This is a genomic window from Bacteroides sp. 11BF (assembly GCF_019633765.1).
Taxonomy (GTDB): domain Bacteria; phylum Bacteroidota; class Bacteroidia; order Bacteroidales; family Bacteroidaceae; genus Bacteroides; species Bacteroides hominis.
In genome coordinates this window covers 1-57,671 of the sequence record NZ_JAFKPJ010000020.1, presented here as the reverse complement: position 1 = coordinate 57,671, position 57,671 = coordinate 1, and the positions used below count along the sequence as shown (strand labels likewise).

The following is a 57,671-nucleotide window of genomic DNA, read 5'->3' as shown; positions in this document are numbered from 1 at the left end:
ATTTCACCAACCGGCCGATGTGCAAGGCACGTTTGGCGGAGTGGGGAAGAAGCGGAGCCGAGGCAAGAACAGCTTCTTTTTCCTTCAGCAACGATTCTGTGTCTGTAGAGTTGTAAGTAACATGTATCTGTTCCCGCTTCACACCATACGAAGGGAGGATATCGTATGCGGCCGTTGAGTAATTCAGTGTTCCAGTGGCACGTGCGTAGCAATATTTGCGTATTTTGGCCGTGAGCCATTGTTTAAGGTAAAAGCCGGTTCCGGTACTCACCAGCCTCATATTTTCGTCGTACATCGGGTTTTTCCGGAAATACTCTTTAATTTTTCCATAGGGAGGGGTTTGGAAAGGAATCTCGCGAATCACCAACCGTGTCCGGCACTCCTTCATAGCTTTTCTCAATCCGGGTTGGAAGAATACTTGCAGGAAGTAAGGCCATCCCATTACTAAAATGTCCGGTCGTTCTTCACGCACTATTTCCGGTAAGGCAGGGTAAGCGCTTTTTCCGTAAAATGCTTTCTTTTCGGTACTGGTGAGATGCCTGTATGTACCTCCTTCTACCATTTTTACCCCTTTGCCAATGGTGGCATTTCCTTTTTGTGGGGTAACGACTGTGACTTCCACTCCCTTTTCGTGGAGCTTGTTGAGCATGGCGTTCAGGTAATGGGGCATTCCGCCGAATGTATAGAGAACTTTCATAACTGTATTATTTTCTGAAGTAAATTTTGGAATTCTTTGCCGAATTCGTTCCAACTGTGTGTGTCGAGGAAGCGATTGTAATCGGCTATGTTTACCGCCTTGTTTGCTTTGTTGACAAGGTCCGGTATGTCTTCAAACGTATGAAAAGTATATACGTTCAGTAAAGGATCGGCTGCATAGTCCCTGAAAGAGCCTACATCCGGCCCGATTACTTGAGCTCCGAATGAAAGAGAATCCATCAGTATTCCCGAACTCAGGATTGATTCGGCAGCATAGGGTATCAGTACGAAGCGTGATTTGCGTATCTCTTGTTTTAATTCGTCAAAAGGGATACTCCGGTCCTCAATACTGATCCTGTCGTTACCTTCTGTCCGCAACTCTTCCAGCAGTTCCGTAGAGCTGCATTTGCCGATAATTTTAGTCTTGAGCTTTAGTGAATGTCGTGTGGCGAAGCGCACGAATTCCGGCACTCCTTTGTATCGGGAGATATTACCCCAGATCAACAGGTCGGTTTCTGCCGGTTGAGGCATATATTCTTCTATCCGGTTCTTTGTGGGGTGATGTAAGAATATCGTTCTGGGAACGGCTTTTGGGTATTGATCCTGAACAACTTTTATACCTTCTGTGGCATGGGTCACTATCAAATCCGCTTTGCGGAGAAAGAGGCGTATCAATAGCTTTTTCGACCATCGGTGCTTCATTATGTGAGGCTGCTTGTTGTGCAGGAACCATATCACTTTTTTGTTGTGCAGTTTGATTTTGAAAAGGAGCCAGATCGCAGCGAGGGTTTGTAATACTCCGTATTTATAATCCGGTACATTCTCCAGCCAGTGAAAAATATAAGCGTCACTGTCCGTTTTCTGCGGGATAAGGCTGAACAGTGGATTCTTATGCGGAGGATTGGCTATTATCATTCCGTTTTGTTCCAATGTTTGGATAAAGTCGCTGATATACGGGTTAACCCGTATATCGCCCTTACTGATAGAATGAGGATAGATCGTTACTTTCATGGTGTTCTTCTGTTAAATTAATCCGTGTCTGCGGAAAGTGTCCATCCATAGCGGGCCTACATGCTCGATGTCGTACCTGCTTTTACGGGTTTGTGCTTTATGGGCTATCTGGCAGCGAAGTGTGTCATCTCCGGCTAAACGAAGAATAGTTGCCGCATATTGCTCATAATTGTTGTCGGGGATAATAAATCCGTCTACTCCGTCATCTATCATATCGTAGATTGCATTGAAAGAGTCGAATCCGATGGGAATTACCCCTAATGACATCGCTTCCGTAAATACGGTGGGCAATCCTTCTATGACAGAAGTCAGACAGATGATCCGTGCACGGTCGATATAGGGAATAGACATTTGATGACCTGTCAGTCGGACACGTTTCAATTCTTTTTCCCTGATGATCTGCCGGCATGTGTCGAATCGCGGTCCGTCTCCTACGAGTGTAAGTTTCCAGTCCGGCAGTTTATCCTGAATCATTTCCCATATTTTCAATAATCTGGGTAATGCCTTTTCGGTTGCCATTCTGCCCACAAAGATAATTTCTTTATCCTTCTGTTCTATTGGGATGACGCTATGTACAGGTTGTATGGCATTGGGAATGGCAGATAGCCTCCGGGCATCTTTTTTACCGATAAGTTTTCTGAACTCGGGGATATAGGCAGGCGAAAGCAGCACTACTTCATCAAGCGTGTCGTAGGCTGAACGGTTCTGGTGGCTGACCACTCTTTTTAACAAGTTGATATAAAGTTGTGGCAACATCCATTGAAAGAATTGTTTTGCCCCGCGTACATCCTTAAAACGGAGTGTAGACAATTCGTATTGTTTCAGCTGCGTCGTGTGGCTGGGGCAGTTGTGAATCATCGTGAATATTTTTATACTGGGATTTCTTTTCCTGATTTCAAGGTAATATCTGCGTGTGTCTCCGGTGATGACATGTGAGTAGTCAAGAATTACATTTATTTTCTTATCGACAATAAATTCACAGATTGCCTCGATGTTCCGGGGAGTGTAGAACTGAGGATAATGATCGGGCAGCAAGAGCCCGTTCTCAAATTCACTGTCAGCCAGTTCCAGGTACGAAAAGTAAAGTTTGCTATCTACCCCGTGTGCAGTCAGCCATTCGGTCAGTTGCGCATAGAACCAATAAAAACTATTGGCACGGTGAGGAAATGCTTTGGTTTGTTGAATCAGGATATTCATAGCTTATTTCTGGAGTTTTTTCCGGATAAACTGTACACTTTCAAAGAAAATCACCGATTTGCCGATCCACATGATGAATATATAAAGGCTCACGGCTATTGTTACCTTGAGTATCAGCAACACATAAAGGTTGTGGAAGCCGAGTGTTAAGAAATGGCTGGCGCCTATGACTGCTATGGAAATCAGTAGGTACGGGGTGATATCTTTCAGGGCCTCCCACAGGGTAATGTGTATCTGCTTGTTTACGAAGTAATGCCATATCAACAGCCAGCCGATGTTGATAACCGTATAAATCGCAACCATGACGAGTATGCCTTGTGAGATCGTACAAAGAAGTATTGTGAGTTGAACCAGGCTCTGTGCAATGGTATTCCACATAAACAGATTCGATTTTCCTTTACTGATCAGCAGATTGGAGTACATATAAGTAATGGGGACAAATGCTCCCCAGATGCAAAGAATCTGCATGATGGGTACACATGCCTGCCATTTGGCGGTGACGGCAATTACGATGAACTCGTTGGCTATCAATGCCAGTCCGAACATGGAGGGAAACGATACGAAGGCTGTAAAACGTAGCATCTTCCGAAATATATTTTTCTGTCGCATGGCGTCGGAAGAGGTTTCGACCAGGACAGGCTGAGACACCCCGTTGATCATGTTGCTGATCAGTGAGAATCCCATATTGGTCCATTTGTTGGCTTGCGTATAATATCCTACATCCTGACTGGTATAAAAACGTCCCAGAAGAACAGAGAATATATTATCATTGATGTAATGGAATACATTGGTGATAAGTAGCTTACTACTGAACGGAAGCATCTCTCTGATGGGTTTGAAATTAAATGAAAAAGTGGGACGCCATTGAGAGAAGTGCCACAGCAACGCATTGGCGATGGAAATATAAGTGATCTGCTGTACGGCCAGGCCCCAGAAAGCCATTCCGTTGTATGCCATTACGATTCCTATGGTCCCCGAACAAAGTAGTGCGATAATCGTAGCTTTCGCTTTCTCTTTTACCATTAGTTTTTTAAACAACACCGCATTGTGGGCGGTCCCGCAACTGGAGATCAGAAAGCCTAAGAAGAGGAAACGGGATAAGGGAACGAGCTGCGGAGTCTTATAAAAATCCGCTATAAGAGGGGCACAGAAAAAGAGTAGCAGATAAAGCGATGCCCCCATCAGAAAACTGAACCAGAACACCGCATTGTAATCTTCATGACGGAACACTTGCTTATTGGCGAGAGCGGCAGTAAAACCACTTTCCTGTATGGAATTGGCTATAGCGGTAAATATGGCCAGCATGCCTATCATACCGTAGTCCGTTGCATCCAGCATACGAAGGAGGATGATTCCGAACAGAAGGTTCAGTAATTGCTGGATGCCATTGCTGAATCCTCCCCAGAATAATCCTTTGGCTGTTTTCTCTTTTAGCGATTGCTCTGTCATATTAAAGCAGATTCCTCCTTTTCGTTCTTAAAACGTTAGTACGGTTGAATAAAAAAACAGAGGGTGCACCCGGAGCCCCATTCAATAGAGCCCTGAGTACACCCTTTATTTTATTACTTATTTCACTTCACTTCCGGGTTTCACTTCCCGTCCGGGCATTACGACAGCCAGGCTGCCGTCATGGTTTTCGGCACTCAGGATCATACCTTCGCTGATGATGCCTTTCAGTTTACGTGGAGCCAGATTGGCGATGAAGCAGACCTGCTTGCCTACCAGCTCTTCCGGTTTGTAGTGTTGTGCGATACCGCTGACGATGGTACGTGTCTCCAGTCCGTCGTCTATCTTGAACTGTAACAGTTTGTCGGCCTTAGGCACTTTCTGACATTCGAGAACGGTGCCTACACGGATATCGAGTTTCATGAAGTCGTCAAACTCGATATTGGCGCGGATCGGTTTGGCTTTGTAGTTTGCTTCTTCGTTTGCCTTCTTCGTATCGAGCAGCTTCTGTACTTGTGCCTCAATAGTGGCATCTTCTATCTTTTCGAACAGCAGTTCCGGCTTGTTCAGTTGATGTCCGGCAGGAAGCAGGTCGTTCCGTCCCAATTCTGCCCAGTCGAAGCTATCCATATTCAGCATCCGGCGTAAGCGTTCCGAACTGAACGGAAGGAACGGTTCGAAAGCAATGGCCAGGTTGGCTACCAGTTGCAGAGAGATATTCAGGATAGTGCCTACACGTTTCATGTCAGTTTTTGCCAGCTTCCAAGGTTCTGTGTCAGCCAGATATTTATTACCGATACGGGCCAGGTTCATCGCCTCTTTCTGCGCGTCGCGGAATTTGAATACATCGAGTAGTTTTTCAACTTCAGCTTTAACGTCGGAGAACTCTTTCAGCGTCTCTTTATCATAATCAGTAAGTTCGCCCGCAGCAGGTACTTTACCTTCGAAGTATTTCTGTGTCAATACCATCGCACGGTTCACGAAGTTCCCGTAAACGGCTACCAATTCGTTATTATTGCGTGCCTGGAAGTCTTTCCAGGTGAAATCGTTATCCTTGGTTTCGGGTGCATTGGCTGTCAATACATAACGTAATACATCCTGTTTTCCGGGGAAGTCTTCCAGGTATTCGTGTAGCCACACTGCCCAGTTACGCGAGGTCGATATCTTGTCTCCTTCCAGGTTCAGGAATTCGTTGCTCGGTACGTTATCCGGTAGAATATAGCTACCTTCAGCCTTCAGCATGGCAGGGAACACGATGCAGTGGAATACGATGTTATCTTTTCCGATAAAATGAACCAGGCGGGTTTCAGGATCTTTCCACCAGGTCTCCCATGAATCGGGAAGCAGCTCTTTCGTATTTGAGATGTAACCGATCGGGGCATCGAACCATACATAGAGGACTTTACCTTCGGCTCCCTCTACCGGCACAGGAATACCCCAGTCCAGATCACGGCTGACTGCACGTGGCTGCAAACCCATGTCGAGCCAGCTTTTGCATTGTCCGTATACATTCGGACGCCATTCTTTGTGATCTTCCAATATCCACTGGCGGAGCCATGTTTCATGTTTGTCAAGTGGCAGATACCAGTGTTTGGTTTCTTTCATGACCGGCTTGCTTCCGCTGATGGCACTTTTCGGGTTAATCAGATCGGTAGGTGAAAGTGAAGTTCCACACTTTTCACATTGGTCGCCATAAGCACCTTCCGAGTGGCAATGCGGACATTCTCCGGTGATATAACGGTCAGCCAGGAACTGGTGTGCCTCTTCGTCATAATATTGTTCTGAAGTTTTTTCGATGAACTCACCCTTTTCATACAAGGTCTTGAAAAAGTCGGAAGCCAGTTCGTGGTGTGTTTTGGACGATGTACGGCTGTATACGTCAAACGAGATACCGAATTCTTCGAATGATTTCTTAATCAGGAAGTGATAGCGGTCTACCACATCCTGCGGAGTGATACCTTCCTTTTTGGCACGGATGGTGATGGGTACCCCATGTTCGTCGGAACCTCCGATGAAAAGTACATCTTCTTTCTTCAGTCGCAGATAGCGGACATAGATGTCTGCCGGTACATATACACCGGCCAAATGGCCGATATGGACGGGACCGTTCGCATACGGCAGTGCCGATGTGACGGTAGTTCTTTTAAAATTCTTTTCCATTGATATATTGCGTGTATTTATTGTTATCTACTTGGGAACGTGCAAAGATAACGACTTTCTGATGAATTCTTTATATAATAAGATGGATGATTTTGAATAATAACCCCATACTCTTTGTTAATTTCAATAAAGATCATGATCTTAAGGAATGAATAAAATGGAGGGGTGGAACAATTGGGCTGAGAGTTCTTTTGTGTCTCCGGTTGCATGCTTCCGGTTTGGGATATAGATGTGATGGACCAATATTGTCCGTTAAGGGAAAGATCAATGTTAAGGGTTTGATTATAAATGGCACACTGTTCTTCTCAAAAAGTTAAAGAACCGGAAGTAAACTTGTTCTTGTCGGTAGTTATAGTTCATCTTAGCTGCTGAGATGTGCATCTTGCGTGCTAAGATGTATATCTTGCACGCCAAGATGTGTATCTTCAACGCTAAGATGAAGAAAGATGTGTGAAGGAAACTGTTTCTCTGAGGGTTCGGATAAACTTTGAATGCCATCTTTAGGACTTCTGATTTTAACTTCGTGGTGAGTATATTCAATGTTATATATAAAGTGTGTCCGGAAAATTGGGAGTGACAAATCGGGATGTATTAAAATAACGTACTGTTTTCACTGTATCGTTATAAAAAAGATATATCTTTGGGAAAGAACAATTTTGTTAACTTTGAAAAACTAAAGACTGATTTCTGATGAAACACTTTATTGGCATATTGCTTTTGTCTTTGCTTCATTTTTCTTGTTCGCCGATACATGATGCTCCGTTGAAGTTGGCTCTCACAATGGCAGGAGACAATGAGAAGGAATTTTTATACGTATTGGAGCATTATGAAAATGATTCGTTGAAGCGGAAAGCTGCCTGCTTCTTAATAGAAAATATGATTGGTAAAGGGACGATCCGTTATTTGCTTCGAGAGAGTGACAGCAGTTACGTACAGCAGACCCCCGAACCGGATTTAATGTATGTCACTGCCGCTTATTTGATCGAAAATATAGATTTGGCTTTTGAGGTCTGGCAAAAATATCCTTGGTGCAAACAATTGTCTTTTGGAGAGTTTTGCCGGAATATATTGCCTTATCGGTTAAAACAGGAGCCTTTGGACCGATGGCGTTCTTATTACTATACACGTTATAAAGCGACAGCCGATTCGCTGGCACGGGCAGGAGCTACCATGCAGGAGGTCGTTTTCTTCTTTAACTCACAACATGGAAAGAAATATCTTCATGATGCTGCCAAAATACCGGGGGACTTCTCTATCGAGTTGATAGAGAAGCTGGGCGGAGGTACCTGTGATCATCTGGCATTGAATGCGGTTCAATTGATGCGCGCTGTCGGTATCCCGCTGAATCTGGATATTCTTCCATACCACGGTAAGGTAAATGGAGGACATGCTTACAACAGTTTTACCGATGAAGACGGAAAATTTTTCTACTTTTCTCCTTATGAGCGTGAACCGGAGCGGAGTCGATGGATTGCTCCTTTGGTACAGCGTGTCTGCTATGAACGCCAACCGGAGCCGGAAATAGGGCGCAACCGTTGGAATGCGCAATTGGTCAATCGCTTACTGAAGGGGGTGACTGCCCAGTATTATTTGTCCGACAGTGTCCGGTTACCTGTTTGTACATCAGATACGGTGGCTTATATCGCTACTTTTAATCGTGGAACTTTCAAGGTAGTGTCGCAGGGAAGAGTGAAAAATAACAGTGTATTGCACCGTGTGTTGCCTTACGGATTACTTTATTTTCAGGTGGCGGATAAGGAGGGAAAGTTGTTTCCGATAGGTGATCCGTTTGTGATGACCCCGGATAGCATTCACTTCATTACTCCGACTCGGCAGCCTACTTTGCTGGATGGTATTCTTACTTATGATGTAAAGCGGGTTTTGAAGTTGGGTGACGAACCTTATACGCTGCTTTATTGGAAAGATGGCTGGCAACCGCTAAAAGAAGTAACCTCTAAAGACTCTCGTACACTGGATTTTGGAGAGGTACCTGTCCGCTCACTGTTTCTGGTATACGGCGATACATATATGGGACATATGCAGCGTCCTTTCTTATTGGAGGATGGCAAGCCGGTGTACTATTGACAGATGAGACCGGATAATCAACGATAAAATAGGTGGAAATACCACGCCTTGTCATCTTTTCCTTTTGCCAGGTTGTGTTTTTTAGGAAGTGAAATTATGTTGTTGAACACTTCCGGGAAATAAAAAAACAACTTTATTCAAAAGCTTGAATTAATTATCTACATTTACGACCACATGAAATAAATAATACGTTGTATCTATAAAAACCATAGACAAAAGGTATTTGAAGAGATATACGTAAATACACAACGGCAAATCGGTAAATATCCTATCTTGTAGTATACAGAGGTGCCTTATTTAGAATTTTAAATGAATTAAAGAATGGGAGATTTTGTTTTTAGTATAAAACATCTGTGTACTTGTACCGGAATGTCAAAAGTCAGAACCCTGACAATTATGGGGGCACTGTTTCTCACCTTTTCTTGTACGCAAAACAAATCTGTACAAGACTCTATACAAAGTGTTACGTTTACCGTGAATGGAGAAGATTTTGAGATGATCCAAATACAAGGCGGTACATTTATGATGGGATGTACAGATGAACAAGGGTGTGATTGTGAGGACAATGAAAAGCCTGCGCATAAAGAAACTGTATCTACTTTTTACATGGGTAAATATGAGGTCACACAAAAATTGTGGGAAGCCGTGATGGGAAGTGATTCTAATCCGTCTGCAAATACCGGCTGTGATGATTGCCCGGTAGAAAATGTAAGCTGGAATGAAGCCCACGAGTTTTTAAGTAAGCTAAATGCTCTTACTGGTAAAACTTTCCGCCTTCCAACAGAAACAGAATGGGAGTATGCAGCACGTGGCGGGAAGCGAAGTGAAGGATATAAGTACAGTGGAAGTAATAACATAGATGAGGTGGCGTGGTATGTTAAGAATTATCAAGAGGGTGGAACTGGAGAAATGAAAACCACACATCCGGTAGGGCTCAAAAAGCCCAATGAGTTGGGATTGTATGACATGAGTGGAAATGTGTGGGAATGGTGCGAGGATACGTACACTAAAGAATATTATCACGATGGCAAATCAGTCAGTCCGGAATGGCCGTTAAAAGGAGCTACTCTTTTCTTTAGGCGTGTATTGCGGGGAGGTAGTTGGGGAGGTACTTCCCTGGGATGTCGAGTGTCATATATTGATTATGATATAGGAAACTATAATGATGAATATGGAGGCTTCCGGTTCGCTTTAGATTCAAACCAAGAGTAAACTTAAAACATATATTATGAGAAGAGTAGAGATTATTATGTCGTTATTCCTGATGATCGGATTGTTGGGATGCGTGGAAAAAGAGGAAAAGACAAATGTAATCACAGTGGATGTTACTACAACTTATCCTGAGAAAGAATTAGTTCTTCAAGATCTTATGGATGTAGAATATATCCCGTTGGAAACGAATGATGAATTTATAACTCAGGGTAGTGTGATGGCTATAGGTGAAAAATATATATTAGTAAAAAACTGGAGCCATGATGGTAATATTTTTGTTTTTGACAGAAAAACCGGTAAAGGGATAAGAAAAATAAACCGGAAAGGACAGGGGGATGGAGAATATAGTTTTATCAACGGAATTATTTTAGATGAAGATAACAACGAAATGTTTGTCAACTGTGCTTCAACAAAGAAAATATATGTATATGATTTATCGGGAAACTTTAAACGGGACTTTAAGCATGTAGAAGGTGGTGAATATTTAGAAGTGTTTAATTACGATAAGAACAATCTGATTTGTTATGATATGTCTTTGTATTATAAGGAGGGACAACCGAGAGAAGAAAACAGATCCTATCACCTGATTATATCGAAGCAAGACGGAAGTGTTACCCAAAAAATTTATATACCTTTTGATGTCATAAAAACTCCGGTTGTACAGAAGGGTGGGGCGGTTGCAATGACTTCTATACGTTCTATAATTCCATATCGGAAAGAATGGTTACTTGTTGAAACTTCCTCCGATACGGTATATAACTATGTACCGGAAAAGAATCAATTAAATCCTTTTCTTATAAAACCTCCTACCAGGGATCTGGAGATACTTCTCACAATGGGAGTTGTTACAGACCGCTATTATTTTATGCATACTGTAAAGAAGGATTTTGATTTTACTACCGGAAGAGGATTTCTTATTACCGATTTAATGTACGACAAGCAGGAGAATGCAGTTTTTGAAGCGAATGTGTTCAATGGTGATTTTGTAGAAAAACAAAACGTAGATATGCTTTCAGATCCTATGAATGGTGATGAAATAGTAGCCATCCAACCATTGGCAGCCAACAAAATTGTTGATGCGTATAAAAATGACGGATTGAAAGGAAAGTTGAAAGAAATAGCTGCTGGACTGGATGAAGAGTCAAATCCGGTGATTATGCTGGTGAAAAATAGAGGATAATATAAAGCATTCTGTTTCTCCTTTTTGTGTTTTGTAAATAATGAAAGATAAAAAGGAGGGATAGTGTTTTATTTTTTAAGTTGGATTTGTATATTGGACGATAGACTGTATCCTGATGCAGGGCATTAATTTCTTTGAGAATATGATTCCGTTTGGAGACGTTTTAGTTTTGTATATTTTAGGTGAGATTCGTTTGACGATAAATTCTAAAACGATATATTTGTGAATGAATAATCGTATAATATACAATCTATGATTACAACCCAGTTACTTCATCCCCAAAGCATTGTTGTGGTAGGGGCGTCGAACAATACACATAAGCCGGGCGGTGCTATCTTGAAGAATCTGATAAACGGTGGTTATCAGGGAGAACTTCGGGCTGTCAACCCCAAAGAAACAGAAGTGCAGGGAGTGCCTTCTTTTGCCGATGCAAAGGAGTTACCCGATACAGATCTTGCTATTCTTGCTATTCCTGCGGCTCTTTGTCCGGAGGTGGTGGAAACACTGGCCGGAGAGAAGCAGACGCGGGCTTTCATAATTCTTTCGGCCGGATTTGGAGAAGAAACGCAGGAAGGCGCTTTATTGGAAGAGCTCATTCTTGAGACTGTTAATAAATATGGTGCTTCACTGATTGGTCCGAATTGTATCGGATTGCTCAATACGTGGCATCACAGTGTGTTTACTCAGCCCATTCCGAACCTAAACCCCCAAGGAGTAGACCTAATCTCCAGTTCCGGGGCTACCGCTGTTTTTATTTTGGAGTCCGCAGTAGCCAAAGGTCTTCAGTTCAATTCTGTTTGGTCAGTAGGAAACGCCAAACAAATTGGAGTAGAGGATGTCCTGCAATACATGGATGAAACTTTCGATCCACAAAAAGACTCAAAAATTAAACTTATCTATATTGAAAGCATTAAGAATCCCGACCGACTGTTGTTCCATGCTTCTTCGTTAATTCGGAAAGGATGTAAAATCGCAGCTATTAAAGCAGGCAGTTCGGAAAGCGGTAGTCGTGCGGCATCTTCACATACCGGAGCTATTGCCAGTTCCGATTCGGCAGTTGAGGCTTTATTTCGTAAAGCCGGCATTGTGCGATGTTATTCACGCGGAGAGTTGACAACGGTTGGTTGTATTTTTACCTTGCCTGAATTGAAGGGACGGAATTTTGCTATTGTTACTCATGCCGGGGGCCCCGGTGTGATGTTGACCGATGCTTTGTCGAAAGGAGGTCTGAACGTTCCGAAATTGGAGGGTCCCCTTGCCGATGAGTTGAAGAGTAAGCTGTTTCCCGGTGCTTCAGTAGGCAATCCAATTGATATTTTGGCAACAGGAACTCCTGGACATTTGGGGATCGCCATTGATTATTGTGAGGAAAAGTTTGAGAATATAGATGCAATTCTTGCTATATTCGGTACGCCGGGACTGGTGACAATGTTTGAGACCTATGAGGTGCTGCACCAGAAAATGCTGACTTGTAAGAAACCTCTTTTTCCGGTTCTTCCTTCAGTACGAACTGCCGGTGAGGAAGTAGCCTTTTTTTTGGAGAAAGGACATGTTAACTTTGCCGATGAGGTGATGTTGGGCACGGCTTTGTCGCGTATCATCAATGCTCCTAAACCGGCTGTGCCGGAGATTGAATTGTTTGGAGTAGATGTACCTCGCATTCGCCGGATTATTGATTCTATTCCGCAGAACGGTTATATTGAACCTCATTATGTTCAGGCCTTGCTTCATTCTGCCGGTATTCCGGTAGTTGAGGAGTTTGTGTCCGGCAATAAAGATGAAGTTCTTGCTTTTGCCCGACGTTGTGGCTTTCCGGTGGTAGCTAAGGTTGTGGGACCTGTACACAAGTCGGATGTAGGAGGGGTGGTACTTAATATAAAAAGTGAGCAACATTTGGCACTTGAGTTCGACCGTATGATGCAGATATCTGAGGCGCGGGCCATCATGGTGCAACCTATGCTGAAAGGGACTGAGTTGTTTATCGGAGCTAAATACGAGGAGAAGTTCGGGCATGTAGTGCTTTGCGGTTTGGGTGGTATCTTTGTGGAAGTCTTGAAAGATGTCTCTTCCGGCTTGGCACCTTTGTCTTATGAGGAGGCCTATTCGATGATTCATTCGCTTCGGGCTTATAAGATTATCCAGGGAACTCGCGGACAGAAAGGGGTGAACGAAGATAAATTCGCGGAAATTATTGTACGTCTGTCCACGTTACTTCGCTTTGCTACAGAAATAAAAGAAATGGATATGAACCCTCTGCTGGCCACTGATAAGGAGGTTATTGCCGTAGATGCCCGTATCCGGATAGAAAAATAAATGCTGTTTTCAGAATAAAAAAGAAGGAAAGCAGATGCAGTATTACACTTATTCCTGCGTTTACTAAAAAGAGATGGACTTAAACGCGAATTCTATATATGAAAAAGAAAAACGAACAATGGCTGCGATATAGTAATCGGGCACTTTCTGGACTACTTGTGTTGCTTGGATTTATGTCTTGTGACAATGGAGGGGGCGATACGCCCCTCGAATATGGTATGCCTTCTGCCAAATATCGGGTGAAAGGTAAAGTTATCGATGCTGATACACAGGAACCTGTTCCGGGTATTGAAGTTGTTTCCGGAGCCGTACATGAAGGTGACGGCAGAGCATGGCTGAGTTATCCGGATACGTTGATCACTGATAAGGATGGGGCTTTTGCCACTGAAAGGGTAGAGTTTCCGTCTAAGAAATATCGTTTTATCGTCCGTGATGTGGATGTTGATTCCAATGGCAGTTACTCTAAAGATAGCGTAGATGTAGAAGTTGGTGGGTTTACAGGCGGAAGCCATTGGTATCGGGGAGAAACAGTTATAGAGAAAACAATTCAAATCAAGAAGGAAACGGTAAAAGACGATGAAAAATAATCCGGGACGATTGTCACTTCGCAAACGCCTGGGATTGGAGATAGCCCTTAAAATGAGAAACAATCTCCGGGAATTGCATCCGTTGCGTCAACTTTTCTGGGAATGTACATTACGGTGTAACTTGGCATGTAAACATTGTGGAAGTGATTGCCGGAAAATGTCGGAACAGAAGGATATGCCTGCAGAGGATTTTCTTCGGGTTATAGATTCGATTACACCGCACGTCAATCCTAATGAGGTTAACATTATTATAACCGGAGGTGAACCGCTGATGCGGAATGACCTTGAGGAAGTGGGGTTAGCTCTTTATCGTAGGGGATATCCATGGGGAATTGTATCCAATGGGCTATATTTAACCCGTGAACGGCTCGATAGTCTGATGGCTGCCGGCTTGCATGCTGTTACAATTAGTCTGGATGGCTTTGCAGAGGAACATAACTGGTTGCGTGGTAATCCGGATAGTTATGAAAAGGCGTTGGAGGCCATTAAGATGTTGGTGCACGAACCCGAACTGACCTGGGATGTTGTTACCTGTGTCAATCGGAAGAATTACTCTCATTTGGGAGAGCTAAAGAGCTATTTGTATACTATAGGAGTGCGTAACTGGCGTATTTTTACTATTTTTCCGGTGGGGCGTGCGGCCAGTCATCCGGAATTTCAGTTGACAAATGAAGAATTTACCGGAGTTCTGGAATTTATCAAGCAGGTACGGAAGGAAGGGCGTGTCCATCTGAGCTATGGTTGTGAGGGCTTTCTTGGTAATTATGAGAGTGAAGTACGTGATCATTTCTATTCGTGTAATGCGGGTATCAGTGTGGCTTCTGTCTTAGCCGACGGCTCTATTTCAGCCTGTCCCAGCATACGCAGTAATTTTCATCAAGGCAATATTTATAAAGATAACTTTATGGAAGTATGGGAAAAGCGCTTTCAGATGTTCCGCGATCGTGAGTGGGCACGTAAGGGTGAATGTGCGGATTGTAGCTTTTTCCGTTATTGTGAAGGTAACGGTATGCATTTGCACAATGACGAAGGGGAGCTCCTCTTTTGTCATCAGAAGAGGATTGTAAAACTTTAGGAGATTATTTGGAACTATTTTTATAGATTGGGATAATTAGGGACTGATTCATGCTTTATTTAGAGGCTATTATAGTATTTTGATCATATACATGAAGGACTTACCTTTGCAGATACCAAAATCAGACAATGATGAGTGAACACACAAAAAATATTCTATTACTATTATTCACTATGATACTGATAGGATGTGAAAAGCAACACCCATCATTGCCTTTATTACTTAATGCCGAAAGGTTAATCGAAACTTACCCTGACAGTGCCAATATAATTTTAGCTGGAATACCTTCTCCTGACGCTCTAAGTATAGCCGAATTCTCTTTGTGGTGTATGCTGAAAGGAAAAGTTGCTGATAAACTGAACAATAACAATCTGCCTTCTCCCTGTAATCTGGATCGTGCACTGGCATGGTACATGAAACATGGAAGTACCGAAGATCAAGCGAAGATGCAGCTTTATTTGGGACGTTCTTATTATGTCGACGGTGAATACGATAAGGCTATGAGTAACTATGTCGAAGCCTTGCATTCTGCCCAAAATAATGGGTTGTTTAATACTTCAGGCTATATCTGTACGTATATAGCTGATTTATATAACTTGAACGATATGCCACAAATGGCAATGAATCAATATGAAGACTCTAAGATATTGTTTGAGAAAGCGGGAAATAGAAAAAGCCACATCTATGCAATAAGGAATATTGCCCGACAATGGTGTGCTTTGGACTCTTTTGACCGAGCATTGTGTTGTATAAAAGAAGCTGATTCTCTTGCACAAGGTTTAAGTGATAAAAGGATTCAATCAATCATAGAAAATGCTTTTGGGAATATATATCGTGATTTGAAACGGTACGAAGAAGCAGAAGGCTATTATATAAAATCGGTTTCCTACGATTCTATTAATACAACTTACAGCTATTTGGGGCTAATCAATCTATATTTAGAAACGGGATTCCCCCAAAAAGCACGAATGGCATTGAACAAGGTCTCTTCTAAATTCCCTCCGGGAGAATTTTCAATTAGAAAGGCTTACTATAGGATTAATAAAGCAGAGGGTAATTACCAGTCTGCATTAGAGAATCTGGAAGAGTATCAATGCGCTGTTGATTCTATTACTATGGCTCAACATGCATCAAGAGTGTTGGAAATAGAGAAAAAGTATAGTAACTTTAAATTAAGAGAAAAAGTTAATGAGCTGACAATCCAGCAACAACGTTACATCATAATCCTCTGTATTTGCGTCTTCTTTCTGAGTGTTATAATTTTCATGTACTTTCTTTATAAACAAAAGATAAAAAACAAACTGGACAAACAAACGATAGAATTAGCTGCAAAGAAAATCGAATTATTGAATTCAACTATTGAATTGGAAGAAAAGAGGCAGCAGCTGTCCCAGTTAGTTGACCTGAAAGATAAAAATGAGGGTGCAATTAATGAATTGCAAGAAGAAATTGACAATTTAACACAAAAATATCATCAGTTGCAAAGAGTGAAAATTAATAGTTCCCCCATTTATAAAAAACTGTTGGAATTAACCAACCATAAAGCTCCCCGGGAAGAGGGTTTATTGACAGAAAAGCTATGGAACTCCATAGTGGAAGAGAGTACGGATACATTTCCAAATCTCAAATCTCATGTATATAGCCTGTGTCTGGAACTTACGGAACAGGAGTGGAAGTACTGTTGTCTGGTTATGTTTAATTTCGATTCTAATATTGAAGCTGACTTGCTGGGTATTTCTCCAAACTCTGTCTCTAAAAAAAGAGTAAGATTACGCCAACATCTTGGATTAAACTCTTTACCTAAAACAACTCTTTACGAGCATTTACTTACTAACCTATAACTTAGGTACAGCATAAAATCGGTGTCGGATTTTACTTTTTTTCAATATACTTCCAATTATTCGGTATAAATACAATATTTGCTTGAGAAACAGATAGGCATTATTCCCTTTGTCCATCAAAAAATATATAAATTGCTGATATTCAATATGTGATTGTCCATGCCTAATTGCAGCAAAATGGATGTATTTATTAAATTTGCTATTAATTTTGCTGTGTCTAATCAAAAAAACAGCAAGTTATGAAAAAAGTAAAATTACTATTTATTCTATCATTATTATTTTGTTTGGTTCCAAGAGCCATAACAAAAAATACATCTTTGAACGCAGTACAGGAACGGAACATAAGTCTTTCAGAAAGTTGGGAAGTTGTAAGAGGCTTACCGTCTGTTGAAGCATCGATAAATTATGAAGAGGAGTTATTGTATATAAAATTTAATACAACTTTTGATAATGTAAATATTGAGATTAAGGATGCACATAACACTGTCCTTGTCCATGATCTCGTCCATCCAATCGAGAATATGACTTATACTATCTCGATGAAAGGTTTGCCGCTGAATAAAGGATATAAGTTACATATACATAATCAATACGGAGAAGCAACCGGACTATTTTTCTTATAATTAAGCATATAGAGAGATAATGTATTTATAAAAGGTCCTGCAAATCCAACTGTTTTATTTGTTATTTCGGGTTGTTGGGGCATAGCAGGGGTGATTGATAGATTATTACGTACATTTGGTAAATACAGTCTCGGGAAGAAACAGATTCTATATAGCAGAAATTTATTATAAGATTTTAGAAAATTATTCGCAATGGCTTGACAATAAGGGAGGTGCCGAAGGTTAATCCACCGGGGCACTTCCCTTAAGTTATCAATGGCTACTATTTACAATCACTCTTTTACTTTCTCAATTTGGCGAATAATACGATATTATTGTCGTTTTCATTGAGAGACTTAATTAAGTCTTGTACCTTTTTCTTTCTGTCAGCTGCCAGTCCTTTCTTATTGACTTCTTTCTCAAGCATTTCTTTCAATGCCAGTGGTTCCATATTAGTGACATAATACCCATTACTGAATGAAGGGTAGATTGTCGAACTGGGAGTAGTAAGAAAGTCGTTGTAAAGACGCACATAATTGCCGTGCAAAGTTTTCTTGTTAACTATGTAATAAGCCGGTTTAGAACTGGAGAATGTGTTTTCGTCTACTTGTACTGGGAAAGATACATCGCCTATGAAATGATTGGGTATCTCATAATAACCGTGCCAAGGCAGATTATCGTTTGATGGATATTTTACAGTAAAACGCCCTTCCAGTTTGTTTTTTGCGGCATTATAGTGGTATAGAGTATCTACACTTGGTTTAGGCATAATTTTGAGTAGCATGACATCATAAGCAGAGGTATTATTTCCCATCAATACTTCGTTGCTGAAATCCTGTGGCATAGAAAGACTGCCCGGTGCTACAAAGTTTTTACGCTTACCCTTTAAATCTTGAGTCCATACTACTGCAGGCCAGTTGGGGAATGGCAAAACGGTGACTGTGACTTCTGATTTAGCAGTATCTACCCGGAATTTTCCTTTGGGAACTCGCAAACATAGGGGAATAGGGTCTAATGCATTGCCTTTTAAGTCAAATACCAATATCTTGTTGCTTTGCCAGGGTAAAATGTAGATGCGGTTATTTGCTTCGTCCAGTTGTTCGGCATATGTATTAAGGTATTCGTTTGGTCCCTGTCCATACGATCCGATAGTGGTAATAAACTTACCCGAACGATCGAATAGTTTGTAAGGGGTCTGTTTGTTATTGCTTACTAAAATATATTTCTCTCCGACGGTCGTCCGTACCCAGCCACCAATGAGCGCTTCATCCCGATTGTCGAGTTTTACAATTTGTAATTCTTCTGTCAACTGACTCAATGGGAAATTTACGGTATCTTTCAGTGCTTTTAAGTCGCAACCGATCAACGGGCCATTGGGAGTATTCGTAAGTTTGGCAACTGTGGGTGATTTTGCGAGTGGATCGTTGTCCCCCGTTGTAAAAGCAAAAGTTGGCAATAAACAGCAGATTGCCAAACTGTGATAAATCATTCTGGTTTTCATAAGCATAAATAATTAGATGAATAATCAAACGCGTTTTGTAATAGCAAAATTAGCTATTAGTGGGAGGGAGGACAAAAAAACAGGCGGACAAAAATAGATGCTTGACTGTTGCTTAGTTTGTTGTTGCTCAGTGTATTAGTTGTGGGCTTCCCTTTTCGTCTGGCGGACAACTATTATCAGAAGCTTTGGAGAATGGCGTCTAAACTGAGAGTTTCATCAGAAATATGCATCTTTTCTGTTTTAATTCGGTACTTGCGTTTAGTGATGGCTGCTTTACTGACACAATAGATATCCGATAGGTCTTGTATGTTCACATTGATCTTTACCAGGCAGCAAAAACAAATATCTTTCTCACTGAGTTGCGGATAATTTTCTTGCAGCCGGTCAACGAAATTATTAAATGCATCATTTACCGCTTGTTTTACTTCGCTCCATTCTGCATCATTTACAGTGATTTTCCGGCTGTTTGGACCATCTTCCGGAGAGTTTTCTGTATGGAGGGAAGGAAGCTTCTGGAAGAAAGAGATGTGACGGAATAGGGCTTCACGCATTTCACTTTCTTTATTACGCATGAAAATCTCTTTTTCGCGTAGCGCACTTAGTTCAGCTTCTTTATGCAATAATTCATTCTCGTGTTGCAATCGGCGAGCCTCTTCTTCTGCCTGTTCTGCTTGCAGCTTTCGCTCCGATAGCAATCTTTTCTTCTTTTCCTGATGATAGAAAAATGATATCAGTAGGGCTATGAATAATAGAATAACTGTGATTCCCATCATCCATAATTCTTTTTCTTGCTGAGTGAGACGTAGTTGATACAGTTCATTCTGAAGCTTGGCTTCGTTGTATTTTCTGGTAGTCTCTTCTGTTTTAACGTTTAATGTAAGATTGTCATACAGTATATCTTCATTTTTTGCCAGATAATATGCCTGCTCAGGATATTGCGTCGCATTTATTAACCGGAACAGGCGGGAGGTTGCTTCTGCCGCGATATATGGTGAGTTTGAGATAGCTGCTTGTTTATAATAGTATTGGGCTGAATCCAGTTGGTGCAAGGATTGGAATATTTGTCCGCGGATCAATTGATAGTAAGGTACGTCATAACGATTACGGCGATACGAGCGGAGCTCCAGCATGGATTCCAGTGCTTTGTTGAAATCTTGCTGCTGTAGATGATAATTCACAATATCTTCGGCTATGGAATAGTTTAGATAACGGTATTCTTTTGAAGGGGCAAGCCATTCAAGCATCTTATAATATCCTTCTATTGCTTCGTCTGTCTTTCCCATTTTTTTTAATATTTCCAATCGGCTCCGATGGTCGTAAAATAAAGATAGAGTATCATTAGATGGATTATTCAGTGTCAGTACGCTATTTGCCAGATCAAGGGCTTGCGAATATTTTTTTAGATTAAAGTAGGCAAATTTTTGCATGTTGTAATAATATCTCTGTTGGTTATATGTCATATACTTTTTCTTGTTTTGAAGGGATGAAGCGACATGTAAAACAGAATCCGGCTGGTGCTTGTAAAAGTAACTGTTAGCTTGTTCCAGTTGAGCCTGTAACCATTGGGCTGTATCTCCATATTGTAAAAAAAGTGGGATGCATACTTTAAGTAGAGAATCTTTGGGCTTTTGAGTTTTCCACAATGTGGCTTTGTATAATTGGAAGCAGTATTCAGCCCGCTGTTTATTGGTTAGATGGTTTGGTTCTTGTATTTGTTGAAGATAAAACAGCATACTGTCTGTAGATACTTTTTCCATTTCTACAGACTTACTAAGCAAAGTTCGTGTAGAGTCTTTGCATCCGGTCATTCCATATGATAACAAGATAAGACAGAGTGTGATAAGGAGGTTTTCTTTCATTATAACTTTGCTCTTCATAACATTATCCAGCCCAATTCTCTCGATCTAAGTTCCGGTAGCTGATGGCTTCTGCCAAATGCTCTGGTTTTATTTGTTCGCTTCCTTCCAGATCGGCTATCGTACGAGATACTTTCAAGATACGATCATAAGCGCGGGCTGAAAGATTGAGGCGTTCCATGGCATTTTTCAACAGTGACAGACCTTTTGTTTCAGGCTGTGCAAAAGCCGATAGTTGCTTGCTTGTCATTTGAGCATTGCAATAAGTTCCCGGATAACAAGCAAATCTTTCTTCCTGTATTTGTCGGGCCTTGATCACTCTTTGCCTGATGGCTGCACTGGATTCTCCTTGTCGTTGTTCTGAGATCTTTTCAAATGGTACAGGAACTATTTCAATTTGAATATCAATCCGGTCCAGCAGAGGACCAGATATCTTATTCAGGTATTTTTGTACTTGTCCCGGATTACAGACGCATGGTTTGGTCGGATGGTTGTAATAGCCACATGGGCACGGGTTCATAGATGCTACCAGCATGAAACTGGCAGGATAGTCAATCGTGCTTTTTACGCGTGAAATGGTGATACGACGGTCTTCAAGAGGCTGACGCAATACTTCGAGCACACTGCGGTTAAACTCCGGTAGCTCGTCCAGAAAGAGGACTCCATTATGTGCCAGGCTGATTTCTCCCGGTTGCGGAAAACTGCCTCCACCCACCATAGCTACTTGTGAGATGGTGTGGTGTGGGTCACGAAAGGGACGTTGGGATATCAGAGAAGAGTTGCGTCCTAACTTGCCGGCTACTGAATGTATTTTGGTTGTTTCAAGGCTTTCACCTAAGGATAGAGGGGGCAAAATGGAAGGTAGCCTTTTTGCCATCATCGATTTACCGCTGCCCGGCGCTCCTACCATAATGAGGTTGTGGCCTCCTGCAGCCGCCACCTCAAGTGCACGTTTCACATTTTCTTGTCCTTTCACATCTGCGAAATCGTATTCAAAGTCACTTTGGCAGGCATAAAATTCTTCACGGGTCTGGACTGTAGTCGGTGTCAGTTCGTGTTTATCATTGATGAATTCAATAACTTCCTGTATATTACTCACTCCGTATACCGACAAGTGATTGACTACTGCCGCTTCCCGTGCGTTTTGCAAAGGAACGATTAACCCGGTAAATCCTTCTTCCCGTGCTTTGATAGCTATGGGTAAAGCTCCTTTGATGGGTTGGATTGTTCCATCGAGACTGAGTTCCCCCATTATCATATAGCGAGATAGTTTCTGGGATGAAATTGTCTCGCTGGCAGCCAACATTCCGATAGCCAATGGCAGATCGTAAGATGAGCCCTCCTTGCGGATATCTGCCGGAGCCATGTTGATAACAATATTGCTGGTAGGCATCTTGTACCCGGTTACTTGCAGGGCAGACAGAATACGCTGGTGGCTTTCTTTAACTGCTGAGTCGGGAAGGCCTACCATGTAGAACATACATCCTCGTGAACTGTTGACTTCTATAGTGATGAGGGTTGCTTCAATGCCTTGTACAGCCGCTCCGAATACTTTTATAAGCACGTGTTTCTAATGATTTTGAGGTTAGTGACTCGATTTTAGCGGTTAGTTCTTCCGGATTTCTTTTCTTCGGTTTTCAGTAATTCTTTTAGTTTATTGGTAAGTGCTTCTCCTTTGATGTCTCTTGCCAGAATTCTGCCGGTTGGCGAGATCAGGATATTGGTTGGTAGCGTCAGTATTGCATATTGCTTCGCTGTTTCTGAGCTTAAACCGGTAAAATCGCATACTTGCTCCCAATTCAGGCTATCTTTACTGATGGCTGTTTCCCATGCTTTCTTATCTATATCAAGCGATATGCCTAATATGGCAAAGTTCTTGTTTCTCTTATATTCCTTATTTAGTTTTTTCAGCTCTGTATTGGCTTCGGATGGTTGGTCACACCACGAAGCCCAGAAATTAAGTAGAAGATATTTGTCTCTGAACTTTTCAGCTGAACGTGATAACTTCTCACCTTTTTTATTGGGTAAACTAAAATAAGGAGCAGATTTACCAACAGTCACTTTTTCCAGTTGATCAATATAGTCGCTGATATTTTCAATATAAGGACGATCAAGGAGTGCTCCCGTCATGCTTTCGGTTATTTCTTTTATTTTGGTATAATCCGGCTGTGGTATCTGCACAAAATATTTGTCGAGGAGATAAATACTGGCCAGTGAGGAGTTGTGTTGGCGGATAAATGTTTCGGCTTTTTCCTGCATCATTTTATTGGATACCTGACCCAAACTTTTCTGTTCTTTCATAAAAAGACTCAAGCTTGTGTTCGGTTCATTGCCATCTATATCCAAATGGCTGAGATCATTCGCATTTCCTTTTATCTTGATTTGGTTTCCTTTATCCAGGAAGAGCGGATACTCTACATTCCCGTTTATCAGGAGTACAGTTGCTGTGAGCGTATCGATTACTGTCGAATCTACGTTGAGATTGTAGTTAAACTTACCTTCTTGTGCATAAATGGTATCTATGCGATCATATAGAGCGTCTGTTCCATATAAGTAGAGTGTGTCGTTAGTCAGTCCCTTAAGTTCACCTTCCAGACTGATTTGGGTGCTGTTGCTTTTACAGGCAAACAGGCAAAACACGGTAATAAATAGAATCCCTATCTTTCTCATTCTTATTTCTTTTCTGCGAAAGTAAGGGTTTTGTAGATAAAAAAAAAGAATTGCCCGCCATTTATGTGGCGGACAACTCCTTTTTTATATTTTTCTCAATTAAGTCTCGCTTATTTTACGATGTTCATGAAATCAGAATTCGTATAATATTTAGCGAACTCAAGGTCTGTAGCAGCTTTCTTAGCCAAAGCCGGGTTCTTAGCTACAGCGCTCTTCAAGCTGCTTGTCAGCATAGAAGTGTTGTTAGTTCTTGCACCCAGAACAGCCATCAGATAGTCTGTGTAAGCATCCGGAGTTGAGATACCAGCCAAAGTGTTTTTAGCTTTGTTGTAGTCCTTAGCCAGGATCTGTGCCAAAGCAGCACTGTTTGTTTTAGTGTCTCCAAATGCGTTTACTGCTCTTTCGTATTGTCCCTGAGCTACGTACAGGTTACCCAATGTTTCGTTCAGTTCTTTAGCACCGGCAGCTTTACCTAAGTATGACTCAGCAGCAGCTTTGTCACCCTTAGCCAGAGCGATCAAACCTAAGTTCATGTTTACTTCAGGAGCAGCTTTAATGCTTTCTGCTTTTTTCACGTATGATTGAGCCTTGTCCAAATCACCTGCTTGATAAGCCAGTTTACCCAAGTTGTTGAATGCACGGTAGTCATTCGGGAACTGCTGAGAAGCTTTTGTATAGATGTCAGCCTTCTTAGCCGGGTCGTTAGTCAGTGTAGCAGCATACAGGATTTCTTCCAGATTCAACTGTTTCGGATCTGTTGCAGCCAGATTAGCGATTTCTTCATCAGACTTACCGATGATTTCATAGTTCAAAGTCAAACGAGAACGACGCAACTGCGGCAGGATTTCGTCAGCCAAAGTTTTGTATACAGAAGAGATGTTTTTGATTTCTGTCTCTCTTTGTTCCGGATCCTGATACATAGACAGAACACGAAGAATCAGTTCTTTATCCTGAATGTTTGATTTAGAAACCAGTTCCTGGAAACCTTCCCAGTCCTGAGCAGTATATTTAGCATCAACCGGAACTTCGATTTTAGCTTTCTTCAGGTCTTTATTGATCAGTTTAGTAGTGTTACCTTCACGGTTCTCAGCCAAACCTGTGTTCAGTTTCACACCACCATCAGGAGAAGCATAAGCAGAAATTTCGATATTGCTGATCTTTTTGTTTTCTGCATCGTTTACGTTAGCAACTTCCTTGTTGAATTCCTTAGCGGTTTTCAATTCGCTTGAACGGATGTTAGCCTGTTGGATAAGGAACATGATGTTAGCGTTGTGTGCTTCTTTGATGATACGTTGGAAAGCGTCGTCACCCAAAGCCGGATTAGCGCTGCTCAAAGTATTGTTAATCAATTCAGAAGTAGAGATCACACCGTCTGCGATTTTCACTGCAGGGATAGCGATTGTTTTTTTTCCAACTTTTGCGTTGAATTCAAGGTACAGTTCAGACTTAGCCATTTCAGGAACATAGTCGAATGTAGTTTTCATCGTGTAATTACCACCCATCTTGTAAGAGATAGTCTGGTCGTTACCTTCTACCTTTTCACCCTGGAATACAGCAGGCTGTCCTTTCACTTGTCCACCTTCCCATTTCAGGACCGGAGTTACTTCAACAACTGCGTTCTTTTTGAAATACTTTTCAGGGAACTTTCCGTTGATAGTCACAGGAACTTTACCACCTACAGCTTCCAGTACCTGAGGAGTCGTAGTGAAGTAATCAGATGACAGTGCACCCATTTTGTTGCTACATGATGACAATGCAACAACCAATGCCATAAGTAAAGGCAAATACAACTTCTTGATCATTTTAGGTATAAATTAAATGTTTGTAATTGAAATTTTGTCTATTCAATACGCATCTGTGGATTGCCCATAAATGCTATGCAAAGATATTAATTCTTATACATTTAGGCAAATACACCTTTAATTTTATTATAATTTAATGAAAACTGTCGCATTCCCGAGCTGTTCAGCACTATTCCTCTTTATAAATAACACCAAACCAGACTTTATTGTTTATCGAAATGCCTTTTTTCTTGCCGATATTTGATGTTGCGCGGATGGTGTTCTATGATTTCACTTCGTAGCATATTACGGTCGATATGTGTGTAAATCTCGGTGGTCGAAATTGATTCATGTCCGAGCATGCATTGAATAGCTCTCAGGTTGGCGCCTCCTTCAAGAAGGTGTGTTGCGAAAGAATGCCGGAATGTGTGTGGACTGATGTTTTTGGTGATACCTGCCATATCGGCCAGTTCTTTGATAAGATGAAAGATCATGATACGTGATAGGTGTGTTCCCCGTCTGCTTAAAAACAGATAATCCTCATAATCTTTTTTTATGTTAATCCGGTTTCGATCCATGAAATAGTATTTTATTTCCTGAATGGCTCTGGGGGAGATGGGTACCAATCGTTGTTTACTACCTTTTCCTTCTACTTTAATGAATCCTTCATTAAAATAAAGATCTGATAGTTTTAAGTTGGTTAATTCCGAAACCCGTAAACCACAGCTATAGAGTGTTTCCAATATTGCCCGATTTCGCTGTCCCTCATTTTTGCTCAGATCTACTGTCGAGATAATACGGTCTATTTCCTCTACAGTCAATACTTCCGGTAGTTTAAAACCAATCTTGGGACCTTCCAGTAATTCACTCGGATCAGCTTCTATATAATCGGCCATTATCAGAAAATGGAAGAAAGACTTGATGCCGGAAATGATACGTGCCTGTGACCGGGCATGGATACCGATATCATGCAGTCCGGCTGCAAAACGCTGAAGGTCTTTCAGGCTGATTTCCAGTATATCCACACCTTCGGCCGATAAAAAGTTCAATAGCTTATCCAAATCCGTCAAATAAGCATCCAATGTGTTTTTGGATAATGACTTTTCCAGTTTCAGATACTGTTGGTACTTTTTGATAATCAACCCTTGCTCATCCTTCTTTTTTGTTTTTTCGTCTAATTTCATTTCTTTTTTCTACCTTTGCATCTTGAAATATTGTTCTCGAAGACAAAGGTATTAAAAATAGCAGGATTGTGTTATGAGGATACAAATTATTAATGGTCCCAATATTAATCTTTTGGGCAAGCGTGAACCTTCTATATATGGAAGCGTTACATTTGAAGAGTATTTGGGTGAGCTTCGTAAAAAATATCCCGATGTGGAGTTGGGTTATTTCCAGTCGAACGTTGAAGGAGAAATGATAGATAAAATTCAGCAGACCGGTTTCGATGTGGATGGAATCATTTTGAATGCAGGAGCTTATACGCACACTTCCATTGCTTTGCAGGATGCCATCCGTTCCGTTCCCTCTCCTGTGATTGAGGTTCATATTTCCAATGTTCATGCCCGCGAGTCGTTCCGTCATGTTTCTATGATTGCTTGTGCCTGTAAAGGTGTGATTTGTGGATTTGGATTGAACTCATATCGTCTGGCACTTGAGGCTTTATTAGATAAATAGGTATAAATATAAATAGGTAGATAGATTATGTTGCTGAAACAGACTAAAATCGTAGCTTCCATCTCAGACAGACGTTGCGATGTAGATTTTATAAAAGAGTTGTTTGATGCAGGGATGAATGTGGTTCGTATGAACACAGCTCACGCCAGTCGTGAAGGGTTTGAAGCGTTGATTGCCAATGTTCGTACCGTGTCCAATCGCATCGCTATCCTTATGGATACTAAAGGTCCGGAGGTACGTACCACTGCCAATGCGGAACCAATACTTTATCAGATTGGCGAGAAGGTTAAAATTGTGGGGGATCCCGAACGTGAGACTATCCGTGAATGTATTGCCGTTTCTTATCCGAATTTCGTACACGATCTGAATATAGGTGGAACTATTTTGATTGACGATGGTGATCTTGAGTTGCGGGTTATTGATAAAACGTCCGAATATTTACTTTGTGAGGTGCAGAATGAAGCAACTTTGGGGAGCCGTAAGAGTGTAAATGTTCCCGGGGTCCGCATCAACCTGCCTTCTCTGACTGAAAAAGATCGTAATAACATTCTTTATGCGATAGAAAAAGATATCGATTTCATAGCACATTCTTTTGTACGTAACCGTCAGGATGTGCTTGATATTCGTGAAATTCTGGATGCACACAACAGCGATATCCGTATTATTGCTAAAATAGAGAATCAAGAAGGCGTAGATAATATAGATGAGATTCTGGAAGTTGCTGATGGAGTGATGGTAGCTCGCGGTGACTTGGGTATTGAAGTTCCACAGGAACGCATTCCGGGAATTCAGCGTACATTGATACGTAAATGTATTCTTGCCAAGAAGCCGGTAATCGTAGCTACACAGATGTTACATACGATGATAAATAATCCGCGTCCGACTCGTGCTGAAGTAACCGATATTGCGAATGCTATCTATTATCGTACGGATGCTCTGATGTTGAGTGGTGAAACCGCGTATGGTAAATATCCGGTGGAGGCTGTGAAAACCATGACTAAGATTGCTGCACAGGCTGAAAAAGACAAATTGGAAGAAAATGATATCCGTATTCCTTTGGATGAGAATAGTAATGACGTGACTGCTTTCCTTGCCAAACAGGCTGTGAAAGCAACTACTAAACTAAAAATACGCGCTATCATTACTGATAGCTATCAAGGGCGCACTGCACGTAATCTGGCTGCTTTCCGTGGTAAATATCCGGTGCTTGCCATTTGTTATAAGGAGAAAACTATGCGTCACCTGGCACTCTCTTATGGAGTGGAGGCGATCTACATGCCTGAGTTGGCCAACGGACAGGAGTATTATTTTGCCGCTCTGCGTCGTTTATTGAAAGAAGGACGTTTACATCCTACTGATATGGTGGGTTATCTGAGTAGCGGTAAAGCCGGGACACAAACCTCTTTCCTTGAGATCAATGTCGTGGAAGATGCTTTGAAGCATGCCGGTGACAGTGTATTGCCTAACAGCAACCGTTATCTGTAGGATGAGATGAAAGAGACCGATCTTTTAGACGAATATATCCTAAAGCATATCGATGAAGAGGGTGAATACCTGAAAGCTCTTTATCGGGATACGCATGTCAAGCTTCTGCGTCCCCGTATGGCTTCCGGTCATCTGCAGGGGCGTATGTTGAAGATGTTTGTTCGTATGATACGGCCTCGCCAGATATTAGAAATAGGAACTTATAGTGGTTATTCCGCCCTTTGCTTGGCCGAAGGACTTGAGGAGGGTGGAATGCTCCACACATTTGAGATAAATGACGAACAGGAAGATTTTACCCGTCCCTGGCTCGAAAATTCAGCTTATGCTGATAAAATTAAATTCTACATTGGAGATGCTCTCCAATTGATACCTGCATTGGGAGTTACGTTTGACCTTGCTTTTGTGGATGGCGATAAACGTAAGTATATTGAATATTATGAGATGACTCTTGCGCATCTTTCTCCCGGAGGATATATCATAGCCGATAACACTTTATGGGATGGCCATGTGCTGGAAGAGCCACATAACAACGACTATCAAACCATCGGTATTAAGGCTTTCAACGAATTGGTGGCACATGATGAGCGAGTGGAGAAAGTAATCCTCCCTTTGCGTGATGGACTGACCATTATTCGTAAAAAGTGAGATGTGTATTAGTTGATTACTCTTTAGCATTGGAAGAATAATTCAATAATGAAGATTAAAAATAGTACATATTTTATCTGTCAAACGATATATTTCTCTAATTTTGTGTTCTATTGTAACAAGTGCTAATTGCTTGTTTGATAAAATAATTACGTAGAAAGTTTATGGAAACAACGAGACAGAATAAGATAGCCCGTTTGTTACAGAAGGAACTCAGTGAGATTTTTCTGTTGCAGACCAAGGCTATGCCCGGTGTGTTGGTGTCGGTCAGTGCTGTACGTATCAGCCCTGATATGAGCATTGCCCGCGTATATTTAAGTGTCTTCCCTTCTGATAAAAGCGAAGAAATGGTAAAGAATATCAATAATAATATGAAGTCCATCCGTTTCGAACTCGGTACCCGTGTTCGTCATCAGTTGCGCATTATCCCCGAATTGAAATTTTTTGTGGACGATTCGCTGGACTACATTGAAAAGATAGATGCCTTGTTGAAGTGAATCTTCCCTTCTACATAGCCCGGCGATATCTTTTCTCAAAGAAGAAACACAATGCCATTAATATCATTTCGGCTATTTCCGTGTGTGGAGTAGCATTGGCTACGATGGCAATGGTGTGTACACTTTCCGTATTCAATGGTTTTCAGGATACAGTAGCCGATCTGTTTACTGTGTTTGATCCGGAACTGAAAGTGACGATTGGTGAAGGAAAAGTTTTCGATGCACAGGACCCGCGTATTCAGGCTATCCGGCAGATGCCGGAAGTAGATGTGTTGACTGAAACACTTGAAGAGAATGCGATGGTGCAATATAAGGATCGTCAAACAATGGCTGTTATAAAGGGGGTACAAGATAATTTTGAGCAGTTGACTGCGATAGATAGTATCCTTTATGGAGCAGGTGAGTTTTTGTTGAACGATTCTGTAGTGGATTATGGAGTGATGGGGATTGAGCTTGTCTCTACGTTGGGGACCGGAATCAGGTTTGTCGATCCTTTGCAGGTATATATTCCTAAAAGGAATGGAAAGGTTAATCTTGCAAATCCGGCTGCTTCCTTTAATATGGATTATTTGTATTCGCCCGGTGTAGTGTTTGTAGTCAATCAGCAGAAGTATGACGGACAGTATATTCTCACTTCGTTGGATTTTGCCCGGCGTTTGCTTGATTATACTACCGAAGTGTCTGCAATAGAACTGAAACTAAAGCCGGGATCTAATATTTCTGTAGTGAAAGAAAAGATCGGGAAGGCGTTAGGAGATGGTTTTGTTATTCGTAACCGTTACGAGCAGCAGGAGGATGTGTTTCGCATCATGGAGATAGAGAAATTGGTTTCGTATTTGTTTCTTACCTTTATTCTCGTGATCGCCTGTTTCAATGTGATAGGTTCGCTGTCGATGCTTATTCTGGATAAAAAGGAAGATGTGAATACACTTCGTAAATTGGGAGCTGACGATCGGCTTGTTTCGAGTATTTTCCTTTTCGAAGGATGCATGATTTCCTTTTATGGAGCTATAATCGGGATTATACTCGGCTTGGTTCTATGTTGGGTTCAGATGGCCTACGGGATAGTTTCATTGGGTGGAGGTAGTGCTGCAGGTAATTTTGTAGTTGATTCCTATCCGGTCAGTGTTCATTTGGAGGATGTCATCGTGATATTTATTACCGTATTTACTGTCGGATTTTTATCTGTCTGGTATCCGGTAAGGTATTTGAGTAAACGTTTACTGAAAATGTAGAGAACATTTTGATCGATTAAATTGTTCTATTAGTCGATTTCCATTTCTTATTTTTATAGAAATGTTTATTTTTGATTTATTAATGAAAATCATCATGTTTATATATAGTGTTAATAGTATCTCTGCGAAGAGAGAATTGTTATGTAAGTGTAATACCTCTCTATGAAAGAAAGTTTCGTTTTTCATAAAAAACTGATGATCGGCGCTGTTCTGTCCCAACGGGGAAGAGCAGCGCTACTTCATTTATAATGAAAGGAATAATGTGTAAAGCTTGATGTTTTTTCTTAGAAACTTCAAAGCATCGGATATGTGGTGTTCCACTGTTCTTTCTGATATTTGTAGTTTCTCTGCAATTTCACGATAAGAAAGTTCTTCGTTCCTGCTTAGACGGAACACTTCCTGTTGCCGGGGTGGTAACATTGAAATAAGTGATTCGATATGTGTCCGTAGATTGGCTGCGTCCAGTTCTTCTTCTATATCATATGACTCTTCTACTGCTTCTATCACTGACAGTTGGTAGAAAGCCTCGTTCAGATTCTTGCGGGAGCGGTTAAAAACAAGGTTACGCATGGTGATGAACAGATATCCTGCAAAGTTTTGCTCTTCATCTAGAGACTCTCTGCTCTCCCAGATTTTAATAAAAACCTCTTGAACGATTTCTTCCACATCAACCAAAGAAGTGACATAAAGTCGCGTAAAGTTGTAAACCTTAGCCCAATAAGAGTGGTACAGGAATGCAAAGGCAGCTTTATCATTGCGGGTCTTCAGTTTAATAATTGCTTCTTTTTCGTTCATTAAGAGTTACGTTTGGATTACAAATATAGCATACTCAATTTATAAAACAGAAAAAAAGTGGAAAACATATAGGGGGGAATTTTATAAATTGTGTATTTATGAATAGATTTATAAATATAGCTTGGATTTTTGGAAAGAAATATAAAGAATATGAAGATTTCTAATAAATACGATCGGCTTGTCCGCAAATTGATTGCCGGTAAGTCTTCTCCGGGAGAAGTAGAAGAGCTGGCGCACTGGAATGTTGTGGAGACAAAGATGAAAAAACAATTTGATGCTGCAAGGAATATAGTGGATGATACTGCTGTTGAAAGTAGGATTTGGAATAAGATTGATTCCAAATGTCAGACTCCTTTTGAACGTAAGCAACGGCTCCAGCTCAGGTACTTGAAGATTGCTCTCGCTGCATGTATTACAGTGTTATTGGTTGTTGGGGGAAGTATCTTCTTTTTTAATGAGGAGCCTATCACTTCCCAACATGCCATTGAGTATACTGAGATTGTTTCTTCAAATAGTCGGTTGTACGTGCTCCCCGACAGTTCAAGGGTTTGGATGCAAGCCGGAAGTCGAATCCGTTTTTCACAGGATTTTATGGATAAACGGGAAGTCTGGTTGGAGGGAGAGTCTACTTTTGAGGTAACCAAACGTAAGGGACGTAATTTTAAGGTATATATTGATCAGGCATTTGTAGAAGTCAAAGGGACGGTTTTTCGTGTTCAGTCCACCCGACAGTATGGTGCGGAAGTGACTCTTTTTAGTGGAAAGGTTGATTTCAACGCTAAGGCTTCGCAGAGGAAGATTGAAATGAAACCTTTGCAACAGATTATTTTTCATCCCGAACAGGATGAAGTGATATTAAAGAATATAGGTAATATCAGTTGGGATGAGGGACGTTACAAATTTGTCGACATGCGTATGGATGATTTGATAGAAGCCATTCATGATATTTACCACATTCCGGTAGAGCTCGATGAGAAAGTATCCCGAAATGACTTGTTCACAGGCTATATGCGTTATGATGACCCCGCATCTAAAGTTATCGAGAAGATTTGTATCAATATGAATTTGAAATTTAGAAAAGAAACACAGAGAATCATTATTTATAAATAATCGCTTTTTTATCAATCACTAATTAATCGTATAATCAAAAAAATGAAAAACATGAGACAATGTTTTAGCGTCTGTAACAGGCGTTTTCTGGCAGGCGTAATTATGTTTATGCTCCTGTATCCTATGTCCGTTTTTGCCGTGCAGGGACAGATAGCCGTGCAGGGAAAGGCAATGAGCATTAAACAGGCTATCCAGGTTATTGAAAAGAACAGTAAATATACGTTCTTTTACAAGGCAGCCGATTTGGGTAATGCAAAGATCCGTGACATCAATTGTGAAGGCTCCATAGAGGAGGTACTGAATGTGCTGTTTAAAGACAGTGGTATCAGCTATGTCATCAAGGGCAATGAAGTTATTCTGAAGAGTGCTCCGGAGGTAGTTTCCACACCACAGCAGAGTAATAAGATCGTTGTAAAAGGTAATATCAGGGATAACTTGGGAGAATCGATTATTGGTGCTACCATTATGGAAAAAAACAATGCCCAGAATGGTACGATCAGTAATGTAGAGGGAAATTTCTCTTTGTCGGTAAATCCGGGTGCTGTTATCGTTATCTCTTATATCGGTTATGTAACACAAGAAGTGAAAGCCGTGGCCGGTGTTCCTTTGAAGATAGTGCTGAAAGATGACTCTCGTACCTTAGACGAAGTAGTGGTAGTCGGTTTCGGTTCACAAAAGAAAGCAAACCTGACAGGTGCTGTTTCATCTATCAAAATGGATGAGATTATCGGGGACCGTCCTATTATGACAGCTTCCGATGCATTGCAAGGTACGGTTCCGGGACTGCTGGTATCTAATAGCGGGAATGCACCGGGTAGCGGAAAGTCATTCCAACTGCGTGGTGCCTATTCAGTAGGTATCAAGAATAGCGACGGAAGCTATGGTGCCAATGTCGCGCCTCTTATCTTGATTGATAACGTAGAGGGTAGCCTCGATATGTTGAATCCGGAAGATATCGAAACGGTGACGGTACTGAAAGATGCTGCTTCGGCAGCTATTTATGGTGCGCGTGCGGCCGGTGGTGTGGTTCTGGTGACTACTAAGCGCCCGAAAGAAGCTACGGCTTTCCGCCTGAACTATAACAATAATTTCGGTTTTGCTACTGCAATGAATCTGCCGAAGCAAGCATCGTTAATGGATTACCTGCAGGCTTATCAGGATGGAGGATATTCTGATGCTTATTGGTCTTATGGTTCACCCAGTGTTTCAAAATGGAAGGAATACCTGACACAGTACAGGCAGGATCCTTCATCTATCAAAACTGTAGGTGATGGTATTTTTGCCGATACGGACGGAGCCTTGTATTATCTGAACGAACATGATCCATATAAGAATTTTATGGAGACCAGTTTCCAGATGAATCATAATCTTTCTGTATCCGGCGGTACAGATAAGTTGCGTTACCGTATGTCAGCCGGATATGTATCTACGGACGGTGTTTTGATTACCGATAAAGATACGTATGAACGTCTGAATATCAATTCTTATATTTCTGCTGATATTACCAAATGGTTTACTCAGGAACTGACAATGAGCTATGCGCGTACCAATCAGTCACAACCGAGTTCCGGTCTGGGAAGCATGTTCGGTAGTAATCAGGTTTCTTATCAACCGGAAGGTAATATGCCTGCGGACGTTTGTTCTACAATCTCTCAGGATTTGCCTTTCAATACACCGCGTAATCAGGTGTTGTTGGCGAATAAATGGAAAAAGTCATATGACAATCCGCGTGTTTTCGTGAAATCTATTTTGAAGCCATTCAAAGGCTTTGAAGGGGTATTTGAATACACGTTTGACAAAAACATGTATGACTATAATTTCTATACCGGAAAAACTCAGTATACAGACATACAGGGAGGTAACAACATCTGGAATGCTGCAAAAGACTATTTGCAGAAAGAAAAACAGTTCACCGATTACAATGCCTTCAATATTTATGGTACATATAAGTTTGATATTAAGAAAGACCACCATTTTAGCGTAATGGCCGGTTTCAACCAGGAGTCTAAATATACGGAAGGAGTAAATGTGTTGTCTTACAATCAAGCTGTTATCGAAGTGCCGGCCTTAGGTTCAGGTACTGGTGACCTGAAAGCGACAGACAGCTATAATGAATATTCTGTTCGTGGCGGATTCTTCCGGGTTAATTATAACTACATGGATAAATATTTGCTGGAGGTGAACGGGCGTTATGACGGATCATCCAAATTCCCGAAAGATTCCCGTTTTGGTTTCTTCCCGTCTGTATCTTTGGGATGGAACGTGGCTCAGGAAAAGTTTATGGAAGTTACACGCAATTATATTGATGGTCTGAAGATTCGTGCATCTTATGGTGTGATCGGCAACCAGAATGTAGTGAACTATGCATATTTCCCGACTATGAGTGTTAGTAACAAGTACAACGGCTGGTTGTCAGGCGGTGATTATGTAACTGCCATTAACTCTTTGCCGAATCTGGTAAGTACAAGCTTTACCTGGGAGAAAGTAGCGACTACTGATATCGGTTTGGATCTGAACATGTTTGGCAATCGTCTGAATGCCGTGTTCGATTGGTATCAGCGTGACACAAAAGGAATGTTGGCACCGGGTATGCAGCTTCCTGCTGTTGTGGGTGCAAGTTCTCCTTTCCAGAATACAGCTGATATGCGTACCCGTGGTTGGGAACTGGCTGTGAACTGGAGAGACCGCATCGGTAAATTCAACTACCGTGTCGGATTCAATCTTTCTGACAGCTACTCTGAAATCACTAAGTACGATGATAATGCTGCTTCTAAATTGCTGAGTAATTTCTATCCGGGACAAAGACTGGGTGAGATCTGGGGATATGAAGTAGACGGATTCTATACAGTAGATGATTTTGTAGATACCAACAGCTGGAAACTTAAAGACGGGGTAGCCTCTATTAAAGGTGTCAGCCCGCGTCCCGGTGACTTGAAATTCAAGAATCTCCGTGATGACGATAAGAGTACGAACCAGATCGACAGCGGAGACGGTACATTGGATAACCCCGGTGACCAGAAAGTAATAGGTAATAGCCTGCCTAAATACCTGTATGGTATTACTCTCGGTGCCAATTATAAAGGTTTCGACCTGAATATTATGATGCAGGGTACCGGTCAACGTGATGCATGGATTGCCAACAACCTGGTATTCCCGATGTATATTTACTCTGTGAATGATATCAAGTACCAACCGTTATTTGACGGTCTGACCGACTACTGGAAACCGGTAGATGCCGCCAATGGAGATTATACTGCTGTAAATCCGAATGCAAAATATCCACGTATGTACGGACAGAATCCGACAGTCGGCTCCAACTATGGACGTAAGACAGACAGATACTTATCTAACGCCGCTTATTTCCGCATCAAGAACGTTACTTTGTCGTATACTGTTCCTAAAACATGGATATCCCGAATCGGCTTGAATCAGTTGAAGGGTTTTGTCAGTGTAGAGAATCTGGCAACTTTCTCTTCATTGCCTTCAGGTATCGATCCTGAAACCTTGAGCTGGAACTATCCGGCATTCCGTACTGTTTCGTTCGGTATCAACTTTACATTATAAACGCATAACCAAGAATTAAAAATGAAAAAGATATATCTATCATTGGCTATTTTAGCCGGAATCGGACTGGCCGGATGTAATGACAGCTTTTTGGAGCATGCGCCTGTCACCAGTCTGACAGAGAATAATGCTTTTAAATCTTACGATAACTTTAAGTCGTTTGCATGGCCCTGCTATGAGATATTCAAAGACAATAATATAGCCAATACTATCAACGGAACCGGGCAAGGATCTTGTTACGCAGGTGATATGAATGCCGGATACTTGGAGAGTCGTGCCAATGAGTCAGGTAATGACTATGCTTTCGGAAGGGTGCAGAGTGTGGCTTCGGGCAATGGCTGGGGATTTTCCGGCACATTCCGTCGTGCTAACATCTTGCTTGCCAATATCGATAAATCAGAAATGACTGATGCTGAAAAAGACCATTGGCGTGCGGTGGGATATTTCTTCCACTCATATTGGTACATGGAGCTTATCAACCGTTTCGGGGCAGTGCCTTGGGTCAATACAGCTCTTAACGAAACTTCTCCTGAGGCTTACGGCCCCCGTGTTGACCGTGAGATTGTAGCAGACTCCGTATTGAATCGTTTGAAATGGGCTGAAGCGAATATCGGGGATTTTGAGAAACAAGACGGTGCGAATACCATCAATCGTGATTGTATTCGTGCAGCTATCTCACGATTTACGTTGCGTGAAGCCACTTGGCGCAAATATCACGGAATAGAGGGTGCCCAGAAGTTCTTTGACGAATGTATCCGGGTGTCTCGCCTGTTGATGAATGATTATCCTACTCTTTACTACGGAACAGACGGTCAGCCTGCAGCCGGATATGGGGAGATGTGGACTACAGAAGATTTGGGCAAAGTGCCGGGAGTCATCCTGTACATGGAGTTTGTTCAGGACATCAAGATGGCCAACTTCAGTGCATTGGAACACATGGATAGCCATAATGTGGAGATGAACCAGCACACAGTTGATCTTTATCTGTGTAAGGACGGTAAGCCGATTGCTACTTCTGAGAACTATCATGGAGACAAAACGCCATACGCTACTTTCCGCGACCGTGATCCGCGTTTATATCACGTGGTGATGCCTCCGTATAAAGTAAAAGCAAAGGCTAAGACGAAAGATGATCCCAGAACATGGGATTATACCGATGATCCTGCCGACCGTGAATACATTGACATAATGGGACCTAACGAATCGTGTGATAACCCCGGTATCGGCATGAAACGTCTGCCCGGACAGAACTGGGCAGCCTCACTGGTTCCTTCTTCACCCAACTTTATGGGGGGTATCGGAGCTACAGGTTTCGTGAGAAGCCGTTCGGGATATTACTTCTGGAAGAACTGGAGCAACTGGGAAACGAACCGAAATGGAGGTATCACTCTGAACACATCGGATAAACCTATCTTCAAAATCGAAGAGATATTGCTGAATTATGCTGAGGCCATGTGCGAGACAGGGCAGTTCACTCAGGCAGTGGCCGACGAGTCTATCAATAAACTGCGTAAACGTGCCGGTGTGGCAGATATGAAGGTTGCCGAGATCAACGATAGCTTTGACCCGAATCGTGGCCGCTATTACCCGAAAGGTAATGAACAAGGTGTTCTGGTAGATCCTGTTTTGTGGGAAGTCCGTCGTGAACGTATTATCGAGTTAATGGGTGAAGGCTTCGGATTCTATGATATCCGTCGTTGGAGAATGGCTCCCTGGTTCCTTAATCGTCAGCTCAAAGGAATGTGGATGACGAAAGATAAGTTCAGACATGGTGCCCAGTTCTTGCTGGATGAAACGACCGGCGGACCGGATCCTGCCGACGGAGCCATGACAGAAGGATATATCTATCTGCAACCCGATCCTATCAAAGCAGGCGAAGGCTGGCAGGAGAGATATTATCTTTATGAAGTTCCCAGCCAGGAGATTATTCTGAATCCTGCACTTGCACCTAACAATCCGGGATGGGAATAACTGAAGCGGAATATACAATGAATCAAACTCATCACAGATTATACAGATTAATACAGATTCTTTAATTTAGCTCTCAGTGAAATAAATTATTAATCTGTGAAAATCAATGTAATCTGTGGTGAAATCGAAATAAACCCAACGAATGAACCAGAAAATCATTTATAGCAGTGCATTGCTTGTCGGGCTGGGTAGCTCGCAAGCATTTGCCCATCAAGAGAAGGCACATAACCCTCAAAAACCGAATATCATCTTTATCATGTGCGATGACATGGGGTATGGAGATTTGGGTTGTTACGGACAGCCATACATCAGTACGCCTAACATCGACAACATGGCCCGTGAAGGTATGCGTTTTACGCAAGCCTATGCCGGAAGTCCGGTGAGTGCACCTTCGCGTGCGTCGTTGATGACCGGACAGCATACCGGACATTGTGAAGTACGTGGCAATAAAGAGTATTGGACTCAAGCATCTACGGTGATGTATGGCGATAATAAAGAATTCTCGGTTGTCGGACAACACCCTTATGATCCGGAACATATTATTTTGCCTGAGATCATGAAAGATAACGGATATACTACCGGTATGTTTGGTAAATGGGCAGGGGGGTACGAAGGTTCTGTGTCCACTCCGGATAAAAGGGGAATCGATGAATATTACGGATATATCTGTCAGTTTCAGGCTCACCTCTATTATCCCAATTTCCTGAACCGTTATAGCCAGTCGTTGGGCGATACGGGTGTCGTACGTGTTGTGATGGAAGAGAATATCAAATATCCGATGTACGGTCCCGATTATCATAAACGTACTCAATACTCAGCCGATTTGATTCATCAGAAAGCGATGGAATGGATCGATAAACAGAATGAAGATCAACCTTTTTTCGGTGTTTTCACCTATACTTTGCCTCACGCAGAACTGGTGCAGCCGGAAGACTCTATTCTGAACCATTACAAGACACAGTTTACTGATGATAAAGCTTTTGGTGGTCAGAAGGGGTCCCGATATAACGCTATCACCCATGTACATGCGCAGTTTGCAGGTATGATCACCCGTTTGGACCATTATGTGGGTGAGGTCCTGAAGAAGTTAGAAGAGAAAGGATTGGATAAAAATACGATTGTCATCTTTACCAGTGATAATGGTCCCCACGAGGAAGGCGGGGCCGATCCCACTTTCTTCGGACGTGACGGGAAGTTGCGTGGCTTGAAACGCCAGTGTTACGAGGGTGGTATCCGTGTTCCGTTTATTGTCCGTTGGCCCGGTCAGGTTGCTGCCGGAACAGTGAATGATCACCAATGTGCTTTTTACGACGTCATGCCTACCTTGTGTGATTTGACGGGTGTGAAGAATTTCCCGAAAAAATATGTGAATAAGAAGAAAGAATCCGATTATTTTGATGGTATCTCTTTTGCCCGGACTCTGTTGGGTAAGAAGAACCAGAAGAAACATGATTTTCTTTATTGGGAATTTAATGAAACGAACCAGATAGGCGTACGCATGGGAGATTGGAAAATGGTTGTTAAGAAAGGTATTCCTTTCCTTTATAATTTGGCAACAGATATCCATGAAGACCATAATGTAGCTGCCGAGAATCCGGATATTGTGAAGAAAATGGTTGGAATTATCCACCGGCAACATACGGAAAATCCGAATTTCAAGGTAACGTTACCTGCCGTGATGTAAGAAGGTTCTTAGTAAGAAGTTATATCAAGCGCCATCCTTTATCCTCTATTCAGAGGAAGGATGGCGCTTTTTATTTGATGGTTTAAAATGTAGTTCGGTATCAAAATGTTTGATATTCTACTTTTTTGCTGACATCCACTTTTGTGAAATGTAGTGAAATAGAGGAGGAATCATCGGATATTTCTTTTTAGATCACTTGTTACCGGGAAATAATGTGAGAGGTGCCGGCACGAAGTTAACTTCCTGCCGGCAAATAACTAACTTCCTGCCGGCAGAGAATTAATTTCCTGAGAGTAGGAAGTTAACTTCTTATTAATAAGAAGTTTGTTTTCTGATGAAAACGCGCTTTTTTTCTTGGAGAAGCCTTTAATTCAGGGGAAGAAAGTGGCTTTTTTTTCTATAATAAAGTTTTAGAAGCCTTTTTTTTTATATCATTCTGAACGTTCGTTTGTTATCTGGCTTTCTTGTGAATAGTAAATGGGATCGGCTAATTATCTTTCTTATAGTATTTCACTGTATTTGGTGGCTATGTGATTTTTAGAACAACGCTATTTCTGAGTTTTTTTATTCTTTCTTTGTTATGGTGTGCAAAAAAACGATTCTGAAGAGTTTTAGAATACATTTAGACAAAATGACAAAAAGCTATCGTGGATTTATTTACTTGAATATATTTTTATTGTAACCTTTTTGTATTAGTTGGCGTTTTAACCTCTAAGATAGAACAAGATGTCTGGATATTTTTCTATAGCCTTGTGTCGCCCATTGAATAGTTCTGTGGCTGATCCTACGATTTATTCAAAGAATTTAGGGGCAATGAATCGGTTGAATATAGATGAATGGCATAAGAGGTATGGCACATTTGATACAGGCTGTTCTTATGATCGCATTGCTGAATTTATAGAATAGCTTCCTAAGCGATATTGCAGGTCTTGATTTAAGTGTTGGGTAAAAATAATGTGTTTTAATAACTCAAGCGGTGTATATGAATCCGGAATTTATCACTTTCGATGAGGCTACTCTTTTTTAGATGCCATCAATGAAAAAGAAATTATAGAGAGTCTGAAAGAATTAATAATAAATTACGTATAGAATAAAACACAAACTCCTCAGACAGAAGTAGTCTGAGGAGTTCGTGTTTGTAAATGATGAACCGCTCTCTGTAGACGGTTATTTTTTTATGCTTTCTCCATATTTTTTCCGGTTGATCCATACCAGAATAATTACTCCTATCAGCAATAATGCCATCGCTCCATATGCAATACCTTCTGTGATGTGCAGGCTTTGCGGATCAAAACGCATTTCGATGGTATGCTTACCCGCCGGTACGTTCATAGTACGTAAGATGTAATCTGCACGGGCAATATCGGCAGGTTTGCCATCAATGGTTGCCGTCCATCCCGGATAATATATTTCCGAGAATACAACTACACCGTCTTTGGGCGAGGAAGTCTCGTATACTAATTGGTTGGGTTCATAGCCGGTCAACCGGATGGTGGACAGTGAGTCTTTGTAGCCCTCGTTCACCCCTTTCAAGGCCTCTTTAAACTTAGAGTCTACTATAGCGGTTTGTTGGAGGTCGACTTGCCCGATGGCATCGATTTCTTCGTTCGCATTGTTCACGTACTGTACTTTATCTACGAACCAGGCATTGCCGAAAGCATATGGATTTTCAATGGGGACTGTTTGGCCTTGTTGCCCGGCAGGGAATATGAAGTACTTTGTATTCAGCATATTCAGTACAGGGAATTTAGCTGCGTTCACACTGTCCATTTGACCGCCTGCTGTTGCTACTTCCTGATAGGCTGCCTGCATTTCTTTGGCAATATGATGGTCTATCATTTCCTGATAACGGCGGAGTTTGGCAGCATGGTAGCCACCTACGCTCTTGTGCCAATAAGAAGTATTGTTTTCTTCGAATGTATTGCCTGCGAAGTTCAGTACACGGTAATCCGGTGATTGATCTTGCAGGATCAGTTCATCTGTCTGACTCTTCCGGAACGTTGCAGCCTGTTCGGATTTCGGGACGAACTGTTCGTCGTACAAATAGCGTTTGTTTACGCTCCACATGTCTCCCAGGCATAGCAGGGCAATAGCGGCAACAGTCCAGGTCGCTTTCAGTTTTTTTGCGTTGTAAGCCAGTAAGAGCAGGGTACCGATAGTAACGATAAAGAAACTGCGCCAAGCGTCAGAAGTGAAAAGGTGCACACGCATCTCTTCAAGATTAGCCACTATAGGCGATAACTGATCGGCGGGCAGAGCATTCTGTAGGGCTGCCATCTCGTTAGCAGGAATATAAGTCGGGAAGAATAGGCGGGGAGCAATGGCAAAAAGTAGCGCAAGTCCCCCGGTCAGTCCGAAACTGATATAGATATATTTCAGTTTCTCTTTCAGCAGCTCCGGCTTGGTAAGTATCTCTTTCAGGGTGAGAATCGCGAGCAGGGGAATGGTAAACTCGGCAATTACCAGAATGGAGGATACGGCGCGGAACTTATTATACATCGGGATGTAATCGATAAAGAAGTCTGTCAGCCCCATAAAATTTTTACCCCACGAAAGCAGGATAGAGAAAATGGTGGCTCCTAACAGTGCCCATTTCATGGGACCTTTTACAATGAAACAGCCCAGAATGAAAAGCATTAGTACAAAAGCACCTACGTAGACAGGACCGCTTGTCATGGGTTGGTCGCCGAAGTACTGGGTCAGTTGTGAGTAGAGGCTGCTGTACATCGGATTGGCTTTTTCCATTGCCTTTTCACTTCGTGACAATGGCACCGAGGCGCCTCCCTTGACATTGGGGACCAGTAATGAGAATGTTTCGCCGATGCCATAGCTCCATTGGGTGATATAGTCACGATTGAGCCCGCTGCTTGTCTGCTTTGCGGCAGCTCCTTCATATTTCAACTCACTTTTGCCACGCATCGTTTCTTTGCTATACTCGTAAGTGTGGTATAGGCTCGAAAGATTGATGGATACACCGATTAATCCGGCGATAATCAGCACACCGGTAGCTTTGAAGAACTGGGGAAGTTCTTTTTTGCGCCAGGCATCTTCGAAGAATGCACCTACCATGAAGAGAATGACAAACAGGAAATAGTAGGTCATTTGCACATGGTTGGACAGAATCTGCATGGCCATGAACAAAGCAGTGACAATCCCTCCTAACAAATATTTTTTCCGGTAGGCAAGTACAATACCTGCTATTGTAGGTGGTATATAGGCAAGGGTGATGAATTTCCAGATATGTCCGGCAGCAATTAAAATGAAGAAGTAGGACGAAAAGGCCCAGATAATTCCTCCCAACCCCGAGAGCCATGCCGGTATGCCGAATGCCCTTAGCAGGATATAGAACCCAAGCATCATGATAAATGTGAGCCATACGTAGTTCGGGAGAAAAAGATGATATACTTTTTGTACGAATGTCAGCGGCTCGGTGGAGTCGTAACTTGGGGACATCTGGTAGGTGGGCATTCCTCCGAAAAGGGCGTTTGTCCAACGTGTGCGTTCACCTGTTTTTTCATAGTACTCTTTAGCTTCCTGTCCGGCTCCGGCTCCGGCTACGGTGTCGTGCTGGAAGAGAATCCGGTCTTCAGTGATCGCCGGGAAGAAATAGATGAAAGAGATGACTATGAATGCCAGAATGGCAATAAGGTCTGGAAGAAACTTTTTCATTTACGATTAGACGATTTACAATTTATGATTGAGGTTTGACTGTAGGATTAGACGATTTACAATCCGGCTTAACCGTTATTCGTAAATCGTCCAATCGTAACTTTTTAATATCTGTAGTGGTCGGCTTTATATGGGCCGTCAACCGAAACTCCGATATAGGCAGCCTGCTCAGGAGTCAGTTTGGTCAGCTTTACGCCGATCTTTTCAAGATGCAGTCGGGCTACTTCTTCATCCAGGTGTTTCGGCAAGCGATATACGTTGATGTCGTATTTCTTGTTGAACAGCTCGATCTGTGCCAGTGTCTGGTTAGTGAAAGAGTTGCTCATCACGAAAGAGGGATGTCCTGTGGCGCAGCCCAGGTTTACCAAACGGCCGTCTGCCAGCAGAATGATGCTGTGTCCGTCAGGGAAATAATAACGGTCTACCTGTGGTTTGATATTGACACGTTTGATACCCGGGTAATGTTTCAGGGCATCTACCTGAATTTCATTGTCAAAGTGACCGATGTTGCAAACAATGGCCTGATCTTTCATCTGTTCCATGTGATCGATACGGATGATGTCGATGTTACCGGTTGTGGTAACAAAGATGTTACCTTCTTTGCAGGCGTCCTCCATGGTCACTACCTCAAAACCTTCCATAGCGGCCTGAAGTGCACAGATGGGATCGACTTCTGTCACTAACACGCGGGCCCCATAAGAGCGCATGGAGTGTGAGCAGCCTTTACCTACATCTCCATAACCGCATACTACAACTACTTTACCGGCAATCATTACGTCTGTGGCACGTTTAATGCCGTCTGCCAGTGATTCGCGGCAACCATACAGGTTGTCGAATTTAGATTTGGTAACCGAGTCGTTTACGTTGAAGGCAGGGAACAACAACTTGCCTTCTTCCTGCATCTGGTATAGGCGATGCACGCCGGTCGTTGTCTCTTCCGAAACTCCGCGCACTTCAGCCGCTACCCGGTGCCAGCGTTCTTTGTCTTCTGCCAGCACTTTTTTCAGTATGGCGTTCAGTTCTATTTCATCTTCGGCATGTACCTCTTTGTCCAGTACGGCAGCATTATTTTCTGCTTCATAGCCCACATGGATCATCATTGTGGCATCCCCGCCATCGTCGACAATCACTGTCGGCCCTTTACCTCCTTCGAAGTTCAGAGCCTGCAAGGTACACCACCAATAGTCTGCCAAAGTTTCACCTTTCCAGGCAAATACGGCAACACCTGAAGCTGCAATGGCTGCTGCTGCATGATCTTGTGTCGAATATATGTTGCAAGAGCACCAACGGACTTCAGCTCCCAAAGCCACCAGCGTTTCAATCAGGACAGCAGTCTGGATTGTCATGTGCAGCGAACCCATGATACGGGCACCTTTCAACGGTTTGGATTCTCCATATTTTTCGCGAAGAGCCATAAGGCCGGGCATTTCTTTTTCTGCCAAGTCGATTTCCTTGCGACCAAAGTCGGCAAGTGTGATGTCTGCCACTTTGTAGGGCAGGGTAGAGAATAATTCTGTGGACATAAATGTAAATTGTTTAAAATATAAAGTGGTGCAAAGATAGAACATTCTGAATAGTAGGGCAAAAGCTATCGGATTTTTTAATCAATAATAACTTCGATTTGTAGGATATTTTTCAGATTTATGTATTATATTTGCAAGTAATGAAATGCTATATACAACAATATAGATTAAAACAGACTGAAATCCATGGGATACTACGAGCATAAAACAAAAGAAGAACTACTGGAAATTGTAGAGAAACTGGAGGAGAAAGTGGAGAGGCTTTCTTCGGAACTCGACTCTCTCAGGAAAGGACGGTTCCGAGAGCGATACAGTACCCGGATTTTGGATGCTTTGCCCGATATGCTTACTGTTTTTGATCATAATGCCAATATAGTAGAGTTAGCTTCATCACCTACTACGAATCATGTTGAAGGTACGACAGCCGATAGTATTATAAATTCAAATGTAAAAGATATTGTTCCTGAGGAGGCTTATGAAAGTGTTCGTCAGAACATGGATAAAGTAATCCGTACCGGGAAGAGTTCGATAGCCGAACATTCGTTAACGCTGGACGGCGTTCTTCATCATTATGAAAATCGTATTTTCCCGTTGGATGATCAATATTTGTTGTGTATGTGCCGTGACGTATCACAGGAAACCGAAATGGCAAGAACCAACGAGGTTCAGCGAAGTGAGATCGTACGTCTCAATTCGTTGATGAATGATATTCTGAATAATATTCCTGTCTATTTGTTTGTGAAAGATACAGGGAACGACTTTCGTTATCTTTATTGGAATAAAGCTTTTGCCGAATATTCGGGTATCTCTGTCGAGAGGGCCGTAGGGAGGACAGATGCGGAGATATTTCCGGATAAAAAGGATGCGGAGCGTCTCCGGCAAGATGATTTGAAAGCGATGGAGCTGGGACGCATTGAGTATCTGGAAACTTATACCACTATGAGTGGCGAAGTCCGTACAGTGACCACCATGAAAACAGTGGTTCCTTCAGGAGGACGGTATCCTTATATCATTGGAGTGTCATGGGATGTGACCGAAACAAAGAAGACGGAAAAAGAGTTGATAGCGGCCCGGATCAAGGCAGAAGAGGCCGACCGGATGAAATCTTCGTTTCTGGCAAATATGAGCCACGAAATACGCACTCCGCTAAATGCGATTGTAGGTTTCTCCAAACTGATTATCGAGGCGGACGATGAATACGAAAAGCGGCAATATGCCGATATCGTAGAGCATAATTCGTCTGTTCTGTTGAATCTCTTCAATGATATTCTCGATCTTTCTGCACTTGAAGCCGGTTCCTTGGAACTTTCTTTTCATCCTGTGAAGTTGAAAGATATCTGTCTGCAATTGCATGAATTGTATGTGAAATCGGTTAAACCGGAAGTTCGGCTTATGTTGGACGAAGTAGATCCGCAGCTATGCATACAAGGAGATTGGGAGCGTATTTCGCAGATTTTGGTCAATCTGATCACCAATGCCATTAAGTTTACTTCTGCCGGAGAAATTCATTTCGGATTTCAGGAGAAGGCCGATATGGTGCAGTTTTATGTATCGGATACAGGGAAAGGAATCCCTGCAGAAAGGGTGGCTACGATCTTCCAGCGTTTCGGAAAGATAGATGATTTTGTGCAAGGCACAGGGTTGGGACTGACTATTTGCCGTATGCTTGTCGAAAAGATGGGCGGACGAATCTGGGTACGTTCCAAACAGGGCAAAGGAACTGTTTTTTATTTTACTTTACCTGTGAAGCGATAATGATAAGTGATTAACGTTTGGAATTTCTCTCCGGTTAATCACTTATCATGTCTGTTTTTATATAATCTGGATACCTTGTTCTTCGCAGAGTTTCAATCCTAAATCCTTCAGTTTGAATTTTTGTATCTTTCCGCTTCCGGTCATAGGGAACTCATCAATAAAGAAAATATATTTGGGTATTTTGTAGCGGGAGATTTTATTACGGCAGAAGTCCTGCACGTCTGATGCCTGCATGGTTACCCCTTCGTGCAGAATGATGAAGGCGCCTACTGCTTCTCCATACTTTTTAGACGGAATGCCTGATACCTGCACGTCTTTTACTCCTTCAAGCTTATAGAGGAATTCTTCGATTTCACGCGGATAGATATTCTCCCCTCCACGTATGATCATATCTTTGATACGCCCCGTGATGCGATAGTTTCCATTTTCGTCCTTGATTCCCAAGTCTCCTGAGTGCAGGAAGTTGTTTTTATCTATCACTTCAGCTGTAGCTTGTGGGTTCTTATAATATCCTTTCATGGTGTTATATCCGCGATTGCACATTTCTCCCTGTACGCCGATCGGGCATTCTTCACCTGTTTCCGGATCAAGCACTTTTACTTCTGTGAACTCAAAGTCACGTCCTACAGTGTTGCAGCGTACGTCAAATGGATCGTCAATGCGGGTGGCAGTCATCCCCGGAGCTGCTTCAGTCAGCCCGTATACGCTGGTCACCTTCATATACATTTTTTCTTCCACCTGTTTCATCAACTCTACCGGGCAGAGTGAGCCGGCCATGATGCCTGTACGAAGACTCGACATGTCGAACATATCGAACATCGGATGATTTAGTTCGGCGATAAACATGGTAGGTACTCCATAGAGTGCGGTACATCTTTCTTTATGGATGGATGCCAGTACGATGAGTGGGTCAAAGCGTTCAACCATCACCTGGGTACAGCCGTGAGTCAGGCAGTTCATGGTGGCTAACACTACGCCGAAGCAATGGAACAGAGGTACGCAGCAACATAGTTTATCGTCGGCTGTGAATTTCATATGCTCGCCGGTCAGGAAACCATTATTGCTTATATTGTAATGTGTCAGCATGACCCCTTTGGGAAAACCGGTTGTTCCGGAGGTATATTGCATATTTACCACGTCGTGACAGTCGACGCCGGCTTTGAGTTCATTGAGTCTGGTGTCTTCTATATTATCGCCTAATAACAGGATTTCCTGTGTATTGTACATCCCGCGGTGCTTCTCTTGTCCTACATAGATCACATTTTTCATATAGGGGAAACGTTCGCTCTTCAGATGTCCGCGTTCACAGGTTTTCAGTTCCGGAAGCATATTGTAGGTCATCTGAACAAAGTCGCTGTCCTTCTCTCCATTAACAATGCAGAGTGTATGCATGTCCGAGTTCTCGCACAAGTATTCCAGTTCAGCTTGTTTATAGTTGGTGTTTACTGTCACGTAGACTGCACCGATTTTTGCACAGGCATATAGCAGAGTCAGCCAGTCCGGTACGTTTGCCGCCCAGATGCCTACATGGGTACCTCTTTCCACTCCGATGGCAATCAGTCCTTTCGCCATGTCATCCACCCGTTTGTTGAATTGCTTCCAGGTGAAACGCAGGTTACGGTCGGAGTATACAATGTATTCTTTGTCGGGTGTTGTTTCGGCCCAATGTTCAAGCCACTGACCGAGTGTTTTTTCGTATAGTTGCATGTTTTTAGTATGTGTGGAGCGATAATCGTTGATCATTAAATCGGTGTATAGATCACTGCCAGAATTTTGGCAGCCTGTCCTTCGTAGGCATGAACGTGATGAGGGACGATGGAGTCATAATAGATACTATCGCCTTCCTCAAGCAAGTAGGTGCTCTTTCCGTAACTGATTTCCATGACTCCTTCCATGACCATGATGAATTCCTCTCCTTCATGGGAAGATAGCACGAAATCACTGTCTTGTGTAGGGGCTACATCGATAATGAACGGTTCCATGTGGCGGTCGGCTTTTGACTTGGACAGTGAATGGTACTGCATGTGTTTGCGCGAATGGATGGCGTTGTTTGAAAAGCTGATCGTGTCTGTTGCTTCCATTTTGCGCGAAACAACCGGGCCTGTTTCATCCTGGTCGTCGAGGAAAGTGCCCAGACGTACGCCCAATACACGGGCTATTTTGATAAGCGGTGCCAATGACGGTAGGTCAATATTGTTTTCGATACGTTCTATCTGTTCGATAGCCAGTCCCGAGCGTTCGGCAAGTTCTTCTATTGAGATTCCTTTATTCTCACGGAGTGATTTTATCTTTTCTCCTACGATTTTACTTGTATCCATAATGTTTGAATGTATTTTCCTGGTAAAAGGTTATAATTTAATTCGTTTTGCTGCAAAATTAATGAAATTTTATATCCAAGCAAGGGGAAGGGTAAAAAATAAAAGCCGTTTCTTCCCGATGGAAGAAACGGCTTTTAAATTTTGTTCGCGGTAAGTGATTACTTACGCAAGCCAAGCTCTTTGATGATATCACGATATCTGGTGATATCTTTTGCTTTCAGGTAGTCGAGCAAAGCACGACGTTTACCTACTAACATAGTCAAAGCTCTTTCTGTACTATAATCTTTTCTGTTGAGCTTCATGTGCTCAGTCAGGTGAGTAATACGGTATGAAAACAAAGCTATCTGGGCCTCAGCTGAGCCAGTATCAGTGTTAGACTTTCCGTACTTACCGAAGATTTCTTGCTTTTTAGCAGCGTCTAAATACATAATTAATAAAATTATTGATCTATAAAATGTTTCTTTGAGCGTGCAAAGATAGGCATTATCTTTTATCCCACAATGAATTGCAGGAAATATTTTCTATACTATCCCTTTTTTCTAATCCAATTTTTGTACCTTTGTCGCCAAATAATAGGTATTCTATGCAAAATATTCGAAACATTGCAATTATTGCCCATGTTGACCATGGGAAAACGACTCTCGTCGATAAAATGCTTTTAGCCGGAAACTTGTTTCGCGGCAACCAAACAAGCGGTGAATTAATTCTGGATAACAACGACTTGGAGCGTGAACGAGGGATAACGATTCTCTCTAAAAACGTTTCTATCAATTACAACGGAACTAAGATTAATATTATTGATACTCCGGGACACAGCGACTTCGGTGGTGAAGTAGAGCGTGTGCTCAACATGGCCGATGGATGTATTCTGTTGGTTGATGCTTTTGAAGGTCCGATGCCGCAAACGCGCTTCGTATTACAGAAAGCTTTGGAAATCGGATTGAAACCGATTGTTGTTATTAATAAGGTGGATAAGCCGAACTGCCGTCCGGACGAAGTACATGAGATGGTGTTCGATCTGATGTTCAGCCTCGATGCTACTGAAGAGCAGCTTGACTTCCCGACAATCTATGGTTCGGCTAAGAACAACTGGATGAGTACGGACTGGAAAGAGCAGACAGACAGCATTGTGCCTTTGCTGGATTGTATTGTCGAGAACATTCCTGCTCCGGAACAATTGGAAGGTACTCCGCAGATGCTGATCACCTCACTCGATTATTCTTCATATACAGGCCGTATCGCTGTAGGACGTGTTCACCGCGGTACGCTCAAGGAGGGTATGAATGTGTCTTTGGCTAAGCGCGACGGTAGTATTGTAAAATCTAAAATAAAGGAAGTTCATGTTTTTGAAGGGCTGGGCCGTGTGAAAACGACTGAGGTTTCTTCAGGAGATATTTGTGCTTTGGTGGGTATTGACGGATTTGAGATTGGAGATACGATCTGCGATTATGAAAATCCGGAAGCATTGCCGCCTATCGCTATTGATGAACCGACTATGAGCATGCTGTTTGCCATCAACGATTCTCCGTTCTATGGTAAGGACGGTAAATTTGTAACTTCACGTCATATCCATGATCGTTTGACCAAGGAGTTGGATAAGAACCTCGCATTGCGCGTGCGTAAGAGTGAAGAAGACGGTAAATGGGTTGTATCGGGTCGTGGTGTGCTTCACCTTTCTGTTTTGATCGAAACGATGCGTCGTGAAGGTTACGAGTTACAGGTTGGACAGCCGCAAGTAATTTATAAAGAAATAGATGGAGTGAAGTGTGAACCGATCGAGGAACTTACAATCAACGTACCGGAAGAGTATTCAAGTAAAATTATCGATATGGTGACTCGCCGTAAGGGTGAGATGACCATGATGGAGAATACCGGTGAGCGTATTAACCTTGAGTTTGACATGCCTTCACGCGGTATCATCGGTCTTCGTACGAACGTTCTGACTGCTTCGGCAGGTGAAGCCATCATGGCTCACCGTTTTAAAGAATATCAACCGTTCAAAGGTGATATCGAACGTCGTACCAATGGTTCGATTATCGCTATGGAAGGTGGTACTGCATTTGCTTATGCAATCGATAAACTGCAGGATCGTGGTAAATTCTTTATTTTCCCTCAGGAAGAGGTATACGCTGGGCAGGTAGTGGGTGAACATGCTCACGAAAAAGACCTGGTTGTAAATGTGACTAAGTCGAAGAAACTGACCAATATGCGTGCTTCCGGTTCTGATGAGAAGACCCGTCTGATTCCTCCTGTACAGTTCTCTCTTGAAGAGGCATTGGAGTACATCAAGGAAGACGAATATGTAGAGGTTACTCCGAAGGCTATGCGTATGCGTAAAGTGCTTTTGGATGAAAACGAACGTAAACGCGCTAACAAGAGCTGATATTTCCGGATATTTATATAATGAAAGGCTGTGCAATTTTGCGCGGCCTTTTTGTTTATATATACCGTTCTTCTAATATGTAATATAAAAAAGGACATCCTCACGGACGCCCTTTTTCCAATTTTCCTTTTTTAAATTTGTGTAGTTGCTATAAATCTCTTACCACAACAACTTTATTATATACTAAAAATCAATACTTTTTTATATTTTGCTTCCTATTGGAAAACTATTATTCGATAGCAGGCTCGCTTGTTTTGTTTGGCCAGTATGGGTTCTGGTAAAGTACAGAACTGTTGACTGAACGATCCGGAGACAGGAGCTCCATCTGCCGTATCGGCACCGGATACAAGTAGTATGCCTTAGCGAATGTGTAACCGTCGAATACAGCGTTATTTGCTTTTACGATTGAGTATGGACGTACATACTTACCTAATTCTTTTGCTGACATATTGGCTGTTGAACTACCGTCTGATACAATCTTATATTTAGGCTCGCCTTTGTCGTTCTTCATTGCCACATAGTCATCATAAGCTTCATCCCAGAAGTTGAATCCTTCCGGAACATATTTGGTTGTAAGCAATTGATCCATAGCTCTCCAGCGCATCAGGTCATCCCAACGCATACCTTCACCGATGAATTCGCAACGACGTTCACGGCGGATATTGAATAAAGTTGCGTCTACCAATGTAGAACCGGAGTATTTAGCCCAGTCTACTTCTTTGCTCATATCTGTATTGCGAATGGTCTTTTCGTAATCTGTGTCCACCCCACCACGTTTGCGGATGGCGGTCCAGTATTGGGCTGCTTTTCCATCTACCTTACCATTTCTCAGATAATATGCTTCCAGATAGTTGAGGTAAGCTTCCACACCGCGATAGATGATGCATCCTGTGGTCGACTGGTCGGAACCCGAGATAATCTGATCCTTTTTATAAGTCAGGCATTTACGGATGCGATATCCTGTCAAATCTCTTACTTCTTCCAGCTCAAAGAGAGCAGGTTCGCCGAACTCGGGCATAGTGCCGTCACCATCGGCTCTCGGAGCCTGTTTGTCTTTCTCGCCGAATAAGAAAAGTTGTAAGCGCTGGTCACGTCCTTCTTTTTCTTCCTGAACCCTGCTGTCACCTTTAAATCCGCTGTTGCTGGCATACCAAGGCAATCCATTCTCCATCAGGAAGGTCTGTACATAGCTTCTCAACATTCCATTGTTTCCGCCTGAATAAATATAGTTGGGAGCACCGTGGCTGATGTTGATACTTCCCGAACGAAGATAGTCTTTCCAGAAGAGAACTTCGGAATAACCGCTCATATCTTCGGCAGAGAACATCTCAAAGTAGGGATTCCAACCGGAATATTCGCTGTCGCTAAGCGGATTGAATACCCCTGTATTTTCGGTCAGTGTGATAGCGTCCGCTACTTGTGAAGCTGCATCCATACACTGGTCGAGGAAAAAGTTGATTTCGGCTGCTACATCAAGTGAGAAATTCGGATGTACGCTCTTTCCCGGCCATGTTTCGTCACCCGGTACGCGACCCGTTCCCTGATGATATTTCTCAAATGTAGCTTCGTATAATGCCACACGTGATTTGATCAGCAAAGCACACTGTTTGTTCAGGCGATTGTTGCTCATAAAGCCTTGGTTTTTCATTAACCCGATAGCTTTGTCGAGATCTTCAAGAATGAAGCGGGCCACTTTATTACGTGGCTGACGTACACTCTTTTCAATCAGTATCGCTTCATCATCCGGAAGCACCTCAGTGATAATAGGGTAATCTCCGTATTTGCGTAGCTGGTTGTAATATACCAATGCACGCATGAAATACATTTCACCGATGTAGTGTTTGAGGTCATCTTCTGATCCCGAGATCTTTCCGGCTTCGTATTTAGGTAATACTTGTTCGAAGAAGTAGTTGCAATAACGGGCCAGTGACAATCCGTTGGACCAGTTGTCATTGTTTGAAGGTACTTTCCAGATCCCTTTTTCATAGTAGGTAGAGTTATAACCACCTACTACCATGTTGTCTGTACCGCCATCATTGTTTACCGTACCGGCATTCCATCCGCTATGTGTTGAGAACATAGAGTTGTATTTTGAAATAGTATATGCTGCCAGGTGGTCTGCAGTTTGGAAATACTCTTGCGGAGTGACTTGATCCAGCGGCTCTCTGTCCAGAAAGTCGTTGCACGAAGTCAGAGCCATGGATGCTCCCGCTACGAGGCAAGCCTGCGCCACGATATATTTCATTTTAATTTTCATATTCTTGGTGTTTTTTAGAAGTTAACATTTAAACCGACTGAAATGACTCTCTGCAACGGATACAGTTTACCGTTGTTCGTATCATATGTACTTCCGATTGCTTCCGGGTCGAAGATGCCTGTGATATCGGAGAAAGTAAGCAAGTTGTCTCCGGATACATAGACACGTACAGACGACATACCTGCCTTTTCTGTCCATGTTTTGGGCAAAGTATAACCTATCTGGATATTTTTCAGACGGCAATAAGCTGCGTTTTGCAAATAACGGCTTTGTACATTCGTATTCTTACCACCGTTTCTTGCTACACGTGGGTAGTAAGCATTGGTGTTTGCTCCCAAGGGGTCACCTTCCGGACGCCAGAAATCCCAATGTTCCTTGAAGCCGGCAGCCTGCCATTGTCCAAGGCCGGTTGATCCCCAGAAGTACGGGCCTTGCAGCCAATAGTCACGTTTGCCAATGCCCTGGAAGAATGCGCGGAAGTCAATTCCTTTCCAGCTTGCGTCAAGAGTCAGACCGTAGCTGTACCGTGGGGTACTGTTACCCAGGATTACGCGGTCGCCTGTATCTCCCAGTTTATTGCTTCCTGTGCTGATCTTGCCATCACCGTCGATGTCGGCATACATAATGTCGCCTGCACTCCATTTACTACCCAAGGCCGATTGGTCTACTTTTGCCAGATGAGCATCCATCTCTTCCTGGCTCTGTGCGATACCTACCGTCTTATATCCCCAGATGTTGTTGAGTTTCTGCCCTTTATAGTAAGTACCTATGTTATAGTCTTCGTTCGGATATTTCAGAATCTTTTGCTGAGAATCAGACAAAATGAATTTCACACCGTAAGAGAAGTCGCGGATACGGTCTCTCCATCCCAGTTCAAGTTCGAAACCATAAGATTTCATGTCAGCATTGTTAATCTTCGGAACGCCTGTACCTAACGATGAAGAAAGTTCTGGAGCCGGACCGATCATGTCGTAAGTATAGCGGACGAAGTAGTCGAACGAACCTGTTAAACGGTTATTGAACAGTCCCCAGTCCAAACCAACGTCCCAAGTCTCAATGGTTTCCCATGTTTTCTTCATGCTCACAATGCCCGGATTATTGGCATAGTTAGGTAATGCGCCGTTAAGCAACCAGCCGTAGTTAGAGCCTGTAGGCATCGTCTGATAGAAAGGATACCATGCATCATTAGTGTTGGTATTACCTAATTGTCCCCAAGAAGCACGAAGTTTCAGTGTACCGATATCGCATTTTTCTGCGATTTTTTGGAAGAATGGTTCCTGAGCAACGTTCCATCCGGCAGAGAATGAAGGGAAAAATCCCCAGCGTTTGTCGCCTATAAAGCGTGATGAACCGTCGTAACGTCCATTAGCCTCAATCATATAACGGTCCTTGTAGTTGTAGTTGATACGTCCGAAGAAACCTGCGACAGCATTGTGAGCGTATCCACCCCATGTCTTAGGGTCGTCGGTAGCTGTATTAATGGTGGGGACACTATTTGAAATTAAGGTTGTTTTCTGCCCTTGCAGGTAACGGGTTTTGTATAACTCGCTATTGAAACCTGCCATCACCTTGAAGTAATGTCCGTTGTCGAACTGTTTGAAGTAGTCTGAATAGATGTTGGTTGTGTAGTAGTTCTCTTTATATGAATATTCGTTTACTTCCGAAGTTCCGTTTGCTTTTCCTCCCCATGAAATCAGATAAGGGTCGTTATCTGCATTGTAGGCATATATAGGTAATACATCCCAATGTTCGTTGGTGTTTGTAGTACGTAAACTACCTTCCAGATTAATACGCCAGTTTTTGATCGGTTCAAAAACGAATTGTATCTGTTGGGTATTTAGGTCTTTCTGGTTGATTTGTTTTCCTCCGGTTTCAAGTTCTGCAATTTCCATTCCATCTACCGGATGCCCATTCGGGTCGTAGGCAGGGTTAGTCGGCCAGCGGCGGGCGATGTTGTGGAAGAAGAGACCTGTCAGATATGACGGGCGGTCAAAGTCTTCGCGTGTCCATTTGGTTGAGTAAGTGACAGTGAACCAGTCAGCAACTTGGCTTGTGATTTTACCGTTCATCGTATAGCGTTGAAAATTATCGCTACCATGACGGAGCAGACCGTTCTGGTCAAGGAAGCTCCCGCTGATGGTGTATTGTGTCTTTTCTGTACCTCCGCTGATACTCAGGCTGTGTTCTTGTGACGGAACCCAGTCATTATAGAATTCTTTGAACCAGTCGGTATTGGCATTAGCACCGCCATAAGCCTGCCATTTACGGGTTTGTTCGTTCATGGTCATTGTCTCTTTCAGGGTTCCGGCTTGGTAGGCAAGGATACGGTCGAGTGCTTCTTGGCTGAATGGGCCTGAGTCACCTGCATTTTCGGCTGCACGATTGAAGTATTGTGCGAATTGATAAGAGTCCATCATTTCCGGTACACAGAGTGCATCAGAGAAACGTACATTACCATTGTAGCTCACTCTTGCTTTGCCACTCTTGCCACTCTTGGTTGTAACAAGTATTACACCGAATGCGGCACGGGCACCATAGATAGAGGCAGAAGCTGCATCTTTCAGTACCGATACGCTTTCAATATCGTTCGGGTTAACAGAGTTCAATTCCCCTTCAATGCCATCGATCAAAATAAGAGGAGAAGAACCTGAACCATCACCAATAGTACCGGCACCACGGATATTGATACTCATCGAGCTGTCCAGTGCACCTCCGGAGTTGCCTACCGAGAGGTTCAGACCCGGGACTACACCTTGCAAAGCCTGCGATACGTTTTGTACCGGCCGGGCTTCAAGTACGTCGGAATTGACCATGCCGACAGCACCGGTTACGTTCACTTTCTTCTGTGAACCATAGCCCACAATAACAACTTCATCCAATACCTCTGCATCTTCTTTCATCGTAATGTTGAGGACTGTACCTTCTGCTTTGACAGTTACGGTTTTGTAGCCGATGTAAGAAATTTCAAGTGTAGCGCCTTTAGGTACGTCAAAAGAGAATTTACCATTCAGGTCGGTGATAGTTCCCATGGTGGCATTGTCTTTCACTTTGACGGATACACCAATCATGGCCTCCCCATTTTGATCAACCACGGTACCGGCCGCTTTTACTTTTTGCTGTTGTGCAGTGGTGATTTCGTGTTTTTCGTAAGTATCGGCTGCCGCTTGCTGAGGTGTTGCACACCATAGCATGATAGAAGCAGCGATTGCCATTTTCAGGCGATTTGTTTCTCGAAACCGGATTAGATTCGGAAACAGGTTAGTTTTTTCTGTCATACACTAAATTGTTCGGTTAAACATTAATTTGATAGTTTGTTTTAGGATTCCGGATTCGATTGTATTTCCGGAATAGGTTTGTAAAGGATTCGTTTTTTCTANTTAAGTTCTCACGGAACTTGGAAAAAGGTAATAAGTTTGCCATCAGGTATCTTTTGTGTTTGTTTATTGTTGTTTTTCTTTATTATTGGGGGCTGTATTAGTGGTTACAGAGGGTTTAGATAGTTGATTATGTTAAATGGTCACATAATTATGCTATTCTGATGATGAACATTGCGCAAATAAAAAGTAGTTTCTTTTCTACCGTCTTCTTATAGGATGATATATTTTATTTATTGCTAATCTGTTTTTAATAGATTGGTAGTACTATAAAAAGAGATAATGAAAAATATTATTATGTTTTCTTGCGTATTATTAAAACTTATCGCATCTTTGCCAAAAGATACTGTGAGTTTATAAACACATGATAACCTGTGTTAACGAAAAATATTAAATGGGAATAGGGCGGAGATTAAAGCATACTTGAAGAAAAGACCTAAATGTGATAAGTTCCGTGAGAACTAAATTTCTTCTCTTTTTTTATTTTAGCAATGAGATTCTCTTAATTATAGAAAC

At 42.4% G+C, this 57,671-nt stretch carries 38 protein-coding genes (1 of these 38 running past the window's edge); 19 read left to right on the top strand and 19 right to left on the bottom strand.

The features are described 5' to 3' along the window. The 5 genes from JZY04_RS18005 to metG form a co-directional block, all read right to left on the bottom strand. On the bottom strand, positions 1 to 697 hold the 5' portion of the coding sequence (locus JZY04_RS18005) for a glycosyltransferase family 4 protein (protein ID WP_032539111.1). 503 nt of this gene lie to the left of the window's left edge; 697 of the gene's 1,200 nt are visible here — the first part of the coding sequence; it begins with the start codon at positions 695 to 697; its stop codon lies beyond the left edge, outside the window. Next, positions 694 to 1,707, bottom strand: a complete 1,014-nt coding sequence (locus JZY04_RS18000) for a glycosyltransferase (protein WP_122142335.1) — start codon at positions 1,705 to 1,707, stop codon at positions 694 to 696. The genes JZY04_RS18005 and JZY04_RS18000 overlap by 4 nt, the downstream gene beginning before the upstream one ends. A 12-nt stretch (positions 1,708 to 1,719) precedes the next feature. Beyond that, positions 1,720 to 2,904: a glycosyltransferase gene (locus JZY04_RS17995; RefSeq protein WP_122142334.1), complete on the bottom strand. Its 1,185-nt coding sequence runs from the start codon at positions 2,902 to 2,904 to the stop codon at positions 1,720 to 1,722. A gap of 3 nt (positions 2,905 to 2,907) precedes the next feature. Then, positions 2,908 to 4,353: a lipopolysaccharide biosynthesis protein gene (locus tag JZY04_RS17990; protein WP_122142333.1), complete on the bottom strand. Its 1,446-nt coding sequence runs from the start codon at positions 4,351 to 4,353 to the stop codon at positions 2,908 to 2,910. Between the two features lie 117 nt (positions 4,354 to 4,470). Next, positions 4,471 to 6,510, bottom strand: coding sequence for a methionine--tRNA ligase (gene metG, locus JZY04_RS17985; protein WP_122142332.1), 2,040 nt, complete (start codon positions 6,508 to 6,510; stop codon positions 4,471 to 4,473). A gap of 690 nt (positions 6,511 to 7,200) precedes the next feature. Between metG and JZY04_RS17980 the strand changes: the two genes are divergently transcribed. From JZY04_RS17980 to JZY04_RS17945, 8 genes are all read left to right on the top strand, one after another. Next, the gene (locus tag JZY04_RS17980; protein ID WP_122142330.1) at positions 7,201 to 8,595 is read left to right on the top strand and encodes a hypothetical protein; all 1,395 of its coding nucleotides are present in this window, start codon (positions 7,201 to 7,203) and stop codon (positions 8,593 to 8,595) included. 321 nt (positions 8,596 to 8,916) lie between these two features. Next, positions 8,917 to 9,807, top strand: a complete 891-nt coding sequence (locus JZY04_RS17975) for a formylglycine-generating enzyme family protein (protein ID WP_122142329.1) — start codon at positions 8,917 to 8,919, stop codon at positions 9,805 to 9,807. A gap of 16 nt (positions 9,808 to 9,823) precedes the next feature. Then, entirely contained in the window at positions 9,824 to 10,987 is a 1,164-nt protein-coding gene (locus JZY04_RS17970) for a 6-bladed beta-propeller (RefSeq protein ID WP_122142328.1), read from the top strand. Positions 10,988 to 11,239: 252 nt separating this feature from the next. Then, positions 11,240 to 13,300: an acetate--CoA ligase family protein gene (locus JZY04_RS17965; RefSeq protein ID WP_122142327.1), complete on the top strand. Its 2,061-nt coding sequence runs from the start codon at positions 11,240 to 11,242 to the stop codon at positions 13,298 to 13,300. Positions 13,301 to 13,398: 98 nt separating this feature from the next. After that, positions 13,399 to 13,887, top strand: coding sequence for a radical SAM-associated putative lipoprotein (locus JZY04_RS17960; RefSeq protein ID WP_122142326.1), 489 nt, complete (start codon positions 13,399 to 13,401; stop codon positions 13,885 to 13,887). After that, positions 13,877 to 14,962, top strand: a complete 1,086-nt coding sequence (locus tag JZY04_RS17955; RefSeq protein ID WP_005811789.1) for a TIGR04133 family radical SAM/SPASM protein — start codon at positions 13,877 to 13,879, stop codon at positions 14,960 to 14,962. The genes JZY04_RS17960 and JZY04_RS17955 overlap by 11 nt, the downstream gene beginning before the upstream one ends. A gap of 173 nt (positions 14,963 to 15,135) precedes the next feature. Next, complete coding sequence (locus JZY04_RS17950) at positions 15,136 to 16,803, top strand: hypothetical protein (protein ID WP_250717301.1); 1,668 nt, start codon at positions 15,136 to 15,138, stop codon at positions 16,801 to 16,803. Between the two features lie 239 nt (positions 16,804 to 17,042). Further along, positions 17,043 to 17,426: a DUF3244 domain-containing protein gene (locus tag JZY04_RS17945; RefSeq protein ID WP_233484689.1), complete on the top strand. Its 384-nt coding sequence runs from the start codon at positions 17,043 to 17,045 to the stop codon at positions 17,424 to 17,426. A gap of 280 nt (positions 17,427 to 17,706) precedes the next feature. Here JZY04_RS17945 and JZY04_RS17940 read toward each other — a convergent pair whose 3' ends face one another. The 6 genes from JZY04_RS17940 to xerD all read right to left on the bottom strand — a co-directional run bounded on the left by JZY04_RS17940 (position 17,707) and on the right by xerD (position 26,397). After that, the gene (locus JZY04_RS17940; protein ID WP_122142352.1) at positions 17,707 to 18,906 is read right to left on the bottom strand and encodes a 6-bladed beta-propeller; all 1,200 of its coding nucleotides are present in this window, start codon (positions 18,904 to 18,906) and stop codon (positions 17,707 to 17,709) included. 176 nt (positions 18,907 to 19,082) lie between these two features. Then, positions 19,083 to 20,765, bottom strand: a complete 1,683-nt coding sequence (locus JZY04_RS17935) for a hypothetical protein (protein WP_122142325.1) — start codon at positions 20,763 to 20,765, stop codon at positions 19,083 to 19,085. A gap of 22 nt (positions 20,766 to 20,787) precedes the next feature. Further along, positions 20,788 to 22,326 (bottom strand): YifB family Mg chelatase-like AAA ATPase, encoded by a 1,539-nt coding sequence (locus JZY04_RS17930; RefSeq protein WP_005781730.1) that lies wholly within the window; start codon positions 22,324 to 22,326, stop codon positions 20,788 to 20,790. 35 nt (positions 22,327 to 22,361) lie between these two features. After that, positions 22,362 to 23,432: a TlpA disulfide reductase family protein gene (locus JZY04_RS17925; protein ID WP_122142324.1), complete on the bottom strand. Its 1,071-nt coding sequence runs from the start codon at positions 23,430 to 23,432 to the stop codon at positions 22,362 to 22,364. 110 nt (positions 23,433 to 23,542) lie between these two features. Continuing rightward, entirely contained in the window at positions 23,543 to 25,234 is a 1,692-nt protein-coding gene (locus JZY04_RS17920; RefSeq protein WP_005811783.1) for a tetratricopeptide repeat protein, read from the bottom strand. 203 nt (positions 25,235 to 25,437) lie between these two features. Continuing rightward, complete coding sequence (xerD, locus tag JZY04_RS17915; protein WP_122142323.1) at positions 25,438 to 26,397, bottom strand: site-specific tyrosine recombinase XerD; 960 nt, start codon at positions 26,395 to 26,397, stop codon at positions 25,438 to 25,440. Positions 26,398 to 26,470: 73 nt separating this feature from the next. Here xerD and aroQ point away from each other — a divergent pair, with 73 nt between their 5' ends. The 5 genes from aroQ to JZY04_RS17890 all read left to right on the top strand — a co-directional run bounded on the left by aroQ (position 26,471) and on the right by JZY04_RS17890 (position 30,752). Continuing rightward, the gene (gene aroQ / locus JZY04_RS17910) at positions 26,471 to 26,890 is read left to right on the top strand and encodes a type II 3-dehydroquinate dehydratase (protein ID WP_005781735.1); all 420 of its coding nucleotides are present in this window, start codon (positions 26,471 to 26,473) and stop codon (positions 26,888 to 26,890) included. A gap of 27 nt (positions 26,891 to 26,917) precedes the next feature. Further along, positions 26,918 to 28,375 (top strand): pyruvate kinase, encoded by a 1,458-nt coding sequence (pyk, locus tag JZY04_RS17905; protein WP_122142322.1) that lies wholly within the window; start codon positions 26,918 to 26,920, stop codon positions 28,373 to 28,375. A 6-nt stretch (positions 28,376 to 28,381) separates the two neighbouring features. After that, positions 28,382 to 29,020: an O-methyltransferase gene (locus tag JZY04_RS17900; protein ID WP_005811781.1), complete on the top strand. Its 639-nt coding sequence runs from the start codon at positions 28,382 to 28,384 to the stop codon at positions 29,018 to 29,020. 164 nt (positions 29,021 to 29,184) lie between these two features. Next, a complete protein-coding gene (gene rbfA, locus JZY04_RS17895) occupies positions 29,185 to 29,517 on the top strand; it encodes a 30S ribosome-binding factor RbfA (protein ID WP_005781741.1) in 333 nt (110 codons plus the stop codon). Then, entirely contained in the window at positions 29,514 to 30,752 is a 1,239-nt protein-coding gene (locus JZY04_RS17890; protein WP_122142321.1) for an FtsX-like permease family protein, read from the top strand. Before rbfA ends, JZY04_RS17890 begins: the two co-directional genes overlap by 4 nt. 243 nt (positions 30,753 to 30,995) lie before the next feature. On the opposite strand, the gene JZY04_RS17885 is transcribed toward JZY04_RS17890, so the two are convergent. Further along, the gene (locus JZY04_RS17885; protein ID WP_122142319.1) at positions 30,996 to 31,547 is read right to left on the bottom strand and encodes an RNA polymerase sigma-70 factor; all 552 of its coding nucleotides are present in this window, start codon (positions 31,545 to 31,547) and stop codon (positions 30,996 to 30,998) included. Positions 31,548 to 31,676: 129 nt separating this feature from the next. On the opposite strand from JZY04_RS17885, the gene JZY04_RS17880 reads away from it, so the two are divergent. From JZY04_RS17880 to JZY04_RS17865, 4 genes are all read left to right on the top strand, one after another. Then, positions 31,677 to 32,657 carry a FecR family protein gene (locus tag JZY04_RS17880; RefSeq protein WP_181996340.1) on the top strand — a complete coding sequence of 327 codons (981 nt, stop codon included), beginning with the start codon at positions 31,677 to 31,679 and terminating at the stop codon, positions 32,655 to 32,657. Between the two features lie 51 nt (positions 32,658 to 32,708). Beyond that, positions 32,709 to 36,221, top strand: a complete 3,513-nt coding sequence (locus JZY04_RS17875) for a TonB-dependent receptor (protein WP_005811775.1) — start codon at positions 32,709 to 32,711, stop codon at positions 36,219 to 36,221. Between the two features lie 21 nt (positions 36,222 to 36,242). Continuing rightward, the gene (locus JZY04_RS17870) at positions 36,243 to 38,192 is read left to right on the top strand and encodes a RagB/SusD family nutrient uptake outer membrane protein (protein WP_122142316.1); all 1,950 of its coding nucleotides are present in this window, start codon (positions 36,243 to 36,245) and stop codon (positions 38,190 to 38,192) included. A 142-nt stretch (positions 38,193 to 38,334) separates the two neighbouring features. Further along, the gene (locus JZY04_RS17865) at positions 38,335 to 39,876 is read left to right on the top strand and encodes an arylsulfatase (protein WP_122142315.1); all 1,542 of its coding nucleotides are present in this window, start codon (positions 38,335 to 38,337) and stop codon (positions 39,874 to 39,876) included. A 1,167-nt stretch (positions 39,877 to 41,043) separates the two neighbouring features. On the opposite strand, the gene JZY04_RS17860 is transcribed toward JZY04_RS17865, so the two are convergent. Both JZY04_RS17860 and ahcY read right to left on the bottom strand, forming a co-directional pair. Beyond that, complete coding sequence (locus JZY04_RS17860; protein ID WP_122142314.1) at positions 41,044 to 43,545, bottom strand: YfhO family protein; 2,502 nt, start codon at positions 43,543 to 43,545, stop codon at positions 41,044 to 41,046. A gap of 104 nt (positions 43,546 to 43,649) precedes the next feature. Beyond that, positions 43,650 to 45,068 (bottom strand): adenosylhomocysteinase, encoded by a 1,419-nt coding sequence (gene ahcY, locus JZY04_RS17855; protein ID WP_005781763.1) that lies wholly within the window; start codon positions 45,066 to 45,068, stop codon positions 43,650 to 43,652. Between the two features lie 186 nt (positions 45,069 to 45,254). On the opposite strand from ahcY, the gene JZY04_RS17850 reads away from it, so the two are divergent. Next, on the top strand, positions 45,255 to 46,823 hold the full coding sequence (locus JZY04_RS17850) for a PAS domain-containing sensor histidine kinase (protein WP_122142313.1): 1,569 nt from the start codon (positions 45,255 to 45,257) through the stop codon (positions 46,821 to 46,823). Between the two features lie 57 nt (positions 46,824 to 46,880). On the opposite strand, the gene JZY04_RS17845 is transcribed toward JZY04_RS17850, so the two are convergent. The 3 genes from JZY04_RS17845 to rpsO all read right to left on the bottom strand — a co-directional run bounded on the left by JZY04_RS17845 (position 46,881) and on the right by rpsO (position 49,569). Then, on the bottom strand, positions 46,881 to 48,530 hold the full coding sequence (locus tag JZY04_RS17845) for an AMP-binding protein (protein WP_032535413.1): 1,650 nt from the start codon (positions 48,528 to 48,530) through the stop codon (positions 46,881 to 46,883). A 35-nt stretch (positions 48,531 to 48,565) separates the two neighbouring features. Further along, positions 48,566 to 49,141, bottom strand: coding sequence for a helix-turn-helix domain-containing protein (locus JZY04_RS17840; protein WP_005781772.1), 576 nt, complete (start codon positions 49,139 to 49,141; stop codon positions 48,566 to 48,568). 158 nt (positions 49,142 to 49,299) lie between these two features. After that, positions 49,300 to 49,569 (bottom strand): 30S ribosomal protein S15, encoded by a 270-nt coding sequence (gene rpsO / locus JZY04_RS17835; protein ID WP_005781774.1) that lies wholly within the window; start codon positions 49,567 to 49,569, stop codon positions 49,300 to 49,302. 155 nt (positions 49,570 to 49,724) lie between these two features. On the opposite strand from rpsO, the gene typA reads away from it, so the two are divergent. Continuing rightward, positions 49,725 to 51,524 (top strand): translational GTPase TypA, encoded by a 1,800-nt coding sequence (typA, locus tag JZY04_RS17830; protein WP_122142312.1) that lies wholly within the window; start codon positions 49,725 to 49,727, stop codon positions 51,522 to 51,524. A gap of 229 nt (positions 51,525 to 51,753) precedes the next feature. Here typA and JZY04_RS17825 read toward each other — a convergent pair whose 3' ends face one another. Further along, positions 51,754 to 53,781 carry a RagB/SusD family nutrient uptake outer membrane protein gene (locus JZY04_RS17825; RefSeq protein ID WP_122142311.1) on the bottom strand — a complete coding sequence of 676 codons (2,028 nt, stop codon included), beginning with the start codon at positions 53,779 to 53,781 and terminating at the stop codon, positions 51,754 to 51,756. 14 nt (positions 53,782 to 53,795) lie between these two features. Further along, positions 53,796 to 57,056, bottom strand: coding sequence for a TonB-dependent receptor (locus JZY04_RS17820; protein ID WP_122142310.1), 3,261 nt, complete (start codon positions 57,054 to 57,056; stop codon positions 53,796 to 53,798). Between the last annotated feature and the right edge of the window lie 615 nt (positions 57,057 to 57,671).

Bases quoted from the DNA above. Each gene is read 5' to 3' on its own strand.
- JZY04_RS18000 (WP_122142335.1), bottom strand. From the start codon at position 1,707: ATGAAAGTAACGATCTATCCTCATTCTATCAGTAAGGGCGATATACGG.
- JZY04_RS17995 (WP_122142334.1), bottom strand. From the start codon at position 2,904: ATGAATATCCTGATTCAACAAACCAAAGCATTTCCTCACCGTGCCAAT.
- JZY04_RS17990 (WP_122142333.1), bottom strand. From the start codon at position 4,353: ATGACAGAGCAATCGCTAAAAGAGAAAACAGCCAAAGGATTATTCTGG.
- metG (WP_122142332.1), bottom strand. From the start codon at position 6,510: ATGGAAAAGAATTTTAAAAGAACTACCGTCACATCGGCACTGCCGTAT.
- JZY04_RS17980 (WP_122142330.1), top strand. From the start codon at position 7,201: ATGAAACACTTTATTGGCATATTGCTTTTGTCTTTGCTTCATTTTTCT.
- JZY04_RS17975 (WP_122142329.1), top strand. From the start codon at position 8,917: ATGGGAGATTTTGTTTTTAGTATAAAACATCTGTGTACTTGTACCGGA.
- JZY04_RS17970 (WP_122142328.1), top strand. From the start codon at position 9,824: ATGAGAAGAGTAGAGATTATTATGTCGTTATTCCTGATGATCGGATTG.
- JZY04_RS17965 (WP_122142327.1), top strand. From the start codon at position 11,240: ATGATTACAACCCAGTTACTTCATCCCCAAAGCATTGTTGTGGTAGGG.
- JZY04_RS17960 (WP_122142326.1), top strand. From the start codon at position 13,399: ATGAAAAAGAAAAACGAACAATGGCTGCGATATAGTAATCGGGCACTT.
- JZY04_RS17955 (WP_005811789.1), top strand. From the start codon at position 13,877: ATGAAAAATAATCCGGGACGATTGTCACTTCGCAAACGCCTGGGATTG.
- JZY04_RS17950 (WP_250717301.1), top strand. From the start codon at position 15,136: ATGATACTGATAGGATGTGAAAAGCAACACCCATCATTGCCTTTATTA.
- JZY04_RS17945 (WP_233484689.1), top strand. From the start codon at position 17,043: ATGAAAAAAGTAAAATTACTATTTATTCTATCATTATTATTTTGTTTG.
- JZY04_RS17940 (WP_122142352.1), bottom strand. From the start codon at position 18,906: ATGAAAACCAGAATGATTTATCACAGTTTGGCAATCTGCTGTTTATTG.
- JZY04_RS17935 (WP_122142325.1), bottom strand. From the start codon at position 20,765: ATGAAAGAAAACCTCCTTATCACACTCTGTCTTATCTTGTTATCATAT.
- JZY04_RS17925 (WP_122142324.1), bottom strand. From the start codon at position 23,432: ATGAGAAAGATAGGGATTCTATTTATTACCGTGTTTTGCCTGTTTGCC.
- JZY04_RS17920 (WP_005811783.1), bottom strand. From the start codon at position 25,234: ATGATCAAGAAGTTGTATTTGCCTTTACTTATGGCATTGGTTGTTGCA.
- xerD (WP_122142323.1), bottom strand. From the start codon at position 26,397: ATGAAATTAGACGAAAAAACAAAAAAGAAGGATGAGCAAGGGTTGATT.
- aroQ (WP_005781735.1), top strand. From the start codon at position 26,471: ATGAGGATACAAATTATTAATGGTCCCAATATTAATCTTTTGGGCAAG.
- pyk (WP_122142322.1), top strand. From the start codon at position 26,918: ATGTTGCTGAAACAGACTAAAATCGTAGCTTCCATCTCAGACAGACGT.
- JZY04_RS17900 (WP_005811781.1), top strand. From the start codon at position 28,382: ATGAAAGAGACCGATCTTTTAGACGAATATATCCTAAAGCATATCGAT.
- rbfA (WP_005781741.1), top strand. From the start codon at position 29,185: ATGGAAACAACGAGACAGAATAAGATAGCCCGTTTGTTACAGAAGGAA.
- JZY04_RS17885 (WP_122142319.1), bottom strand. From the start codon at position 31,547: ATGAACGAAAAAGAAGCAATTATTAAACTGAAGACCCGCAATGATAAA.
- JZY04_RS17875 (WP_005811775.1), top strand. From the start codon at position 32,709: ATGAGACAATGTTTTAGCGTCTGTAACAGGCGTTTTCTGGCAGGCGTA.
- JZY04_RS17870 (WP_122142316.1), top strand. From the start codon at position 36,243: ATGAAAAAGATATATCTATCATTGGCTATTTTAGCCGGAATCGGACTG.
- JZY04_RS17865 (WP_122142315.1), top strand. From the start codon at position 38,335: ATGAACCAGAAAATCATTTATAGCAGTGCATTGCTTGTCGGGCTGGGT.
- JZY04_RS17860 (WP_122142314.1), bottom strand. From the start codon at position 43,545: ATGAAAAAGTTTCTTCCAGACCTTATTGCCATTCTGGCATTCATAGTC.
- ahcY (WP_005781763.1), bottom strand. From the start codon at position 45,068: ATGTCCACAGAATTATTCTCTACCCTGCCCTACAAAGTGGCAGACATC.
- JZY04_RS17850 (WP_122142313.1), top strand. From the start codon at position 45,255: ATGGGATACTACGAGCATAAAACAAAAGAAGAACTACTGGAAATTGTA.
- JZY04_RS17845 (WP_032535413.1), bottom strand. From the start codon at position 48,530: ATGCAACTATACGAAAAAACACTCGGTCAGTGGCTTGAACATTGGGCC.
- JZY04_RS17840 (WP_005781772.1), bottom strand. From the start codon at position 49,141: ATGGATACAAGTAAAATCGTAGGAGAAAAGATAAAATCACTCCGTGAG.
- rpsO (WP_005781774.1), bottom strand. From the start codon at position 49,569: ATGTATTTAGACGCTGCTAAAAAGCAAGAAATCTTCGGTAAGTACGGA.
- typA (WP_122142312.1), top strand. From the start codon at position 49,725: ATGCAAAATATTCGAAACATTGCAATTATTGCCCATGTTGACCATGGG.
- JZY04_RS17825 (WP_122142311.1), bottom strand. From the start codon at position 53,781: ATGAAAATTAAAATGAAATATATCGTGGCGCAGGCTTGCCTCGTAGCG.
- JZY04_RS17820 (WP_122142310.1), bottom strand. From the start codon at position 57,056: ATGACAGAAAAAACTAACCTGTTTCCGAATCTAATCCGGTTTCGAGAA.